Here is a 57,671-nt window from a genome sequence, read left to right as displayed (position 1 = left end):
TGGTGTCTTGACCATGTAAATGAATTTGAACATATCGATGCTGATTTCATCAACTCCATTAGCGATGAACTTTGCCAAGCAATCACATTGTCCACAATGCACGGTTGCCCAGCTGAAGAAATCGAATCCATTTGTTCTTACCTCATCAGTGAAAAAGGCCTTCACTTATACTTGAAATGCAACCCTACATTGTTAGGTCCAAAACGCATTAGAGAGTTATTAGATAATGCTGGCTTTGAATACATTGACTTTGAAGATCATCAATTCGAAGTTGACCTTCAATTCGATAAAGCTGTTCCAATGTTAGAACGTCTTATCGCTCTTGGTGAAAAACACAACAAAATCTTTGGCGTTAAATTGACAAATACATTCCCTGTACAAATTCATAACAATGAATTGCCAGGTGAGCAAATGTACATGTCTGGTAAATCCTTGTTACCTGTAACAATTGGTGTAGCTGAGCTTCTCAGTGCTCAATTCGGTGAACGCTTACCAATGTCTTACAGCGGTGGTGCTGTAAAACAAAATATCAAAGCTATCTTTGATTGTGGTATCTGGCCTGTAACAGTATGTACAATTCTTCTACAAGGCGAAGGTTATAATACTTTCAAAAGCTTGGCAGATGAAGTTGAATCTACTGATTACAATGCTGCATTAAAAGTTCATAAAGAACTTATTGCAGAACTTGCTAAAGACATCGCTGAAAATAAAATATTCAAGAAAAGCGATGCAATGAAGAAAAAACGTGAAGCAATGCCATCCTTCCCTGGTACACGTAGCTCTGACTACCACTGCCGCGTAGTGTGTGGTGCTTGCGTTCGCGTATGTCCTAATAGATGTAATGAAGTCGTTACTGTAAATGATGCTAAATTGATCGTCCATGTAGATCAAAGCTGTAATGAGTGTGGTAACTGTGCATGTCATTGCGTAGAACCTTGTCAACCATACAAGGATCGCATTACATTCTTCCACAATGCTGAAGCTTTAGCAGATAGTACAAATGATGGTTTCTACATCACAGGCACTAGCTGTGGTTACCGCTTCAAAGGTGAAGAAGCCGTATGTGACATTGATGCATTACCTGAAGAATTGAAAGGAGTTGTACATGCCTTCTGTAAAGAGCATGTGTACTATGTATCATGATTATCATACAACAAGGGGAATTGGTCTTAACTGATCGAATCCTTACCGGAGATTTATTAATTGATGGCGACAAAATTGTCGCCATCGATGAACACGTTCCTGTTCCAGAAGGAGCTAAAGTTATTGATGCAAAAGGTTGTTATGTATTCCCTGGATTTATAGATCCTCATACACACTTCCAAATGACTAATGCTTTAGCATCTACTGCGGATGATTTTGATAGTGGCACAAAGGCTGCTATCCTTGGCGGGACTACTTCAATTATCAATTTTGCTTCTCCTGAGGAAGGCTCCCTTTGTAAAGGCTTAGAGGTTCATAAGGAGCGTGCCGCAGGGCATTGCTCCTGTGACTACAAATTCCATATGGAACTTGTAGAAATGAATGATACTGTGGCCAGTGAAATCCCAAAAGTGGTTGAAGCTGGTGTATCATCCTTTAAGGTATATTTAGCTTATGGCTTCCGTTTGACGGACCGTGAGATTTATGACGCTATTGAAGCTATTAAACCAACAGGCGCACTTGTAGGAGCTCACTGTGAAAATGGTGATCTCATCGATGCACTCGTAGCTGATAAGCGTAAGCGTGGTGAATTAGATATAAGTAATCATCCACTTACGAGACCAGCTATGATTGAATCCGAATCAATTAAACGATTTAGTACAATCGGCGCTTCTCTAGAGTATCCAGTACATATTGTGCATGTAAGTTCTAAAGAAGGGGTAGAAGAAATCCTTAGAGAACGCGCATTAGGTCATACTGTGACTTGTGAAACATGTCCACAATATTTGGTACTTGATGAATCACGATATAGCTTGCCTAATTATGAAGGTGCTAAATATGTGATGAGTCCACCTCTTAGAACTAAAGTAGATCAAATGACATTAAAGGAAGCCCTAGTAAATGGAACATTCCAAACTATTGGCTCCGATCACTGTAGCTTCAATTTTGAGGATCAAAAACTAAAAAGTCGTCATGACTTTACCCGTATTCCAGGCGGCATTCCAGGCGCTGAGGAGCGGGGCATTGTCGCTTATGATGTATTGGTAAACCAATGCAATATGAGTGCCGTAGATTTTATGAAACTAGTTAGTGAAAACCCAGCGAAACTATATGGCATGTATCCTAAGAAAGGGACATTAGCCATAGGTAGTGATGGGGATATTACAATTGTTGATAAGAGCGTAGAACATGTTCTTTCAAAAGAGTCTGCCCATACAAAGGCTGACTATATACCTTATGAGGGGATATCCGTAACCGGTAAGGTTCGCGATGTAATCCTTAGAGGTCACCATGTGGTACAAGATGGATCCTTAACAGAATCATATCTTGGTGAATGTATTCCTTAATGAAAGGAGGGCTATATATGTACCGCTTTCAAGTGAATGGCACCCAACATGAGGTTCAAGAGGATCAGCGTTTAATTGATTTCTTGCGAGCTGATTTGAAATTAACTGGCACTAAAGAAGGTTGTAGTGCGGGTGCTTGTGGTACGTGTACAGTAATTATAGACGGAAAAAAAGCTAAGGCTTGTGTAAGCAAATTATCCCAATTGGATGGTAAATCAGTTGTAACGATTGAGGGCCTAACTGAGCGGGAAAAAGCAGTATACACTTATGCTTTTGGTGAATGCGGAGCAGTGCAATGTGGCTTCTGTATCCCTGGTATGATTATTAGTGCAAAAGCGTTGATTGACGAAAATAATAACCCTACAGCTGATGATGTTAAAAAAGCTATTTTAGGTAATATTTGTCGTTGTACAGGCTATGTAAAAATCGAAGAAGGCATTATGCTAGCAGCAAAAATGATTCGTGAGAACTTACCAGTTCCTGAAAAAGATAATAATGCTGCTGTAGGTGCTCCTTTACATCGCGTTGACGTAGAGGAAAAAGCATTAGGCACTGGCCAATATGCTGACGATATTCATATGGAAGGTATGATTTACGCTAAAGCATTGCGTTCTAAATATCCTCGTGCTAGAGTCGATCGCATTGATGTTTCTAAAGCGCTTGAACATCCGGCTTGTGTAACAGCTTTGACCGCTAAAGATGTTCCATTCAATAAGACTGGTCACTTGGTACCAGACTGGGATGTGCTCATTGCAGAAGGCGATATCACCCGTTATGTTGGTGATGCTATTGCACTAGTAGCGACAACTGAGAAAAAATACTTAGACGAAGTTCTTGCTCTCGTTGAAGTTGATTATACTGAGTTAGAGCCTGTAGTAGATCCATTAGAAGCATTGAAACCAGATGCACCTCAGTTACATCCAAATGGAAATGTATTGTCTCGTCAAACATTATCTCGTGGCGATGTAGATAAGGCTATTGCAGAGGCTGCATTTGTAGTAACAAATCACTATTCCACACCTCAAACAGACCATGCATTCATGGAGCCTGAATGTGCTGTAGCATATCGTGAAGGCGATGTAATTCATTTACATTCCGGTAGCCAAAACGTTTACGATGATCGCCACGAAGTATCTCGTATGCTTGGCATCCCTGAAGAATCTGTAAAAGTTCATAGCATGCTCGTAGGTGGCGGCTTTGGTGGTAAAGAGGACATGAGTGTACAGCATCATGCTTCTCTTGTAGCTTGGCTCACAGGTAAACCAACTAAGGTTCTATTCTCTCGTCAAGAAAGTCTTAATATTCACCCTAAACGCCATGCGATGGAAATGGATATTACTACTGCTTGTGACGCAGAAGGTAACTTGGTAGCAAGTAAGGTAAACATCGTATCTAACTGTGGTGCATATGCATCCTTAGGTGGTCCTGTACTTCAACGTGCAGGTACACACTCTTGTGGTCCTTACAAATTTGATAACTTTGCCTTTGATGGCGTTTGTGTTTACACAAATACTGTTCCTGGTGGTGCGTTCCGCGGGTTCGGCGTAACACAAACTATCTTTGGTCAAGAACAAAATATTGATGAATTAGCTGCATTGGTAGGTATGGATCCTTGGGAGTTCCGTTATAAAAACGTTGTTCGCCCTGGTGACTCCTTACCAAATGGCCAAATTTGCTCCGAAGAAACTGCATTAGCAGAATGTTTGGAAGCAGTAAAAGATGCATACTATGCATCTGACCGTACAGGTCTTGCAGTATGTTTGAAAAACAGTGGTATCGGTGTAGGTTTACCTGATACTGGCCGCATTATCTTAGAAGTACGTGACGGTAAAGTTCGCATCCGTACTGGCGCAGCTTGTATCGGTCAAGGTATGGCTACTATGGCTACCCAAGTTCTTTGTGAAACAACTGGTTTGACAGCTGACAAAGTATTTGTAGAACGCCCTGATACAGTACGTACACCAGACTCTGGTACAACTACTGCATCTCGTCAAACAGTATTCACTGGTGAAGCAACTCGCAAAGCAAGTCTTCGCTTGAAAGAAATGTTAGAAACTAAGACATTAGAAGAACTGAATGGCGTAGAAATTTATGAAGAGTTCCTTGGTGAAACAGATCCATTCAACTCTGATAAACCACATCCAAAAAACCACGTTGCCTATGGTTACGGTGCTTGTGTAGCAACAATTGGTGAAGATAATAAAATTGCTGATTTACATGTAGCATACGACGTAGGTCGCGTAGTTAACCCACAATCCTGTGCTGGTCAAGCTGAAGGCGGCGCTATCATGGGTATGGGCTTTGCTGTAACAGAAGACTTCCCTTATAAAGATGGCTATGTAACAGCTAAATATGGTACTCTAGGTCTTCTTAGAGCGACACAATGTCCACCAATTCATGTAAATTTGATTGAAAAGGGGACACCAGAACAATATGCATACGGCGCTAAAGGTATTGGTGAAATTTCCAGTATTCCAATTGCACCAGCTATTGCAAATGCGTATCGTCGTATTGACGGAGAACCACGTAGATCTTTGCCAATTCAACATACCGGTTATAAAAAATAGAATATTTGCTTAATGGGTAGGGGCCTTAGGCCCCTAGCTATCAAGGTTCTCACGTGAAGTCGATGAGATTTCTCTAAACTCTATCATGTACGATAGTATGACTATATTATTTTACTAGTAACTAAAACGTAAGATATGAGGTGATTCTTATGAGTAAAGCTATATCTGGCGTCGACCATGTAGATGGTATGCTGCCAATGACGCAATTGTTTGCTTATGGCTTACAGCACGTACTAGCTATGTACGCAGGTGCAGTAGCGGTACCAATCATCATCGCACAAGCGATGAACTTACCTATTGAAGACTTAATTCGTTTGATTACGGCCGACTTGTTCACATGTGGTGTTGCTACATTGATTCAAACATTAGGCTTTGGTCCTATCGGTGGTCGTATTCCTCTTATTCAAGGTGTAACATTTGCTTCTGTAGGTCCAATGATTATGATTGGTCAGCAGCATGATATTACAACTATCTACGGTGCGATTATCGTAGCCGGTATCTTTACATTCCTTGTGGCTCCATTCTTTAGTCGTTTGATTCGTCTATTCCCACCTGTAGTAACAGGCACTATCATTACTATTATTGGTATCAACTTGATGCCAGTAGCAGTTAAATGGATGGGCGGCGGTGCAGGCAGTCCACACTTTGGTGATCCGCTTAACATTGCTCTTGGTGTAGCTACATTTGTTATTGTTATTATAACCTATCGATTTGGTAAAGGATTCATTGGTAATCTAGCAATCTTAGTAGGTCTTATCCTTGGTACAGCCCTTGCTATGCTTTGTGGTGTTACTGACTTCTCCGAAGTAGGTCGTTCTCAATGGGTATCCATTGTAACACCGTTCTACTTTGGTCTTCCAACCTTTGACTTTGCTTCTATCATTTCTATGATCATTGTAATGCTCGTAGTTATGGTTGAAACAACTGGTGACAGTATCGCAGTAGGCGAAATCGTTGATAAACCTATCGGTCAAAAAGAGTTGGCTGCAGTACTTCGTGCTGATGGCTTATCTACTCTTATCGGTGGTATTCTTAACAGCTTCCCTTACACAGCGTTCGCTCAAAACGTTGGTCTTATCGCTGTAACACGTGTTAAGAGCCGCTTCGTTGTAGCAGCATCTGGTGTTATTCTTATTTTATTAGGTCTTTTCCCTAAATTAGCTGCTATCGTAGCTTGTATCCCAAATGCCGTTTTAGGCGGTGCAGGTATCGCAATGTTTGGTATGATTATTGCCAGCGGTATCCGTTCCCTTGGTAAAGTTAGCTTTGATGGTAACTACAATTTGATGTTAGTAGCAATCAGTATTGGTGTATCCATGATTCCTCTAGCTGCGCCTAACTTCTACGCTCATTTCCCAGATTGGGCTCAAATTCTTTTGAAATCTGGTATCACAGCTGGTAGTATCATTGCCGTTCTTCTAAACGTTGTATTCAACGGCTTTGGTTACAAAACTGTTAACGAACCTAATCGTGCAACACGTAAATACCGTCACTTCACACGATTCAAAGGCTACCCTAAACATTTCTATCAATAATATATAGTTAGACGAGTTTATTCTCATACGATTACATGTATTGTCTTTCACAATAGAAACCTTGTTTGTATAGGTAAAACATCTATATACATGTTTTCGATTTTAAAAGGGCTCACTCTAGATTTAGAGTGAGTCCTTTTTTGTATGGAATCGTGTACTACTTTGGTATATAATTAAATAATATTATTGCAAAGGAGAAGCATTATGAAAGACGAGCGATTTATAGTTACGTATCGAATAGAAGCAAGTTCATATGAAGAAGCAAAAGCCATTGCTTGGGCTGTTCAAGTAGAACAAACCATAGAATTCCCTTATGAGTTTGTTACTGACCCATATATTAAAGAGACCATCACTGGTCGATTAGAATCTCTTGAGCCTATGGAGCAAGGTTCTGCATATGCCAATGTTGGCATTATGCCAAATGCTGTAATCGATGTATCTCGTTACTATGTAGCTCGAATTTCATATCTTGTAGATACTACAGCTTTAGAAGCGACACAATTTTTAAATGTTGTCTTTGGAAACTCGTCCTTACAACCTCACATTTGGGTGGTAGATGTAGAATTATGTCAAACTCTTTATGATGTGTTTAACGGACCTCAGTTTGGTTTGCAAGGTATTCGTGAATTAGTACATACAAAGGCACGACCTATGATTCAAGCTGTTGTAAAACCTATGGGAACACCTAATGAAGAGTTAGCTCGTATGTGTGGTGCTTATACACGCGGTGGGGCGGATGTTATTAAGGATGACCATGGTATCTCCAATCAGTCTTTTTCTCAATATAAAGATCGAGTAAAACGATGTGCTGCTATGGTGCAGGAAATGAATGCTATTCATGGTACACATACTTTATATGCAGCCAATGTATCTGGCGATGGTACAGATGTAATTGAGCGTGCTTATTTTGCTAAAGAGGCTGGTGCCACAGCTCTCATGGTGGCGTCAGGTCTTGTAGGTTTTGGGTGGCTTCATAAACTGGCTACCGATAAGAAACTAGGTCTGCCAATTATTCATCATCCAGCTTACTCTGGTGGCTTTGTAAGCCCTGGTACGTCTGGTGTGGCAGATTATCTACAACTAGGCTTGTTACCTCGTATCTTTGGAGCCGATATGCCTATCTTTGTTTCTTATGGTGGACGTTTTACTTTCACAGAGGAGCAATGCAAGAGAATTTCGAATTATATTAAACAACCCATGGCATTGATGAAAGCGGCTTGCCCAGCTCCAGGTGGTGGTGTAACAGATGCTCGTCTTAATGAACTAGTTAAGTTATACGGTAATGATACGATGTTCCTCGTCGGTGGCGATATGTTCCGTCGTGGTCCAGATATCGAAGCTAATATGGCGTACTTTGTAGAACGTTTGACTGACTTATCTGAAAGCAAGTAATGATAGTTTAGAGGTACATAACTTAATACAATAGTTATATCGAATAACTAAGTCACTGACTTTCACAAAAATATGTAAAAATTATGATTAAGTATATGGAGTGTTTTGATGAGTGAATCCTCACCGTTGGAGGTCCATGTTATTGCTAGTGGTAGCAAGGGCAATTGTACAGTAATAAAAAAAGGGAACTCCGTCATATTGCACGATGTAGGCATTAGTTGTCGACGAATCGTTAATGGGTTAAAAGAATTGCATATCGATATGGCACAGGTAGAGGGTATATTTATCAGTCATGAACATAGTGATCATATAGCTGGGCTACAGCAACTGTTGAAACGTTTTGATATTCCTGTGTATACAAAGCAAGGAACGTGGCGTGAGATTCAAGATAAGTTAATCGTACCAAAGAATCAACTAATTGAACTGACGAAAGGTAGTTTAACATTGGGGAATCTCATTGTAGAACCCTTTGCTGTGAGTCATGATGCGGCAGACCCTATTGGGATCAATGTTTTTGCAGGAAAAGATAAGGCTACTGTCGTTACCGATACAGGTGTGATTTCCGATAGTATCTTGCACCGCATGGATGATACGACCTTGTTAGTGCTAGAAGCTAATTATGACCCTCATATGCTGCACTTTGGTCCATATCAACCGTTTTTGAAACAACGGGTCGCTAGTGATGAAGGACATCTAAGCAATGAGATGGCCGCACAAGCGTTGCTCATGATGAATCGACCTGACTTTATGCAAGTTATTTTGGCTCACCGTTCTGAGAATAATAATAACGCGGTCCTTGTTACCCAAACGATTGGAAAAATGCTTGTTGATGGTGGTGTTCGCATTGGACCTGAAATGAAGTTGCAACATGGACAACCTAATGAAATTGTATCTATGAAATCCGTAAAGAGGTAAAATATGAGATTTTATGTAGTTTGTATTGGCAAGCTAAAAGATGCTTATTTGCGTGATGGCGTTGCGGAGTTTGTAAAACGAATGCGACCATACGGAGGCATTACGATTACAGAACTGAATGAAAGTAAAATTGGAGATAAACCAAGTGATGCAGATCGTAAGCAAGTTGTAGATGAAGAGGGGGAACGATTACTAAAAGCAGTTCCTAAAAATGCCTATACGGTTTTACTTGATGTGTACGGTAAAACGATGTCTTCCGAAGATTTAGCTAAGACTGTAGCAAAGCTTGAGGTTGATGGCGTTAGCGATATGGCTTTTATCATTGGCGGAGCCTTTGGTGTTAGTGAAGCATTGCGCCAGTCTGTAAATTATAAATTGTCCTTTAGTCCTATGACCTTTACTCACCAAATGGTGAGATTACTATTGGTGGAACAAATATATCGAGCGTCAAAAATTAATCGAAATGAACCATATCATTGGTGAGTTTAATAGTATATTAATTTAATTCTAGTAGTTTAGTGGGTAATAGTTACTATAGCTTATACACTAGGGATAGACTTATAAATTATTTATATAATCAGTTCACAAAAAAAGGAGTTTTATTATACTATGTCGAATAGTATAATAAGGCCATATATATTTGGTGAGGAGGAATTCACTATGAAAATTCAAGAAGTAATGAATAAATACCCTGTTATTGTTGGTAAAGATGCACCAATTTCTGATGTAGCTGATTTATTAGTTAAGTACAATTTAACTGCTGTATCCGTAGTGGATGACAATAATAAATTGTTAGGCATTATTTCTGAAGGTGATTTACTTTACAAAAAAGTGCGCCCTCATGTACCTCATTACGTAAATGTTTTAGGCGCTAGTATTTATTACAATGGCATTGGCGAATACAATGCAAAGTTCAAAAAATTGTTGGCATCTCATGTTCATGAGTTGATGACTGATGAAGTAATTACGACTACACCAGATAAAGAGGTAGAAGAAATTGTATCTGTTATGTTAGACCAACATTTGAAAAATGTTCCTGTTGTAGATAAAGATTACCATTTAGTCGGCATCTTATCTCGTCGAGACATCATCAAATTGATCGCTAAAGATAACTAATTAGCATAATTATGTAAAACGTATAAAGACCACCCGTTTTGGGGTGGTCTTTTAGTGTAAATTGAGAAGAATTGCATTGACCTTGCATTTATGTTATTATTAGGAGTGCATAATATACTACAGAAATTTGGGCGTATTGCCCTTCGAGGAGGACATATTTTAAATGAAAGCAACTGTAAATCCTGTTGATCAACACGTAGTAACGTTAACTATTGAAGTACCTGCAGCTGAAGTAGACAAAGGCATTAAACAAGCTGTAAAACGCATTGCAGGTCAAGTAAACATCCCTGGCTTCCGTAAAGGCCATGCACCTCGCCGTATTTTGGAAATGAACTTCGGCAAAGAAGCTATCATGGAAGAAGCATTCGAAGTATTGGCTAGCCAAAACTACACTGCTGCTCTTCGTGAAAATGATATTGTTCCTGTATCTGATCCAGAAATCGAACGCGAACAATTCGAAGAAGGTAAAGATTTAATCTTTAAAGCTACTGTAACTAAACGCCCTGAAGTTAAACTTGGCGATTACAAAGGCTTAGAAGCTGAAAAACAAGATGCTACAGTAACTGATGAACAAATCGAAGAACAATTAAACAACATTCGTGAACAACAAGCGAAAATGGTTGTTGCTGAAGAAGGCGCTACAATTCAAAAAGACGACTTTGCAGTAATCGACTTCGCTGGTTCCATTGACGGTAAACCATTCGATGGTGGTGAAGGTAAATCCTACCCATTACAAATCGGTTCTGGTAGCTTCATTCCTGGCTTCGAAGATCAATTGATCGGCGCTAAAGCTGGCGATGATGTAACTGTAAAAGTAACATTCCCTGAAGACTACTTCGTAGCAGAACTTGCTGGTAAAGAAGCAGAATTCAAAACTCACATCCATGACATTAAACGTAAAGAGTTGCCTGAATTGAACGACGAGTTCGCAAAAGAAACAAGCTCTTACGAAACTATTGAAGAATTGAAAAAAGATCTTCGCGCTAAAATGGAAGAAGAAGCTTCCCGTCGCGCAATCGATACTTACAATGCTGACTTGATTCAAACAGCTGTTAAAAACGCAACTGTTGAAATCCCAGAAGTAATGATCGAAGATCGTGTGGAACAAATGATTCAAGAATTGGCTATGAACATGGAAGGCCGTGGCTTGAAACTTGATGACTACTTGAAATTCTCCAACAAAACTATCGAAGATTTACGTTCTGAATACAAAGATTCCGCAGCTGAAAACGTACGCGCTGATTTAGTATTAGATGCTATCGCAACTGCTGAAGGTATTGAAGTAACTCCAGACGACATGAACCGTGAAATCTTCATTATGGCTCAAAACTTTGGGGCAGATCCTAAAGAAGTTTGGGATATTATTGCAAAAGAAGGTCGTGTAGCTATGTTGGCAGGCTCTGTAGCTCGCAAAAAAGCAGCTCGATTCATTATTGATAATGCAAAAGGCGCTGAAGCGGCTGAATAATAGTTTGCTCAACTAGGTACATGAAAAGGTGAATACATGTATGTACCAATCGTAGTTGAACAAAGTGAACGCGGTGAGCGTTCCTATGATATTTACTCTCGCTTGTTAAAGGATCGCATTATCTTCCTCGGTGGTCCCATCGATGATAGTGTGGCTAATGCGGTTATTGCGCAAATGCTATTCCTAGAAGCAGAGGATCCTGACAAGGATATCCATTTGTACATTAATAGCCCCGGCGGTGTTGTAACTGCCGGCATGGCTATTTATGATACGATGCAATATATCAAACCAGATGTGTCTACTATTTGTGTAGGCTCTGCAGCGAGCATGGGTGCAGTGCTTTTAACAGCAGGTACTAAAGGCAAACGCTATGCGTTACCTCATGCACGCGTTATGATTCACCAACCATTAGGTGGTGTACAAGGGCAAGCATCTGAAATTGAAATCCATGCCCGTGAGATTCTTCGCATGCGTGAAGAGTTAAATGGTATCTTAGCTTCTCGCAGTGGACAAGATATTGAAGTAGTAGCTCGCGATACAGATCGCGATAACTTCATGAGTGCTCAGGATGCCGTTGAATACGGCTTAATCGATGAGGTGCTCACTAGAGAACCTGTAGAAAGCAAGTAATGGAGGCACCCCTTGGCAAAAGATAAAGACACAATGCGCTGCAGTTTTTGTGGACGCACAAGCGAAGAAGTCCGCAAATTAGTGGCGGGTCCTAACGTGTATATTTGTGATGAATGCGTTGAAGTATGTGAACGTATCATCGCTGATGAGTTGGGTGCTGTTGAAACGGACGACTTCAACTTAAAAGAATTGCCAACGCCAAGAGATATTAAGGCTCATCTTGACGAATATGTCATTGGTCAAGATGATGCTAAAATCTCTTTAGCCGTGGCTGTATATAATCACTACAAACGCTTACAAACAGATAATGTAGTAGATGATGTAGAATTACAAAAGGCTAATGTATTGTTCATTGGTCCTACTGGTAGTGGTAAAACACTATTGGCTCAAACCTTAGCGAAAATGCTAGAAGTGCCATTTGCTATTGCAGATGCTACAAGCTTAACTGAAGCTGGTTATGTAGGGGAAGATGTGGAAAATATCTTGCTCAAAATTATTCAAGCTGCAGATTATGATATAGCTCGGGCTGAGCGCGGCATTATCTATATCGATGAAATCGATAAGATTGCTCGTAAGTCTGAGAATCCTTCCATTACACGTGACGTGTCTGGTGAAGGGGTGCAACAAGCATTGCTTAAAATCTTAGAAGGTACCGTTGCTTCTGTTCCGCCTCAAGGTGGTAGAAAGCATCCAAATCAAGAAATGCTTCAAATTGATACGACAAATATTCTCTTTATTTGTGGTGGTGCATTTGATGGTATGGATAGGGTTATTACTAAGCGTACAGCTAAGAAAACCCTTGGTTTTGGTGCAGATGTGCAACGTAAAGAAGAACGTAATGTATCGGCTATCTTAAAAGATGTTGTACCTGAAGATTTATTGAAGTTTGGTTTGATTCCTGAGTTCATTGGCCGGTTGCCTGTGATGGTAACATTAGATCAATTGGACAGAGATGCATTAATCCAAATTTTGACAAAGCCTAAAAATGCATTAACAAAACAATATGAAAAAATTCTATCCCTTGATGGTGTAGAGTTAACTTTCACTGAAGATGCATTAGAAGAAATCGCTGATGAAGCATTACAGCGAAAAACAGGTGCTCGTGGTTTGCGTGCTATCATTGAAAAGGTGATGAAACGCGTTATGTTCGAAGTTCCTTCCATGCCGGAAGTAACTAAGTGCATCGTGAATCGTGAATCCGTTCTGAGCACAGGTGAACCTATACTCAAAAATGAGGCAGACCAAGACATCCAGTTGAAATCGTAATTCGAAGAAACTCATTTCTGTGTAGGAATGAGTTTCTTTTCATAATATAAATACCTGGAGGAAGTATGAATTTACTCGAAATTGGGATCCCTACCGTACCTCTTAGAGGCATGGTTGTATACCCAAATATCGTGATTCACCTCGATATCGGTCGAGACAAATCCATTAAAGCGGTAGAGGCCGCGATGAACGAGGATCGCATTTTAGCAGTTGTGACCCAAAAGGATGATGCTGTTGATGCACCGACCGTTCATGATTTAGCCCAAATGGGTACATTAGTAAAAATCAAGCAAATGTTACGCTTACCAGGTGGTATTGTACGTGTTCTTGTAGAGGGCATTACACGTATTCGCGTAATGAATATTACAAGTATGGATCCGTACTATGTAGGGGACTACGAACGCGTAGCCTCTGAGTTTGAAGATGATGTGGAGTTAGAAGCTTATCGTCGTCTCGTACAGTCTAAATTCGGTGAATGGGCAGAAGAAGCTAAATCTGTAACAGATGAAGGCGTAACGCGCGTTATGGAATTGCGTGACCCATGTGAATTAGCTGACCAAGTTGCATTCTTGTTACCAATCAATAATTTGAAACGCCAAGAGTTATTAGAGGAATTATCTGTAGCTCGCCGTCTCAACATGATTGTAGGCATTTTAAATATGGAATTACAAATCTCAGATTTGGAAAATTCCATTAATAATCAAGTGCGTCAATCCATGGAAAAAGCGCAAAAAGAATATTTCTTGCGCGAAAAAATCCGCGTTATCCACGATGAGTTGGGTGACAAAGGTGATCCAGAGGAAGAAGCAGAAGAATTACGCGTTAAATTGAAAGCGCTTAACTTAAGTGAAGATGTACATACGCGTATTGATAAAGAAATTTCCCGTTATAGTCGCATGCCGCAATTGATGCCAGAAGCAACAATTCTGCGCAATTACTTAGATTGGGTATTGGCTTTACCGTGGAATGAATTGACTGAAGACCGCTTAGACATTAAGGAAGCTCATGCGATGCTTGAGGCTGACCATTATGGCCTTGAAAAGGTAAAAAAACGCATCCTTGAATTCTTAGCTGTTCGTAAGTTGACTGGTAAAAACAGTGGTTCCATCCTTTGCTTAGTAGGTCCACCAGGGGTTGGTAAAACATCCTTGGCCACATCTATTGCTAAAGCGATGAACCGTAAGTTTATTCGTGCATCCTTGGGCGGTGTTCGCGATGAAGCTGAAATCCGCGGTCATCGTCGTACGTATATTGGTGCCTTGCCTGGTCGCATGATCCAAGGTCTTAAGAATGTAGGTACTAAGAATCCTGTATTCTTATTGGATGAAATTGATAAACTCGCATCTGATTATAAAGGTGATCCATCCTCTGCATTATTAGAGGTGTTGGACCCTGAACAAAATAGTACATTTAGCGATCACTTCATCGAAGTACCATTCGACTTCTCCGAAGTATTCTGGATTACTACAGCTAACGTAGCATCCAATATTCCTGGTCCTTTGTTAGACCGTATGGAAATTATTGAATTGTCTAGCTATATGGAAGAAGAGAAACTAGAAATCGCTAAGCGTTACTTAACTCCTAAGCAAATTAAGAAAAATGGCCTTGAAGACTACAAGGTTAAATTATCTGATGCTGTGTTGAGAAAAGTAATCTCCGAGTATACTCGCGAGGCTGGTGTTCGTACCTTAGAAAAAACAATTGCAAAGATTTGCCGTAAAATCGCTTTCAAAGTAGTTGAAGAAGGTGGTGATGCACCAAAAGTAACTACTAAGAATCTTCATGAGTTCTTAGGTGCACCAATTTTCGTTGACCAAGAACGGGAAAAGAAACCTCAAGTTGGTTATGTAAATGGCTTAGCTTGGACTGCTGTTGGTGGCGTAGTGTTACCTTGTGAAGCTACGACTATGAATGGCACCGGCAAATTGGCATTAACTGGTAGCTTAGGTAAGGTTATGCAAGAGTCTGGCCAAGCAGCGATGAGTTACATTCGCCACAATGCGAAAGCATTAAAAATTGAAGAAGATTTCTATAAGAAGCTCGATATTCACGTTCACTTGCCAGAAGGGGCAACGCCTAAAGATGGTCCTTCTGCGGGTATTACAATGACATTGGCGATGGTATCTATTTTGACAAACCGCAAGGTTCGTTCTGATATTGCCATGACTGGTGAAATTACATTGCGTGGACGCGTATTGCCAATAGGCGGTTTAAAAGAGAAGTTATTAGCAGCCTTGTCTCATGGCATTAAAGAGGTATTGATTCCAAAAGGCAATGAAAAGGATATTGCAGAATTACCTGACATTGTAAAAGAAGGACTCATTATTACGCCAGTTAAGACAATGGATGAAGTATTAGCAAAGGCACTTGTGTAATGCAAAAAAAGAAAAAATCCACTAAACAAATGGGGCCAAAACCACAATATACACGAAAAGAACCGAAGGGGCCTCGTATTATAGTAGCAAAATATAATACCTCCTGTGTGAAGGCGGATCAATATCCTGAAGGGGATACTGTGGAAATCGCTTTCCTAGGCCGCTCTAATGTGGGCAAATCTTCGTTGATTAACTCGTTGTGTAATTACCGTGGGTTAGCCCTCGTTAGTGGACAGCCAGGTAAGACAAAGACGATAAACTATTTTGACATTGAGTCAAAAGAGGATATTTCTGAAACAGAGGAACGCAGATACAATTGGTTCCTCGTAGACCTTCCTGGGTATGGTTTTGCAAAGACAAATAAAGGAAACCGCAATTTGTGGTCTTCCTTTATTGCCGATTATATTTTACATTCTGAACGATTGATGTTGTTGTGCTTGCTTATCGACGGTCGTCATCCAGAGATGCCTATTGATAAGGTAGCCTACGATTGGCTTGTTGAGGCTGGTGTGCCACTACAAATTGTGGTTACTAAAGCTGATAAGCTAACGGCTAAAGAAAAGTCTGCGAACTTGGCTAAAATTAAGGAACTGTATCCAACGGATACACCGCCTATTTTATATAGCTCCTTAAAACATACAGGTCGTGAGCTTTTACAACAACGCATCAATAAAGTTCTAGTAGGAGATGAAGCATGAGTCAAACCAATGAGTTAGAGATTATGGAACGCATTGCTCTAGATTTAGAGGGCGTTGAAGAATCTCTTGCATCATCTTTTAATACAGGTGCAGAAGACTTTAATGCACTGATTCGACCATTATCAGCAGCTGGTGGCAAGCGTTTACGCGCTCAATTATGTCTATTGATTGCCAATGCAGGCACATCTGTAGAACGTGAGCGCATTAGAATTGCAGAAGCCGTAGAAATGCTTCATTTAGCAACACTGATTCACGATGATGTATTAGATCAAGCTGAGATTCGTCGCGGTGAAAATACAATTCATGCGCACAAAGGCAATAAAGTCGCCATTCTTAGTGGGGATTACTTATTTGCTAAGGCTTTCCAAATCGTATCTGAAATGCCTAATATGAAGTATTTACAAATTTTCTCTCATATCATTACATGTCTCGTAGAAGGCGAGTTCATGCAAATGGAAGACGTATATCGTATCGATCAAGGGATTGAGCGCTATATGACTAAGACTCAAAAGAAAACAGCGGACTTCATGGAAGGCTGTATGGAATTAGGTGGTCTCTTAGGGGGCTGGAGTGAGTCTGAAATCATTGAGTTGAAAAAATATGGTCACGCTTTGGGGATGGCATTCCAAATTACAGATGATATCATGGACTATCGTGAAACAACTGAGACTACAGGTAAACCTGTAGGGAATGACCTACGCGAAGGTTTATTGACCTATCCTTTATTAAGTATCGTAAACGATGATAATAAAGATAGATTGCTTGCAGATATAAAAGCCTTGAATAATGGCGGTAATGAGCAAGATATTATTGATTACGTTATCGCTCAAGGCGGTATCGACAATACATTAGCGGTAGCTGATAAATATTGTAAAGATGCGTTAGCCGCACTTGCTGCGGTACGTGATTTCCCAGGCAAGGAATTCCTTGTGATGGCTGTAGAAAATCTAGCTGATAGAAAGGTATAATATGGAGCCGTTCGAACCAAAACCGGATTTCGAATATCCCGTACAAAAACCTTCTTTTGATAGTGTAGTTCGTCAAAAACGGCGTGAAGCAGAGCAAAAAGCAGAGCAAGAACGGTATAAGGTGGCAAATCTACAAGTTCCTGAGGAACTGGAGAATGAACAAATTTATACTGAAATGGAACAGAAAATGATGGATGAAGCTCGGGAGCTATCTCTTGTAGGCCATCTATCTGAATTGAGAAAACGGCTTATTTTGATGGTAGTGGCCATTATTGTGGGGACTTGTATTTCTTACTATTATGTAGACCTATTATTAGAAATACTCCTCAAGCCTGCAGGCAAGCTCTACTATATGAGACCTACTGAAGCTTTCTTTACCTATATGAAAGTATCTATAGTAGGAGGGCTCATTATAGCAGCGCCTATTATACTGCATCAGATTTGGCTCTTTGTTAAGCCTGCCTTAACTGTGCGAGAAAAACAGTTGTCCAACTGGATCTTACCGGTAGCGATTGTTTTATTTGGTATTGGCATTGTATTTTCTTATTTTCTTGTATTGCCTGCGGCCGTGAAGTTCTTCATGGGCTTTGCTACCGACGAATTACAACCGATGTTTTCCATTGGTCAGTATATGGACTTTGTGTTGTCCTTTGTACTACCTTTTGGATTTATCTTTGAATTGCCGTTGATTTTAATTATCTTGGGATATTTCAACTTAATAACATCACGTTTTTTAAAAACGAAACGAAAGATATTTATTCTTATATCCTTTATCATAGGTGCTGTCATTTCACCAACACCGGATATGTTCTCTCAAACGATGATTGCATTGCCTATGATATTGCTATATGAAACGAGCCTATTTGTATTGGCTAAGATTATGAAGCGCTAAGGAGTATTTTTAGGAGGAACGATGAAAACCTACGAAAATTTAACCACTTATAACCCCGGTGAAATAGAAGGGAAATGGTATTCTTATTGGGAAAATCAAGGATACTTTCACGAAGAAGTAGACACTAATAAAGAGCCATTCAGTATCGTATTACCGCCTCCTAATGTAACAGGTATGTTGCACATGGGCCATGCTCTTGATAATACATTACAAGATATCCTTATTCGTTTCAAACGCATGCAAGGTTACAATGTGTTGTGGATGCCTGGTACAGATCATGCTGGTATTGCCACTCAAATCAAAGTAGAAGAGATGCTCGCTAAAGAAGAAGGTAAATCTCGCTATGATTTAGGTCGTGAGAAATTCGTAGAACGCGTATGGGAATGGAAAAAAGAATACGGTGATACTATCGTAAAACAAATCCGTAGCCTTGGCGCATCTTGTGACTGGACTCGCGAACGCTTTACATTGGATGATGGTTACTACCATGCAGTGCGCGAAGTATTCGTAAAACTTTATGAAAAAGGTTTGATCTATCGCGGTGAGCGCATCATCAACTGGTGTCCTCGTTGTGCAACGGCTTTATCTGATGTAGAAGTTGAACATGAAGATGAACACGGCCATTTATGGCATATTAAATATCCTGTAAAAGGTGAAGATAATCGCTTCGTAGTGGTAGCAACGACACGGCCAGAAACAATGTTTGGTGACGTAGCGGTAGCGGTAAACCCTGAAGACGATCGTTATAAAGATCTTATCGGTAAAACTTTGGTATTGCCATTTGTTAACCGTGAGATTCCTGTAATCGCCGATGACTATGTAGATGCAAGCTTTGGTACAGGTTGTGTAAAAATTACGCCTGCTCATGACCCTAACGACTTTGAAATGGGCCAACGCCATGATTTAGAGTCTATCGTTGTTATGAACAATGATGCCACAATGAATGAAGGGGCTGGTAAGTTCAATGGCTTGCCTCGTGAAGAAGCGCGTAAACAAGTAGTAGCTGAACTTCAAGAGTTAGGCTTACTTGAAAAAATCGATGACCATGATCATGCAGTAGGTCATTGCTCCCGTTGTAATACAATCATTGAACCAATGGTATCTAAACAATGGTTCGTTGATATGAAACCGTTGGCTGAGCCAGCTCTTAAAGTTGTTAAAGAACATGAAGTAGAATTTGTGCCTGAACGTTTTACTAAAACATATGTAAACTGGCTTGAAAACATCCGTGACTGGACGATTTCTCGTCAATTATGGTGGGGCCATCGCATTCCTGCATGGTACTGTGATGACTGTGGCGAAACTATCGTAAGTCGTGAAGACATTACAGAATGCCCTCATTGTCACGGTCATGTAACACAAGATCCAGACGTTCTTGATACATGGTTTAGCTCTGGCTTGTGGCCGTTTGCTACGATGGGCTGGCCTGACCAAACTCCAGAGCTTAAACAATGGTACCCAACAAGTGTTCTCGTAACTGGTTACGATATCATCTTCTTCTGGGTAGCTCGTATGATCTTCATGGCTCTTGAGTTCGAAGATGAAATTCCGTTCAAACACGTATTCATCCACGGTCTTGTTCGCGATAGCCAAGGTCGTAAGATGAGTAAATCCTTAGGCAATGGCATCAATCCACTTGACGTTATTGACCAATTTGGTGCCGATGCATTGCGTTTCACCCTTGTAACAGGCAATACACCTGGTAACGACATGCGTTTCTACATGGAGCGTGTGGAAGCGAACCGCAACTTTGCTAATAAGATTTGGAATGCTTCTAAATTCGTATTGATGAATCTTACGAATTATGATGAAAGCTTTGTTCCAACTGCTGATGATTTAACATTAGCTGATCAATGGATTATTCAAAAATACAATGAAACAGTACAAAGCGTAACATCTAATCTCGATAAATTCGAATTAGGTGAAGCGGCAAGTTCTGTATATGACTTCATTTGGAATACGTACTGTGACTGGTATATTGAATTGGCGAAACCTCGTTTGTACAGTGAAAGCAACGAACGCGATCGTCGTACAGTTCAATACTTGCTCGTAACTATCTTGCGTCACATGCTTGAATTGTTACATCCGTTCATGCCGTTCGTAACAGAGCATATTTGGCAACACTTGCCTCATGAAGGGGATAGCATCGTAGTTACTAAATGGCCAGAAGCCTTGAACTTTGACGATCTTGACGGCGCAGCTCGTCAGATGGAAGTGATGATGGATGCTATTAAAGGCATTCGTAACATGCGTGCTGAAATGAACGTACCGTTAGGTAAAAAAGCAGAGGTTATCGTGGCACCTACAGATGCAGCATTAGCTCAAACTGTAGCAGACCATAGCGACTACTTCGTAACATTAGCTTGGGCTGAGAAGGTAACAATCCTTGGCGCCAACGATGGTAAACCAGAAAATGCGACCGTAACAGTTGTAAATGGTATGGAAGTATATCTCTTGCTTAAAGACTTAATCGATGGCGAGAAAGAAAAAGAGCGTATTGCAAAGGAAAAAGTTCAAATGGAAAAAGAAATTTCCCGTTTGGAAGGTAAATTGTCTAACCAAGGTTTCCTTGCAAAAGCTCCTGAAGCTGTAGTAGCGAAAGAAAAAGAAAAGTTAGAAGAATATAAACAAAAACAACAAGCGTTATTGGAACGTGAAGCGTTCCTTGAAACCTTATAATAGGAGGTTTATATGACATATCAAGAGGCCTTAGCCTATTTAGAACAGGCATCCTCATTCGGTATTAAGCCTGGCCTTGAACGAATTACAGCTCTTATGGAAGCCCTTGGGAATCCACAAGAGGACTATAAAATTGTTCATGTTACAGGTACGAATGGTAAGGGCTCGGTTACCTCATATATTTCCTACGCACTGTTTACAAGTGGATTACGGGTGGGGCGATTTACATCGCCTCACCTTCAATCCTATACGGAGCGAATTCAAATCAATGATGGAAATATTACAGAGGAAGCCTTCGGTGAATTAATCAATCGTGTAAAAGTGGCAGTAGATACTATCATCAGTAATGGAGTAGAGGCACCGACGCAATTTGAAATATTGACGGCGGCCACATTCTTGTTCTTTAAAGATCAAGGTGTAGATTATGCGGTAGTAGAAGTTGGTTTAGGCGGATTGCTAGACTCTACTAATATCGTTATTCCTAAAGTATCTGTTATTACTAATGTATCTATGGATCATCAAGCGTACTGTGGTGATACTGTTGAGGAGATTGCACGTCATAAGGCGGGCATCATTAAAGCTAAAGTACCTGTAGTAACAGCTGCACAAGGTACGCCTCTCAGTATTATTGAGGATGTAGCCAAAGAAAAGAATGCTAAACTGTATGCTTTCAATAAAGATTTTGGCATCGATAGTCGCAGTGCTGTAACAGGTGGTCAAATGATTACGGTCAGTGCCAATGATGCTGCACCTGCTATGCTCTTTACGACGATGGTAGGTATTCACCAATCTGTAAACCTCGCTTGTGCGTTAATGGCTGTGCGCCTATTGATGAAAGACGATAAGAGTATCAGTGAAGAAACGATGCGCGAAGGTTTTGCTCGCACTACGTGGGCCGGTCGTTTCGAAGTTAAACGAGGTCTAGATCGTACCTTTATCTTTGATGGTGCTCATAATGCGGCAGGGGCTGAATCTTTCGGTATGACTTATGCTGAATTGTTTAAAGATAGTCCAAAAACGATTGTTATGGCCATTCTTAAAGATAAAAACCAAGAGGCGATTATCCGTGAAGTCGTTAAGGCCGGAGATACAGTCTTAGTTGTACCGGCGCCAACAGATAGAACGGGAGTACCTGAAACCTTGGTTGAGGTCATTCGACGCACTGTACCAAAGGCGACGACTCAAACTGCTGACTCTGTTGAGGACGCTTTAGCATTGGCCTATAAGCATACTAAGACTGGTGATATTATCGCCGTATGTGGTTCGTTATATATTCTAGGGGATGCTCGTCAGTGGTTTAACCATGAGATGAGTCACTAAGGTGAGATCATGGAACTCTCACTTATTCCTAATCAGAAGCGACTGACCTTTTATATTGAACGACTAATTTATGGTGTTGTTGTGGCCATGCCGTTGCAGCCGATGGTAGGGGATGTACTCCTTTGGCTGGCTATAGGACTGGCACTATATGATTTAATATCTAGTAAATCTTTGAGCTTACCTACAGGCTATCTGTCTTGGACGGTGATGATCTTTGTTATATGGACTGGTATATCGTCGATTATGTCACCGAATTGGGACTGGTCTATTCAGAGTTGGTTTTACCAAATTGTAGCAGGTGGGGGGATGTACTATTTAGTGCGTACCTATATTCAAACGCCTAAACAATGGAACTATTTTCTTCGTGCTTTTTTAGGCACCGCAGTTCTTGTCTGTGTTATTGGGGCCTATCAGTATCTATTTATTCCTAATATACATATAAAAGAATGGGTAGATGCTGCACAGTTTCCGAACTTGATGCGCCGCATGGCATCAACATTACAAAACCCTAACTTGTTAGGCGCTTATTTGTTGATGGTCTTAAGCGTATGCATCAGTTATATACTGGTTTATATGAAAGAGAATCGCACCCGTGACGTGGTGACGATGCTCATCATAGGTATCGTTTTATTTTTAACGATGCTCTTAACCTATTCTCGTGGTATTTGGATTAGCTTTGCCGCTATGATTCTCTATTGGGCTATCTTTGTAGAGCGACGTCTATTTCTATCCTTGTTAGCGGTACCGATAATTTTGTACTTCTATGAAGGTGAAATTGCGTCACGACTTTGGTCGATATTCCAAGGTCACGATACGTCAGCGGATCTTCGCTGGGCGTTGTGGGATAGCACGACATATATCATAGGAGAAAACCCTATCTTTGGTATTGGCTGGAATACATTCTACTTAGTCTACCCTGAGTATAACTATTATATTCAAGGTCCTAATGTATTAATGTATCATGCGCACAATTTATATTTGAACATTTTGGCTGAAATAGGTATCCCAGGTTTGTTATCATTCCTCGCAGTTATCGTAGGTCATGTAATTACATCTATACGATTAAAAGGGGATCTATTCCGACAAGCAGCACAAATAGGCGTAGGCGCCTTAGCAGTGGCTGTTCTCGTTAGTGGTTTATCTGACTTTGAGCTCTATAGCCATCAAGTGACCATTGTATTTTGGCAATTGCTAGGCTGGGTTGGGGCCTTTGTGAAAGTGCAACTTTCAACGAGTGACCATATAAAATAGGTATATCTTGTATAATTAGCATATTTTATGGTAGCTATATAATTTCATAATATGGTATAATTAATACATACCTTGGTAAGGTATGATTAAGTATTATTAACCGGTTTTCTAATGTTAGAGCTAATTGAACATTATTGCTTGCATTTGAAAACCGGTTTTTTGTATATCTATTGTATCTTTATAGGGAGGTGTACGGTTCATTTTTTGTATGTAAGATGTTGTTTTTATATTGAAAAGGTTCTATATGTTGTATAGAGATAGTTCGATTTAACCGAAAAACATCAATATATACTACTAAATCGATGATTCCTGTGAGTTATAACGATGTGAATAAAACTTATGTGAAAATATGAAAATCTATGCGTTTTAGTCATAATGCACTAGTGAAGTGTATAAAAAAATACATTTTAGTCATATAAGTTGACAATACATTGGATGTGGAATACGATGAAGTCGGTTTAAGGAACGACCAAGAGATCAAACTGTCGTTTATACAATGTTACTCTTAAAGGAGATGGTAATGGTGATAGACATCAAAGACCGCGTAAAAAGTGCGGCCCTCCAAGGTAAAATTGTCACTGCTTATGAAGCAGCTCTTTTGATTAACCCAAACGATAAAGTTGGTATTTCCGGCTTTACTCCATCTGGTTATGCAAAAGCTGTGCCATTGGCATTGGCTGAAAGAATGGAAAAAGAACCATTCAAAATCGATTTGTGGACAGGCGCTTCCGTTGGTGATGAAGCTGATGGTGCTTTAACACGTGCAAACGGTATTCACCGTCGTTTCCCATATCAAACTAATGGGGACACTCGCAAAGCGTTGAACAGCGGCAAAATGAATTACATCGACATGCATTTAAGCACAATGGCACAAAACGTTCGCTATGGCTTCTTTGGTGATTTAGATGTAGCGATTATTGAAGCTGCTCAAATCAATGAAGATGGCTCTATTGTGCCTACAACATCCGTTGGTAACTCTCCAACATTTGTGAGCCAAGCTAAAAAAGTTATCGTAGAAGTAAACGTATCCCAACCACTTTCCTTGGTAGGTATGCATGATATCTACGAACCACTCGATCCACCTCATCGCAAACCAATTCCATTGGAAACACCTGGTGATCGTATTGGTACTGACGCAATTCCTTGCGACCCTGAAAAAATTGTAGCTATCGTTCCTTGCGACATCCCTGATACAACTAGACCTCTAGCACCTATCGATGATGATGCGAAAGCAATGAGTCAACACCTTATTAAATTCTTTGAACAAGAAATTGCAGAAGGTCGCTTGCCTGAAAACTTGCTTCCATTACAATCTGGTGTAGGTTCTGTAGCAAATGCTGTAATTAGTGGTCTTGCTAAAGGTCCATTCACAGATTTGTCCATCTATACAGAAGTTATTCAAGATGGTATGTTTGACCTTATCGATGCAGGTAAAGTAACAGTATGTTCCGGTACTGCATTGAGTCCTTCCCCAGACGGGTTGAAACGTTTCTATGCAAATATCGATGAATATCGTAAAAAAATTATTCTTCGTCCGCAAGAAATTTCCAATAACCCTGGTATTGCTCGTCGTATTGGTGTCATTGCCATGAATACCGCTATCGAATTTGATATTTTTGGCAATGTAAACTCTACCCATATTATGGGGAGTAAAATGATGAACGGTGTTGGCGGTTCTGGTGACTTTGCACGTAGTGCATATCTCACTATCTTCTGTACTAACTCCGTTGCTAAAAATGGCGACATCAGTTCCATCGTTCCTTATGTATCTCACGTAGATCACCCAGAACATGACACTATGATTTTCTGTACAGAACAAGGTGTGGCTGACTGCCGTGGTTTGAGCCCAGTGGAAAGAGCTCGTTTGATCATTGAAAAATGTGCTCACCCAGACTACAAACCAATGTTAACTGAATACCTAGAAAAAGCATTAGAAGCAACTAAGAATGCCCATACACCTATGTTGCTTGATGAAGCTCTTTCTTGGCATAAACGCTTCACAGAAACTGGAAGCATGAAAAAATAAACCTGTTTTTTTAGGAGGATGATGAAAACATGGCTTACGAAAACTTAAAAGCCCAAATTGCTGAGTATAACAAACTTTGTGACGAAAGAAGTGCAAAAACTCCAGAACGTCAAAACTTGAAATACAACCGTGTGTACACACCAGTTGATATCGAAGGTTTCGACTATGAACGCGATTTGGGGATGCCTGGCGAATTCCCTTATACTCGTGGTGTACAACCTACTATGTACCGTGGCCGTTTCTGGACAATGCGTATGTACGCAGGTTTCGCAACTGCTGAAGAATCCAACAAACGTTACCGTTACCTAATCGAGTCCGGTGCAACTGGTCTTTCCTGTGCATTCGACTTGCCTACACAAATCGGTTATGACTCTGATGACGTTATGGCTGAAGGCGAAGTTGGTAAAGTAGGTGTTGCGATTGACTCCTTGAAAGATATGGAAATCTTGTTCGACGGCATCGACCTTGGCAAAGTATCCACATCCATGACAATCAACGCTCCAGCGTCCGTTTTGTTGGCAATGTATATCGCAGTAGCTGAAAAACAAGGTGTACCTTCCACTGAATTGATGGGTACAATTCAAAATGATATTTTGAAAGAGTATGCAGCTCGCGGTACTTACATTTTCCCTCCAAAACCTTCCATGCGTTTGATCACTAATATCTTCGAATATTGTTCTCAATACGTTCCAAAATGGAATACAATTTCTATCTCCGGTTACCACATCCGTGAAGCAGGTTCCACAGCAGCGCAAGAAATCGCATTCACAATTGCTGATGGTATCGCGTACGTAGAAGCAGCTTTGAAAGCTGGTCTTGACGTTGACTCCTTCGCTGGTCGTCTTTCCTTCTTCTGGAATGCTCATAACAACGTACTTGAAGAAGTTGCTAAATTCCGCGCATCCCGTCGCTTATGGGCAACTATCATGAAAGAACGTTTTGGTGCTAAAAAACCAAAATCCATGATGCTTCGTGTACATACTCAAACAGCTGGTTCCATGTTGACTGCACAACAAGTTGACAACAACATCGTTCGTGTTGCTCTTCAAACTGCAGCTGCTGTAATGGGCGGTACTCAATCCTTACATACAAACTCTCGTGACGAAGCTTTGGCTCTTCCTACAGAAGCATCTGTACAAGTAGCTCTTCGTACACAACAAATCGTGGCTTACGAATCTGGTTTAGCTGACGTAGTTGACCCATTGGGCGGTTCCTACTATGTAGAAGCTATGACTAACGCTATCTATGACGAAGCTATGGAATACATCAAGAAAATTGATGAAATGGGCGGCGCTGTAGTAGCAATCGAAAAAGGCTACATCCAAAAAGAAATTCAAGAATCCGCTTACAAATGGCAAATGGAAGTTGAATCTGGCTTGCGCACAATCGTTGGCGTAAACAAATTCCAAGTTGAAGAAGAAGCTCCAAAAGACTTGCTTCGCGTAGACGCTTCCGTAGGTGTTAACCAATCCAAGAAAACTCAAGCAGTTCGTGCTAACCGCGATCAAGCAGCAGTTGATGCAGCATTGGCAGCACTTAAAGTTGGCGCAGCTGACGAAAACGTTAACTTGATGCCATTAATTCTTGAAGCAGTTAAAACATATGCTACTTTGGGTGAAATTTGTAATGTATTGCGCGAAGTATTCGGTGAATACGAAGCTCATTCCACATTATAATATCGGCTAATTTCGGAGGTAATAAATCATGGCAGAAAAACGTATTAGAGTAATCGTAGCAAAACCAGGTCTTGATGGTCATGACCGTGGTGCAAAAGTAGTAGCACGCGCTCTTCGCGATGCTGGTTTCGAAGTAATCTACACAGGTCTTCGTCAAACTCCAGAACAAATCGTTGAAGCAGCTCTTTCTGAAGACGTTAATGTAGTTGCATTATCCCTTCTTTCCGGTGCTCACAACACATTGTTCCCTAAAATTGTTGAACTTTTGAAAGAAAAAGGTATGGGTGACGTACTTGTAATCGGCGGTGGCGTTATTCCTGACGCTGATATCCCTGGCTTGAAAGAAGCTGGCGTAGCTGCTGTATTCACACCTGGTACACCAACTGGCGATATCGTTAACTTCATCAACGAAAACGTTAAATAATTAATGCATGGGTGAGAGGGACTCATTTAGAATAGATGAATCCCTCTATTCCCATATTCAAAGATAGGTGGTGAAGCGAATGGATTTAGTTAAAGGCCTTTTTGAAGGTTCTCGACTAGCCTTAGCACGGTCCATCACAGCTGTAGAAAACGAGTATGATAATGCCATTGATATTATGAAGGCTATTTACCCTAAAACAGGGAATGCACGTATTCTCGGTATTACAGGGGCCCCTGGTGCTGGTAAAAGTACATTGACAGATAAAGTTGTTAAACATTATCTAGATCAAGGTAAAAAAATCGGCATCGTTGCCATCGACCCAACTAGCCCATTCTCTGGTGGTGCTATCTTGGGGGACCGTATTCGAATGAACGATTTGACGTTAAACGAAAATGTATTTATTCGAAGCATGGGCACGCGTGGTAGTCTTGGTGGTTTATCCAAAAAGACTGCAGACGTTGTAAAACTTATGGATGCCTTTGGTATGGATTTAGTTATCATTGAAACAGTAGGCGTAGGTCAATCTGAAGTAGATATCGTAAAAAATGCGGATACTACATTAGTTGTACTTGTTCCTGGTCTCGGTGACGATATCCAAGCTATCAAAGCGGGTATTCTTGAAATCGGCGATGTATTTGCTATCAATAAAGCTGACCGAGATGGTTGCGATCGTTTGAATGTAGAAATTGAAATGATGCTTGACCTTGACTCTCGCGAGGTAAAATGGCGCCCACCAATTAAGCGCACAATTGCTAGTAAAGACCAAGGCGTAGATGAACTCATCGACGCTTTAGATGAACATTTTGAGTATCTTGAAGATTCTGGTGAATTGGAATCTCGTCGGGCAGAACGTACTCGTGATGAAATCATCGCAATGATTAATGAACAAATTGGTCGTTATGTAGCTGAAAAAATCATTACTAGCGACGAATTTAATAGCCAAGTGGCAGCTGTTAATGAACGCGAAAGCGATCCGTACACAGTTGTTAACGGCGTAATGACAAGCGTGCTAAAGTAGACGGCGACTACATAGCATTATAGATTTAGCCTTGAAAAGGAGATAATCGAAATGGCTTTTAAAGTATTACAAGTGGATCACATTGGTATTGGTGTTAATGATTTAGCAGCAACTAAAGAATTCTACAAAAATGCATTGGGTATTGAACATCTTCCTGAAGATGAAATCGTAGAAGAACAAAAAGTAAAAGTATCCTTCTTCCCATGTGGCGATGCTGAACTTGAATTCTTAGAAACTACAACTCCAGATGGTCCTATCGGTAAATTCATCGAGAAAAACGGCGGTCGTGATGGTATCCAACACGTTGCATTGCGCGTTGATAATATTGAAAATGCTATTGCTGATTTGATGGCTAAAGGCGTTCGTATGATTGACGAAAAACCTCGTTATGGTGCAGGCGGTTCCGCAATTGCTTTCTTACATCCAAAAGCAACTGGCGGCGTATTGCTTGAATTATGTCAACGTATGAAATAATACAGTGTCCAATTCACATCATTATGTATGAGTTATAGATATACATATACATATAAATTCAAGTTATATGTTAAATATGTATTATGCTTGAACTTTAATTATTAATGAAATAAAATGATACTGTAACAAGTTTTATTTGGAGGTGCTATAATGGCAACAGTGCAGGAAAAAATCGAGTTATTGCACGAAAAACTAGCTAAAGTTAAAGCCGGTGGTGGCGAAAAACGCGTTGAGAAACAACATGCTCAAGGCAAAATGACTGCTCGCGAACGTTTGGCTAAATTGTTCGATGATAATTCTTTCGTTGAACTTGATCAATTTGTTAAACATCGTTGTGTTAACTTCGGTCAAGAAAAGAAAGAATTACCAGGCGAAGGTGTAGTAACTGGTTATGGTACTATCGACGGTCGTTTAGTGTACGCATTCGCACAAGACTTTACTGTAGAAGGTGGTTCTCTTGGTGAAATGCATGCCGCTAAAATCGTTAAAGTACAACGTTTAGCAATGAAAATGGGTGCGCCTATCGTTGGTATCAACGACTCCGGCGGTGCTCGTATTCAAGAAGCAGTAGATGCCCTTGCAGGTTACGGTAAAATTTTCTTTGAAAATACAAATGCATCTGGCGTTATTCCACAAATTTCCGTAATCATGGGTCCATGCGCAGGTGGTGCTGTATATTCTCCAGCATTGACTGACTTCATCTACATGGTTAAACACACATCTCAAATGTTCATCACTGGTCCTGCAGTTATCAAATCTGTAACTGGTGAAGAAGTAACAGCTGAAGATCTTGGTGGTGCAATGGCTCACAACTCCGTTTCCGGTGTAGCTCACTTTGCTGCTGAAAACGAAGATGATTGTATCGCTCAAATCCGCTACTTATTGGGCTTCTTGCCATCCAACAACATGGAAGATGCTCCATTAGTAGACACTGGTGACGATCCAACTCGTGAAGATGAAGGCTTGAATAGCTTGTTGCCTGATAACAGTAACATGCCTTATGACATGAAAGATGTTATCGCAGCTACTGTAGATAATGGCGAATACTATGAAGTACAACCATTCTATGCTACAAACATCATCACTTGCTTCGCTCGTTTTGATGGTCAATCCGTTGGTATCATTGCTAACCAACCAAAAGTAATGGCTGGTTGCTTGGACATCAATGCATCTGACAAATCTTCCCGTTTCATCCGTTTCTGTGATGCTTTCAATATTCCAATCGTTAACTTCGTTGACGTTCCTGGTTTCTTGCCTGGCACAAATCAAGAATGGGGCGGTATCATTCGTCATGGTGCTAAAATGTTGTATGCTTACTCTGAAGCAACAGTACCAAAAATTACTGTTATCACTCGTAAAGCATACGGCGGTTCTTACCTCGCTATGTGTTCCCAAGATTTGGGCGCTGACCAAGTATACGCTTGGCCTACATCCGAAATTGCTGTAATGGGTCCTGCTGGTGCAGCTAACATCATCTTCAAGAAAGACGAAGATAAAGATGCTAAAACAGCTAAATACGTAGAAGAGTTCGCAACTCCATACAAAGCTGCTGAACGTGGCTTCGTAGACGTAGTTATCGAACCAAAACAAACTCGTCCAGCAGTTATTAACGCGTTGGCAATGCTTGCAAGCAAACGTGAAAACCGTGCTCCAAAGAAACATGGTAATATTCCATTATAATTCGATTCGGTAAACATATCATCGAATTTGGGAGATACCTTTCTTTACTACTTTTTTAGAAAGGGGAATGATTATGGAAGGACAAGCAGTTACTACCAATCCTTGGCTAATTATGGCGATTAATATGACAGTTGTATTTGTTGTGTTGATTCTTCTTGGCGTTCTTATGGAAATCGTACATTTAGTCGATCCAACTAAGAAAAAAAAAGAAGTACATAAAACTGAAACAACTGTTGCAGCTCCAGCAGCAGCTCCTGCTGCAGCAAGTGCATCCGCTCAAAATGAGGATGAAGTAGTAGCAGCTATCGTAGGTGCCATTGTGGCGATGGGGTACTCATCTGAACAAATTGCATCTATCCGACCTACAGCAACCAGTGCTAAATGGCGCTTGGAAGGTCGCTTAAGCGGTAGAGGTTAAAAAATTTAGGAGGCATTTTAATGAGCAATGCTACAACAACTAACGGTAAAGCTCCATCTCAAGATGTAGTAGCAGTAATCGTTGGTGCATTAGCGGCAATGGGTTATTCCGCTGATCAAATCGCGCACATCCGCCCAATCGTAAGCTACAATTGGAAAATGGAAGGTCGCTTGCGCGGTAATCGATAAGATTATTGCCTAATTAGATAATCACTAAGATTATCCGATTTATATGTGTAAAAAATATTTATAAGTTTGGTGTAGACATACACATTTTGGAGGAATTTAAGATGAAAAAATTCAACGTTACAGTAAATGGTACAGCATATGATGTAGAAGTTAATGAAGTAAAAGGCGCAGCTCCTGCAGCAGCTCCAGCTCCAGCAGCAGCTCCAGCTCCTAAAGCAGCTCCTGCACCAGCACCAGCTCCAGCTGCAACAGCAGCTCCAGTTCCAGCAGGTGCTGAAACTGTAAAAGCTCCAATGCCTGGTAAAATCTTATCTGTAGCAGTATCCGCTGGCCAAGCAGTTAAAAAAGGCGAAACTTTGTTGATCCTTGAAGCTATGAAAATGCAAAACGAAATCGCAGCTCCACATGATGCTGTAGTTTCCGAAGTACGCGTTTCTGCTAACCAAACTGTATCCACTGGCGACGACATGGTTGTACTTGGCTAATACCAAGTTTTGTATGGCGCGGCCGTGCCGCGTCATATAACAATTTTATATTTGTGAAAGGGGAACTCATATGGAGGCTTTTGCTGTTGCGATACAATCCGTTATAAATGATAGCGGTTTCCTCGCTTTTTCCGCAGGCAATGCTATCATGATTCTTGTAGGTTTGATCCTATTGTATTTAGCATTTGCTAGAGAGTTTGAACCATTATTGTTGGGACCGATTGCCTTTGGTTGTGTACTTGCTAATATCCCTCGTAACGGCTTCGAAGAAGGCGTTATGGCACTTATTAGCGCAGGTATCTCTCAAGAAATCTTTCCACCTCTAATTTTCCTTGGTGTAGGTGCAATGACTGACTTTGGTCCGCTTATTGCTAACCCTAAAACATTACTTTTAGGTGCTGCTGCACAGATTGGCGTTTTCGTTGCATTAGGTGGTGCAATGATGCTTGGCTTTACTGCTCAAGAAGCGGCTGCTATCGGTATTATCGGTGGTGCAGATGGTCCTACATCTATCTATTTAGCTACTAAGCTAGCTCCTCATTTATTAGGTGCTATCGCGGTTGCTGCATATTCTTATATGTCTTTGGTACCGTTGATTCAACCACCTGTTATGAAATTATTTACTACACAAAAAGAACGTGAAATTGTTATGGAACAATTGCGTGAAGTAACACGTTTTGAAAAAGTTGTATTCCCAATCGTTGCTACAATCTTCATTTCTTTATTGCTTCCTTCCATTACATCCCTTTTAGGTATGTTGATGTTAGGTAACTTGTTCCGTGAATCTGGCGTAACTGAACGTTTGTCTGATACATCTCAAAATGCGTTGATCAATACTGTTACAATCTTCTTGGCAACTGGTACTGGTTTAACAATGGATGCGGAACATTTCTTAAGCTATCAAACTATCCTAATCATTTGCTTAGGTTTAGTTGCATTTATCGGTGGTACTGCTGGTGGCGTATTGTTCGGTAAATTGATGAGCTTTGTTGATGGTGGTAAAACAAATCCACTTATTGGTTCTGCTGGTGTATCCGCAGTTCCAATGGCAGCTCGCGTATCTCAAGTAGTAGGTGCGAAAGCTAACCCAGCTAACTTCTTGCTCATGCATGCTATGGGTCCAAACGTAGCTGGCGTTATTGGTACAGCAGTAGCAGCAGGTACAATGCTTGCTATGTTGTCTAGCCACTAGTAATTTAATAATTATTCACCAAGGTGTGCCTAATTAGGTACACCTATTGGTGAATATAAAAACCCTTCAATTCTATGTATTCATGCATAAATAGGGTATATTTGCAATAAATGCTTTTCAGATCGGTCATTAGGTGATACAAGAATTCACAGAATAACCTTCTAGTGCTTTGAATATAGTAGAGGTGGTCACTTGTTATCAATAGAATTAAAAATACTGATTTGTTTTATTTGGGCATTTATTGTTTTTTTTATTACTGCACTGATTATCGGTAATGAAGGAAAGGCCAAATGGTTCCAACGTAGAACTAAATATTCCTGGTTTAATCGCCGAGGTTTTTTAGGAGAAGCGTTATTTTTTGGCTATCCTAAAACTAAAGAGGGTTATGGTATAACTTTCTTGATGGCTTCTGCTATCAGTATTGTAGGCTATATTTTATATCTCATCTAATACAATCAGTGCATTTCTCTGAAGGGAGATGATGATGTATGGGTACTGCAGAACAAACCTTAATCGTCCTTGCAGTCATGGCTGTTTTATTCGTTACGGAAATTATTCCTTTAGCTATTACTTCTCTAGGCGGTGCTATTGCTCTTGGCCTTATGGGGATTATTACTCCTAAGGTTGTATTCTCTGGTTTATCTGATAGTACAGTTGTGTTGTTCGCTGGCATGTTCGTTGTTGGTGCTGCATTGTTCTACACTGGTTTAGCTCAAAAAATTGGGGAAACAGTTGTATCTCATGCAGGTACTAGTGAAAATGGCTTAATGCTTGCAATCATGGTTGTTACAGCAACTATGTCTGCATTCTTATCCAACACTGGTACAACAGCTGCTTTACTTCCAGTAGTTGTAGGTATCTGTGCTGTTGCGAAGATTCCTGCTTCTCGCCAATTGATGCCTTTAGCATTTGCTGCAGGTATCGGTGGTATCATTACAATGGTTGGTACACCTCCAAACATTATTGTAAGTGGTACATTAACTAAATTTGGTGAAAAACCATTTGGTTTCTTCGAATTTGCTTGGATCGGTATTCCTTTGACTATCGCTACTATCATTTTCATGATGCTTATCGGTAAACATTTATTGCCTAAACATGAAATTCAAGATGCTGGCGACGTTGAACAAGAAGTAGCTGCTGAAGATATTTCTAACGATCCTAAGAAACAATTATACTCTGGTCTTATTCTTTTAGGCGTAATCATCGCTATGATTTTAGGTGACTTCCTAAAAGGTTATGGTATCAATTTACCATTGAGCATGGTTGCAGTTATTGGCGCAATGCTTTGCGTATTAACTGGTTGCTTGAACGAAAAACAAGCTTACACATCCATTGACTGGGTAACAATCTTCTTATTTGCTGGTATGATGCCAGTAGCAACTGCACTTGACCAATCTGGTGCAGGTAAAATGATTGCTAATGCAGTAATCGGCGTTATGGGGTCCGATCCTAGCCCTTACTTTGCAACAGCAGTATTATTTGCATTATCTTGTGTTATGACTCAATTTATGTCTAACACAGCATCTTGTGCATTATTGGCTCCTATCGGTATCTCTATTGCCCAAGGTATGGGCGCTGATCCTCATGCTGTATTGATGGCTATCGGCGTTGCTGCATCTTGTGCATTTGGTACACCTGTAGGTACACCTCCAAATACATTAGTACTTGGTCCTGGCCAATACAAATTTACAGACTATGTAAAAGCTGGCGTTCCATTGATCTTAGTTTGCTTCGTAGTAAGCTTAATTATTATCCCAATGGTATGGCCATTCTTCCCTGGTAAATAATAGGGGATAGGTTACTCTACTATAAAGCACATACGAGGTCGAATCGTAAGATTCGGCCTCGTTTTTTATGATAATAAATATTGATAATTAAGTTACTAGTATAGCACTTAGGGTTTCATAAAAATGATAATTACTATACAAAAATATATATAGTTATTTATCATTTTCATTTGACTTTCAAAAAGAGCTGTATGATAATGAGAACATAAATTGAGGCAAGTGTCTTTCTAAATGATAATAAAAAGTTTAAATCTATGTATTCATGCATAAATAGGGTATATTTGTAATAAATGCTTTTCAGATCGGTCATTAGGTGATACAAGAATTCACAGAATAATCTTCTAGTGCTTTTAAAATAGTAGAGGTGGTCACTTGTTATCGATAGAATTAAAAATACTGATTTGTTTTATTTGGGCATTTATTGTGTTTTTTATTACTGCACTGATTATCGGTAATGAAAAAAAGGCCAAATGGTTCCAACGTAGAACTAAATATACTTGGTTTAATAGCCGAGGTTTTTTAGGGGAAGTATTATTCTTTGGCTATCAGTATTGTAGGCTATATTTTATATCTCATCTAATACAATCAGTGCATTTCTCTGAAGGGAGATGATGATGTATGGGTATTGCAGAACAAACCTTAATCGTCCTTGCAGTCATGGCTGTTTTATTCGTTACGGAAATTATTCCTTTAGCTATTACTTCTCTAGGCGGCGCAATTACTCTAGGCCTTATGGGTATTATTACTCCTAAGGTTGTATTCTCTGGTTTATCTGATAGTACAGTTGTGTTGTTCGCTGGGATGTTCGTTGTTGGTGCTGCATTGTTCTACACTGGTTTAGCTCAAAAAATTGGTGAAACTGTAGTATCTCGTGCTGGTACTAACGAAAATAGCTTAATGCTTGCCATCATGGTTATTACAGCAATTATGTCCGCATTCTTGTCCAACACTGGTACAACAGCTGCTTTACTTCCAGTAGTTGTTGGTATCTGTGCTGTTGCTAAGATTCCTGCGTCTCGCCAATTGATGCCTATGGCTTTTGCTGCAGGTGTTGGTGGTATCAATACAATGGTTGGTACACCTCCAAACATTATTGTAAGTGGTACATTAGCTAAATTTGGTCTTACACAATTTGGTTTCTTCGAATTTGCTTGGATTGGTATTCCTTTGACTATCGCTACTATCGTATTCATGATGCTTATTGGTAAACATTTATTACCTAATCATGAAATTACAGATGCTGGCGAAGTAGAACAAGAAGTAGCTGCAGAAGATATTTCTAACGATCCTAAGAAACAATTATTCTCTGGTCTTATTCTTTTAGGCGTAATTATCGCTATGATTTTAGGCGACTTCCTAAAAGGCTATGGTATTAACTTACCATTGAGCATGGTTGCAGTTATTGGCGCAATGCTTTGCGTATTAACTGGTTGCTTGAACGAAAGACAAGCGTACACTTCTATTGACTGGGTAACAATTTTTTTATTCGCTGGTATGATGCCAGTGGCAACTGCACTTGACCAATCTGGTGCAGGTAAAATGATTGCTAATTCTGTAATCGGCGTTATAGGCGATAATCCTAGCCCTTACTTTGCAATAGCTGTATTGTTCATCTTGTCTTGTGTTATGACTCAATTCATGTCTAACACAGCATCTAGTGCATTATTGGCTCCTATCGGCATCTCCATTGCCCAAGGTATGGGCGCTGACCCTCATGCAGTATTGATGGCTATTGGCATTGCTGCATCTTGTGCATTCGGTACACCTGTAGGTACACCTCCAAATACATTAGTACTTGGTCCTGGCCAATACAAATTTACAGACTATGTAAAAGCCGGTGTTCCATTGATTTTAGTTTGCTTCGTAGTAAGCTTAATTATCATTCCAATGGTATGGCCATTCTTCCCTGGTAAATAATAGGGGATAGGTTACTCTACTATAAAGCACATACGAGGTCGAATCGTAAGATTCGGCCTCGTTTTTTATGATTTTAGCCTATATGATTTTAATATAGATTACATATAAGTGTAATCAAAAGCAATATGAATTAAACTAATTTGCATGATTAATTTTACACAATTGACTACATCGAAAAAAATATGATATAGTATATTGTGTAATATATAATAATGTAATGTTGAATAAGGAGGTCATCTATGACAAAAGAAAGATTTAACATGTTAGTTGGTTCTATTGGTGCATTTATTGGTGTATTTGTATTTTTAGCCTATATCCCACAAATAATTGCTAATCTTCATGGTCAACCTAGTCAACCATGGCAACCATTATTTGCAGCAGTATCCTGTTTGATCTGGGTATTATATGGTTGGACAAAATCACCTAAACGTGATTATATTTTAATCGTACCAAACCTTGCAGGCGTTGTTTTAGGTACACTAACATTCTTAACATCTTTCTAAGTGTTATAAGAAGAAAATAAATAGTATTATTGTTATATAGTGAATAACAGGTCCATAGTGAATAATAGTAGAGATATTACTTTACTATATAAATATAAATGAGGTTGAATCGTATGATTTGGCCTCGTTTTTTTATGATAATGAATATTGATAATTAAATTCCTAGTATACTACTAAGTATTTTAATTTAAATGATAATTGGTACGTTCTCATTTATTGAGTATAATACTCATTTAATTAAATGAAAAATAATATCAAAATATAGATAGATATAGTCTTTTTATGACAAAAAGGAAAAATTGTTATGCAAAAAAATATACATTTTTTTATCATTTTCATTTGACTTTCAATTAGAACTGTGTGATAATGAGAACATAAGTTGAGGCAAGTGCCTTTCTAAATGATAACAAAAGTTCTGATCTATATTTTTGACGGAGGTCCTAATTATGAGAGTTATTGCTGATGGTTGCATTAAATGTGGTTCTTGCGCATCTGTTTGCCCAGTTTCTGCTATTTCTGAAGGCGAAACTAAATACGAAATTAACGATACTTGCATCGATTGCGGTTCTTGCGAATCCGTTTGCCCAGTATCTGTAATTTCCGCTGAATAAGAACGCAAACGTAGAAAGCCAGTAAACACTTATGTTTACTGGCTTTTTTGTTTTTCAAAATTGGCAAAAATCGCTACATTTTGTCAGCGTTGCTCAACCGTTGCTCACCCTTTAGGAGGGCTTCGCCGTGTGGTAATCGGTTAACCGCATCAATGTATTGTTGTATAGTTTTGTGCGTGTAAACTTCCTGGGTGATATTATCCTTACTTGAGTGGCCAACGATCCTTTTGATGATAATTTCATCGATTCCGATATTACTGGCCATCGATATGAAGGTGTGGCGTGTATCATGCGGTTTGTGTTCTCCTAAATTAAGAGTTTGGCACATACGCTGCATTTCACGTCGGTAGGTATCCTTATGTATCACCTTATCCAAAAGGCACTCTACACGCTTAAATTTGGCTTGCTGATATAGTTCCTTGATGAAAGGGTAGATACATTCCGCGATAGGAATACATCTATCCTTGCCGGCTTCCGTTTTAGAGCCGCCAATCATATATCGTTCTTTCAAATGGATATTGTCGAGCTTCATAGTCTGCAATTCGTTCAATCTGAGGCCCGTGTAGGCGTATATCAATGTTAGCTTGGCAATTATATCGTCGGAGTATTGCCAAAGGGCGTAGAGGGCCGAATTTGAAAAAATGTTAGCCTTTTTGATTGGCGTAGCATTCTTATTGATGATAATATCGGAGAAATAGTTCCTAGGTATGATTTCCTGTTTTACGGCCAGCGTGCCTACTGATACTATGATAGCCTTGATTAACTTTTGATACGATTTAGTATGTGTTGAATTATCGAATATAGGCTGGAAATGTGCAGCACGCATATTCTTCATCTCGATATTGTTAAGATGGCTAACCATCTTTTGTATTGTAAGGATGATCTTCATTCTACCAGCAGACAACCCCTGGCGTTCTGCTTCCTCAATCCGCCACTCAAAGCATTGGCCAAATGTAATTTTGCGTTGCTCTTCTTGCGGTGGATTGGTAGAGTAGAGGGCAAGGGCTGTGTAAGCTTCCTTTTGTGTGGCAAATGTGCCTACTGATTTACGAATAGCCTTGCCGTTAGCATCGTAGCCATAGGTTACTACAGCCCTGTAGGGCTTGCGTAACGGCTTGTGTTTCATTTTATATACGGTTCCAGAACCGTTAGCTCGTTTCATAGCCATAAATATCCTCCTTGGTATAGTGAATAGCCTTAGAGGTATGCTATAATAATTGTGGAGTAAAAATAGAGTACCTCTAAGGTATGATATTTTTAATAGCCCTCACTGCGGTGAGGGCTTATTTTTTTGTAGTAGGGGTATTGCACAGAATGTTAAGTAAGTCTTATAATGAAGATAAGAAAGGATAGGAGGTAGTCATATGAGTACGTTATATCAACTTATAGGATATGCTGTTTGGTATGGTGCATTTATTTCGGCTATATCAGCTATATTAGCGGTGCCTTTTATATGGATGCCATCCATCTGGCATTATTCTGTAATAGGAATTGAAATTACTAAATATATAATCATTATAGTTGCTGCTGTAATTACTTTTACATGCGTGACTATTACAATCTTATAACTTATTTTATTAGCTCTCTTGGCGTGTTAACTTCTAATGCGTTAAGAGAGCTATTTAATCTTTTAGCCGCTAAATCTAGCTCATACATTTTTTCTTCGTGTCGATGCTCTTCTGAAACACGATCTAAATACAATTGAATTAGCCCTTTTGACTGCAACTCCAACTCAATCCCAGAAACATTGACTTTTAAATTTGCTCCAATGCTAAATACCCCTATGATGAGCAGTATTCCAGCTATTTTAGATGTAGTTCCAATAAATTGGGCCGTTCCAGGCGATTCTACAATTACTCGGGATTCTATAATTGAATCGTCGTTAGCAATTTCTGGAGGAAGAATATCATTTAATAGGCGTAAAAGAGTGATTGGTGCAGAAAGCAAGTTTGCCATCTCTTCGGCAGGTATACCATTTCTTTGGTTAATGATTAGTGAGAGATAAGCTTTATTGTTTTTCGAGTAGACTGGATGTAATAATCGATCTATATAATGGTCATGCTTAGTTACATCTGCTAAAGCTTGATGGGCGAATGCAAATCTTAATAGTTGAATAGGTAATTTGTCACGCCTTACAACTTTTAGCCATCTAACTCGGCGTCTTTTTAAGTATGGGCACAGTGTATAAGGCTCATATGTACCTCTTAGGGCTTCAGGGGCTTCATTTATAAAACTAGTATCTACATAGACATCTGACTCAATAATGCCAATACTATACTCTACGCTACGTTTAGATGGGATTACGACAATATCCCCGATATTAAAGCTATTAACAAATTTTAAAACTTGTTTAGTATAGAACGTTGCAGAACGTTTGTTTTTCTTTATGGCTAATAATTTTGAATAAACTATTGTATATGCATCCTCTGCAGTCTGAGCAGCCTTTAATTCAGGAATTTCTGATATTTCATCTAAGCCGTAGGCTATAAAATTATTTTCTTTGAAATCTTTATAATACTCACCGTTTTCTGTTCTTAGAAACCAGTATTTTCTATTAGACGGTACTTCAGGAATATCTATAGTATGGAAATCCATATTTATCTCCTTTTAAATAATAACCTTTATATTGACACATCAAAAACACATTTGATATATTCTTCTCGTAAACGTTATATGCATGTAGGGATTAATCTTCTCCCACAACAACATTCCCCCTCAGAAAAGACTCTCACACTGGTGAGGGTCTTTTCTTTATCACTAAGCCTCTTACTCTGTAGTAGGGTAGAGGATTTTTTTATAGTAAAGTATCTTTTTTAATTAGACTTAAATACTAAGTTATTTTCTTTATCAATGATATCCGCTATCTTTTCTGTAGTAATAGGGATTTCAATTTTATCGCCGTTGCCGTTGATGAACTTAATTGTATACGGTGCGTTAAGCACTACATTTTTAGGGAAAGCATAATATACGATAGCATAGCTATGTGGCATTGCGTCATATATAACTGAGTTCATCTGTTCAGGCATAATATACTTACCGTCTTTTTCAATAAGTAATCGCTGCGATGGAATTTGTTGAGCTACAGTACCGGCTAATGGATTCTTCAGATGCATTGCATAAGTGGCAATATATACATAGTCATTGCTATTTACTACTGCGCTCTTAAATGCTTCTCCAGGAAATATTAGGCGCTCGTCTTTAGAGTAAGCGATGTACTTTGTTATTGTGCCAGGTGTAACTAATACGGCAGCACCGCCTGCGCCACTCCGAAGTTCAACACCGTAATTGACAGGGTTTTCTAATTTGCGGTCCGTCTTATATGATTGGCCAACACTCCATATTTGATTGTATGTATCCGAAGTTACATCAATAAACTGTGCGGCAAAAGAAGTACTTACAGACAGGCTGAACATAACCATTAAAGGCAACAATTTACGCAATTTCATTTTTATATCTCCCCGTGTTAAATAATATGATGATAAAAGTCGATTCCGTTAAGGTCGCCATCTTCAAGTTGAGACAGTCTAACCATACGCTCGACTAAATTAACATGATGATCAACATAAAAGTCATCACGAATAATATGACTTAGCTCATGTTTTATTTCCTCCCTCATACGATCATGAGGGAGGTTTTTGTTTATGTAGATATTATGAGTATCTACATCATCTGACTCTTCAGAAACCGCTTTAGCATTCGGTAAGTCACAATAAATTAAATTAATAATCAATAATATCACTCTCCCTTGTAGATATTACTTATTCTTGGATTTTAAAAATTCAATATATCTGACTGTTTCTTCCATTTGCTCCTTGGATATATCTTTTGCTGCAGAAAATAGCATACGAGCCCCTGGTCGTGTGCGTAGATACTCTGCAAATTCGGCTGCTTCTCGGTCTGTGTAGTAGCCTTCGGTGTATGGCTCCCCTATATTAGCCAAATCGTCTGCCGTAATACCAAGCCCGTTACAAATTTTAATAATTTTATCGATTGCAGCACCACCTACGTTTTTCAATATGGAGTGTAATGTGGTGTAAGGCATGTCAATTTTTTGAGCAAAGTCCTTTACTGTGCCTGAATCTTCAAGTATAAGTTGCTTTAAATATTCTTCTCTAGTCATAGTGTATTACTCCTATTTATAACTTACATATATAATAGCATATAAAAATACGAAATTTCAATATATAAATACGAAATAACATATTTAAATTGCTATTAAACGTATTTAAACGAAAGTTTATTAGACAAATACGAAATCTCGTATTATACTACAGACGTGAGGTGATACGAAATATCGAATTACTGATATATAATTTAATATTACATAAGAAAAGAGGTGAGAATATGTACCCTAACTTAAATGCAGAGTTGGCAAGAAAAGGCTGGTCTAAAAAGATGCTCGCTGAAAAATTAGGCGTAAGATACGCAACAATTTTAGATAAGTTAAATGGGAAGTACCCATTGACATTAAACGAATGTAAAGATGTACAGGACGCTTTACAAACAGATATGCCGATTGATGAACTTTTTTTTACCTCCTAAATACGAAATTTAGTATTGATATAAAAAAATAGGAGAGCAGTAAATGACGGATTTGGAACTTTTGTATAACGCTTACCGTGATAGCGGGTTGCAGACCAACAAGGAAATGGAAAATTTACTTGGATGGCCGAACGGTAAGGTTAGAGTTATGAAAGCCCGGCTAAAGGCTAGGGGCTTTATCGACTATGAATTTGGTAAGCCCGTTACAATTTTAAAACCGTATCGAGAAGATGTAGAGAAACCAGAAAGCTTCAAAGCAGCAATATACCGAGAGATGCTAGAAGTCTATATGGATGATTTCCGTAATCAAGATACATTTAAAGATCGTTTACAGGTGGGTCAAGAAATCAGAATGATTTTAAAAGCTATATGAAAGGAGGGGCAGTGCACATGATTAAAAAAGTGATTTCGGTCGCCCAAATGTCGGCTGTACTTGGTGTTAGCCTAACGGCAACCCGAGAGGGCATCGCAAGAGACCGATTTCCATTCGCATATGCTTGGCAATCGCCTGGTAAGAAATCCCGAAGCTTTGTCATCGATAAAGAGGGATTTAGAACATTTCTTGTCCATTCGCTAGGTTGGGATGTGAAAGTAGTTGATGCGGAATTCAAATCCGCAGGAATTCAATAGGAGGTAAGCCAATGACATTCAAAGGGGATCTATTAGATGCCATATGGAGGGAAGAATATGCTTTCCAACACGATAAGCGATATCAACCTGCTACAGAAACAAGCTCTAATGAATATGGTAATGAGATTGCACACAGAACGGCAACCCTGCTGGCTGACAATCTAATTGCATCACTGAAACATAAAACTGTTGATGAGTTAAAAGCTTACTTACAAAGTTATGAGGAAGGAAGGGACTAAAACATGACTGAAATACCAGCAAATCAAAAGAATATGGAACGCCATATGAAAGCAATCGAATCTGATCGTATTTTAAATCACATCAACAGCAATATTATGGATGCGGCATATGAGTTGCAAAATTTTATGTGTGATTACGACGAGTCGGAAATCCGTATTATCGTCACTACAGATGGTATTACGGCTGAAAGAATTGAAGAGGAGGAGGACGAGTATTAATGGGTTACATGTTAATTGGCACGTTTCTGATCGCAGGCTCTATAGGAGCTTTAGAGCTCGACCAAATAGGATATGTACAGTTCTGTGTGCAGGCTCTCATCGGTTTGGCCATATCCATGTATGGTTACAAAAAGGATATGGCGGAAGTCGATGCTGAAGACCGCGAAGATGTCGAGTACATCCCGCAAGTAAGAAAATGCGGCGAATACTGTCGCAATCCATATTACAACTAAATGCATATAAGGAGGTGATTAAATTGCGAAATTGTAGTACCTGTCCAAAGCGAGATTATTGCATTCCTGATGAATGCGAGGATTTGGGCATAAAAAATGAGCCTGATGATGCGGCAACATCAACAAGCTCAAATTAGAAAAATAATATTCTACGTTGATTATATCACAGAAAGGACATCTTATGGAATTCCTATTAGTTACTTACGATACCAGTGATTATTACTGGCAAAATAACACACCAGTACATAACCCAGATGAATTTTGGTTTAGATATTACGAATCCGATACAAATATTCCAATCGATAACATTGGTGTTGGTGATTGGGTTGTTGTTAAATCAAGAAATGGACTAGGCGTTGCTCGTGTTTTGAAAAAGGCAAAAGACCTTGATACTGTTCGGATGCAAGGTTTCAAAGGGAACGTCATTAAACAGGTCATTGCTGTTATCGATACTTCTAAATGCGATAAACGTGAAAGCGATCGAGCTAAGTTGGAGGATATCGAAAAGAAACTCGAACAAAAGGCTAAGAACGCTGAGCGCTTGACTATGTACCGATTACTTGCAAAAGATAATCCAGAATTCTCGGCATTACTTACTGAGTATGAATCTGTAAAGGCGTCTGTCTATGAATTATAACGCTTTCATCAACTCCAAGTCTAAAATGTCAGAATCTCACGGATTTGTTATTGATGCAGATATGCTAAACATACACCTATTTGACTTTCAACGAGATATTGTTAAGTGGGCCTTGGCAAAAGGTAAAGCTGCCATATTCGCGGATTGTGGATTAGGTAAAACTTTAATGCAGCTGTCCTGGGCATATGAGATTTATCTACACACGGGTGGATCAGTACTCATATTAGCACCACTAGCTGTGGCCGCTCAAACACAGTCCGAGGGTGAACGTTTCGATATTCCTGTGACTATATGCGAATCCGATGATGATATTGTGCCAGGCGTTAATATTACGAATTATGAGAAATTGGGACGATTCAATACTGACAATTTGATAGGTGTCGTGCTTGATGAATCGAGTATCCTAAAGTCGTTTACTGGTAAAGTACGTACGGATTTAATAAATCGATTCAGTAATACACCATATCGGTTGGCATGTACTGCAACACCTGCTCCAAATGACTATATGGAGCTTGGCAATCATGCGGAGTTCCTCGGCATTATGAGCCGTAATGAGTTGCTATCTATGTATTTCACACACGATGGTAGTGATACCGCTAAATGGAGATTAAAAGGCCATGCAGAGAATACCTTTTGGGAGTGGATGGCGTCATGGGCAGTAGTGCTAGATAATCCGGCATCCCTGGGTTATGAAGATGATGGCTATGAATTGCCTGAGTTACACGTACATGAAATTGTTGTTGATAAAACAGGTGAGGATGTCCCTACTTTATCCTTACTGGAACGCCGCAGGGCTCGCAAAGCATCTCTTGAATCAAGATGTAGAGCAGCAGCTGATTTAGTCAATGCATCTAATGAGCAATGGCTAGTGTGGTGCGACCTTAATGATGAATCGACTACTTTGAAAGAAATGATTGATCTCGCAGAGGACGTCAAAGGTAGTGATAAGGCAACTCGAAAACAGGGCATGATGTTAGGTTTTGGTTCTGGATTCCTAAAATGCTTGGTGACAAAACCAAGTATCGCTGGATTCGGAATGAACTGGCAAAACTGCCACAATATGATATTTGTTGGGCTATCTGATAGCTACGAGCAGTATTATCAGGCACTTCGCCGATGTTGGCGATTTGGCCAGAAGCATGAGGTGAACGCATATATTGTAATCTCCGAAAAGGAGGGCGCGGTTAAAGCAAACATCGAACGTAAGGAAGCGGATGCTATAAAAATGAGGGACGCTATGATTGCACTAACCCGTGACGCTGTTCGTACTGAATTATCTAAAACTAGACGGGAATCAACGGAATACAATCCGTGTGTGCCGATGGTGTTGCCTAACTGGGCAGAAATGAGGGCTGTTATATGACTAAAATTTACATAAGCCATCCATTCGGAGGATTGGCTAAAAATAAAAAGAATGCTGACTCGGTATTAAAATGGCTGCAGGATGATATGGGCGTATTTCCAATAAAGGAACCTTTTGGAAGTGATACTCATAATATATTCCTATCACCTATTCACATATTGGGGCATCTGTATAATAAGGTCGATTATGATACCGGCATAGGCTGGTGCATTGACCTTCTAAGTGGCTGCGATGCAATCATAGTGTGCAACGGCTGGGAGAACTCAACCGGGTGCAATTTAGAGCTAGCTTATGCTAAGGATCATAACATAAGAGTCATCCACATCAATGAGTTAAGAGCAGCCAAATTAACTAAATTAGCTGTTGACGCAGGCATGAATAAAGCTATAGCCTCCCTTGCTGGAGTCGCAATGCTGCAAGCGCTAAATAAGAAAGCAAAGGAGGACTTACAACGTGAACGTGCTAAATCAGTTAATTGAGTCCCGATTTGCAATTTATAACGGCGACTCAGTAGAAGTGCTAAAAGGGCTACCTGATGATAGCGTTCATTACTCGATATTTAGCCCGCCATTTAGTAGTTTGTATGTCTACTCTAATTCTGATAGGGATATGGGCAACTCATCTACTGATATCGAGTTTTGGCAACATTTCAAGTATTTAATCGCAGAACTATACCGTGTAATAATGCCTGGGCGATTAGTATCGGTCCATTGTATGGATTTACCACTCACGAAATCCAGGGACGGTGTTATCGGAATGAAAGACTTTCCTGGTGACATTATTCGAGCCTTTCAGGATGCTGGATTCGTGATGCACTCCCGAGTCACGATTTGGAAAGACCCTCTCATTGAGGCTACTCGGACAAAGGCTCTAGGGCTTTTACATAAGCAAATTGTAAAAGATTCTGCCATGTGCCGTATGGGGGCGCCTGATTACATCGTTACATTGCGTAAACCTGGTGACAATCCGGAGCCCATCGCGCATCCAGAAGGGTTTACCCAGTTTTTCGGTCAAGAGGAACCTGAGGGAATCAAAGGAATTGAAAGACCTACGCCCGATCCAGTTTTGTTTGATAAAAAGCAAAAATACAATACGGAGCCTATATATAGCCATCAAGTATGGCGCCGATATGCTAATCCTGTATGGGCCGATATCCGCCAAACGCATACGCTGAATTATAAAGCAGCTCGTGACAATAAGGACGAACGTCATATTTGCCCGCTGCAGCTAGATACTGTGGCTCGATGCATAGAATTGTGGAGTAATCCAAATGATATCGTACTTGATCCATTTGCTGGTATTGGGACGGTCCCAGTTATGGCACTTCGTATGGGCCGTAGGGCTTTAGGGTTCGAGCTAAAAGAATCGTATTATAAGCAATCAATTATTAATATTCAGGAGGAGTTAAATAATGATTAAAGTTGAAGTTCAAGGAGTTAATGTACTAGACGTATATAATCAGCTAAAAGCTGTGTTAAATCAATTCAAAAGTTTTGTAGATAGCGATAGAGCAATGGATGATAAAGCCCCTGGCATAGTGGACGCAGTAGTATCTACAGTAGCGGCACCGTCCGTGTGCATATCTAATCTTACACCACAAGATACAAATCAAGTTGTGCCTACTACAACAGTAACTATGCAACCAAACTCGGTATCCATGACGGTACCTAATGCAGCTGTACAAGTTACTCCTACTCAAGTAGCTGTTACAGCACCAACTGTCAACGTGGCAACTGATGCCCCGGTACAAACAGTTACCGCACCTGTGCAAATACCTGTTACTGCTCCCGTATCTCAGGAAGTTAAAAAGTATACATTGCCTGAAATTCAAGCGGCGCTTGCACCATTACTTGACGCAGGAAAAGCTGTAGAATTGCAACAATTAATGGCACAATTCGGTGTTCAATACTTGGGTGAAGTACCTGAGGACAGATACCCCGAATTAGTAAATGCGATTAGAGGATTGGGGGCAAGAATCTAATGGCACCTCGATCACATGCATTATTAAACGCATCGGGGTCGCACCGGTGGCTGCATTGTACAGCCGCCCCTCTTCTAGAGGAGAACTTTCCCGATAGCACATCTGTATATGCAAAGGAAGGAACCCTGGCACACGAACTGTGTGAGTTAAAACTACAGAAGTATACCACGGCCATGGCGAAATCCACATATACTCGCAAGTTCAACAAAATCAAAAAGGATGAGTTGTGGCAACCAGAAATGGACGATACCTCGGAAACATACCTTGAATATGTCAAAGGTGTTATGTTAGGTTGCACGGCAACTCCAGTAGTAGCCATTGAAAAACGCGTTGATTTTAGCCGTTATGTACCCGATGGATTCGGCACAGCTGACTGTATCATCCTATCTGGGGACACCTTGCACATCGTTGACTATAAGCACGGAAAAGGGGTAGTCGTTGATGCGGAACGCAATCCGCAAATGATGTTATATGCTCTTGGTGCGATTGATGCGTATAGATTACTCTATATGTTCAATACGGTCAAAATGACTATCGTACAGCCCCGTGTTAATAATATCAGCGAATGGGAAATCCCTACGGCAGAACTACTGGAGTGGGGTAATACATTCGTCAAACCTCGTGCAGACGAGGCTATATCTGGCAATGGTAAATTTGAACCCGGCGACTGGTGCAGATTCTGCAGGGCGAAACAACAGTGCAAAGCCCGATATGATGCAAACGACTCATTATACAGTGCGCTAGTTTCTAATCATGATCCTCGGCTTATCTCGATGACAGAACTCGGTGAATACCTTCGTCGAGGGAAAGACGTTGCTGCATGGCTTGAAGATATGAAAGACTACGCACTCACTGAATCTCTTAATGGGGTGACAGTCCCTGGCTGGAAAGCTGTAGAGGGTCGTGGTAGTCGGGCATTTCAAGACACCGATGCTGCTATTGACACTTTAATCAAAGCAGGTATCGATGAAAGCATTCTATATGAACGCAAGACATTAACATTGGCACAGATGGAAAAGACCATCGGTAAGACCCAATTTAATGATATGGTAGGCGATATGATTGTTAAAAAAGCAGGCAAGCCTACCTTAGTTGAGGAATCCGATAAGCGCCCTCGGATTACCAATCAACCTACTGCGGCGCAAATATTTAATGTATCTAATGATAATAATGGAGGTAATTAATTATGTCATTCGTTCCACAACCAACTGAAGTATTATTGCAAAATGTTCGCGTATCCTACTGCCATCTATTAGAACCTTGGGCTAATTCCACACAGCCTGGTGCTAAACCTAGATATTCAGCTACTATTCTTTTACCTAAAACTGATGTAGCTCAACACCAAGCTCTCATGAATGCTATCGAAGCTGCTATCCAATCAGCTCGTACTAAATTCGGCGCACGTGTTCCGGCACAGCCAAAAGTGCCAATTCATGACGGCGATGGATACACACAATCTGGTAAGGAGTTTGGTCCTGAATGTAAAGGTCATTGGGTATTTACAGCAGCACAAGATGCTAGCTATAAAGTTGAAGTAGTAGATCTTCAAGGTAACCCTCTCACAAATCCTACACAAGTATACTCCGGCATGTATGTCAATGTACTCGTTCGATTCTTCTTCTACTCCAATCAATCCACTGGTATCGGATGTGGTTTGGGCCCTGTTCAAAAAGTACGCGATGGTGAAGCGTTGGGTAGCATGCCTGTTGCAGCATCCTCTGTATTTGGTGCACCTCAAGGTAGTGCGGCTAATGTGTATACCGGTGCTCCAGTAGCAGCAGGTCAACCTGTGCAACAACAAGCAGCTCAACAAGGTTATGTACAACCGGCATATGCTACGACACCTCAGCAATCCGTGCAGCAAGCTCCTGTAGGGATTAACCCTGTAACTGGTCAACCTTACTAATAGGTGCCTGATATGAGGCATCTAAGTATTGATATAGAAACATATTCATCGACTGATATCTCATTCGGAGTGTACAAATATACTGAATCGCCTGATTTCGCCATATTACTATTTGCGTATTCCTACGACTTTGGTCCTGTTGAAGTTGTAGATTTAGCGCAGGGAGGAGTAATTCCTGACAGTGTAATTCGTGATTTATTAAGTCCAGATGTAATCAAGCATGCTTACAATGCACAATTTGAAATTACGTGTCTAAATCGTGCAGGGTTACTCACATCTGTTGATCAGTGGCAGTGCACGATGATTCACGGTGCCTACCTAGGATATCCTATGGGCCTAGCCTTACTCGGCAAGGCCCTGGGGTTACCTCAGGATAAGAAAAAGGACACATCGGGGAAAGCACTTATTAAGTACTTTTGTGCACCATGTAAGCCTACCAAACGTAATGGGGGCCGTACTCGTAATCTACCTAGACATGATATGGATAAGTGGAATGCATTCATTGAGTACAACCGCCAGGACGTTATCACTGAGATGGAATGTTATCACAGATTAGCCTCATTCCCCGTACCTGATGATACGTGGAAAGATTGGTATCTTGATATCCAAATCAATAGTAGCGGTGTACGCATTGACCATGAATTGGTTGAGGGGGCCTTATACATTGATGAGGAAAATCGAGAAATGTTGATGAATGAGGCTTACCAAATCACGGGGCTTAGCAACCCTAACAGCCGAAATCAATTGCTTGATTGGCTAAACAATAATACTAATGTCAGTCTTGATAAATTAACTAAGGACACTGTGGCCGATGCTCTGATGGATGCTGATGACGTTGCCGCAAAAGTACTCATGATTCGTAAAAAGCTAGCTAAGTCATCGGTATCTAAATATACGATGACCGATAGCGCTATGGGATCAGATTTTCGTCTCAGAGGAACGTTACAATTTTATGGTGCCAACCGTACCGGACGCTGGGCGGGTCGTCTTATCCAGGTGCAGAACCTGCCGAGGAATTACATCGAGAACCTTGACACGGCTAGGCATCTTGTTAAAACCAAAAACCGTCAAGGGCTAGAACTTCTATATGGCGATGTATCGGATACGTTATCTCAATTAATTCGCACCTCAATTATTGCTGAAGAAGGCAATACATTATGTGTGGCCGACTTCTCGGCCATTGAGGCTCGTGTTATTGCATGGTTATCGGGAGAACATTGGCGGCAACGTGTATTCGCTGAGGGCGGAGATATATACTGTGCTTCTGCATCATCTATGTTTGGCGTCCCTGTTGTTAAACATGGCGAAAATGGACACCTTAGACAAAAGGGCAAAGTCGCTGAATTGGCACTCGGTTATCAAGGCGGAGTGAATGCATTAAAAGCCATGGGAGCTCTTGAAATGGGACTCCATGAGGAGGAATTACCTGAAATCGTAAATTTATGGCGCAACGCATCGCCTAGAATACGAGATTTGTGGTATGCCGTTGAGAATGCGGCCGTGTACACCGTTACTACCGGGAATCCTATAGGCCTTGACCACGGCATTATGTTCCGTTTGGAAATTGATCCAATGTACGGTTACCGTTATATGACGATTGAACTACCTAGCGGACGTAAGCTATTTTATCCTAGCCCAAGCATTAAGAAAAATGCATTCGGTAAGGATGCTGTACATTTTAAGACTAAGGTAAACGCTGCATGGGTTACTGAAAGCACCTATGGCGGCAAATTAGTCGAAAACATCACACAAGCAGTCGCTCGTGATTGCTTAGCTTTGACTCTGCGCCGATTGGCGGATGTAGGATATCAAATTATCATGCACATCCATGATGAAGCTGTACTTGAAATCAACAAGGAGAATGCAGAATCTACGTTAAATGATGTTAACGCTATATTCTCAATTGACATTCCTTGGGCAGATGGACTGCTATTATCATCAGCAGGTTTTACTAACGACTATTATATGAAAGATTAGGAGGGGATACACTTGCAAAACGATAAACTGATTACCATCAGTATCGGTGCGAGTCGCACATCAAAGCAATGGACCCGTACGGAGATGTTGTGGTCCGAGTTTTGTGAACGCCTCAAAATCCCCGTTCGTACAACAGAAACCGTGGACGAATATCACAGATTGCCAAAATCTGAGAAAAGCAAGCTAAAGGACATAGGCGGCTTTGTTGGTGGTACTTTAAACGGTCTACAGCGTAAAGCTATTAACGTGTCTGGGCGTGATCTGATTACCCTCGATATGGATGCCATATCGCCTGGGGAAACTGAGAACGTCGCTCGCACGATTGATAGCCTAGGCATGGCTTATGTCATCTACTCTACCCGTTCTCATACGGTGCATCGTCCACGGTTACGTGTTATCGTCCCTACTGATAGAACGATGACACCTGATGAGTATGAGCCTGTCGCTCGTAAGCTGGCAGAGCTCATCGGCATTGGTATGATGGACGGAACTACGTTCGAGGCCTCTCGGCTTATGTATTGGCCATCATGTCCGAATGATGCACAGTACGTATATTACGTAGGCGATAAGGCATTCTTATCTGCTGACGGTATGCTTAACCAATATACTGATTGGCGAGATGTGCGTTCTTGGCCACAAGTACCAGGTAAGGAAGCATCGCAGCATGAAAAACAGCTACTTGCAAAGCAAGCTGATCCAAGAGAAAAACCAGGTATCGTAGGTGCCTTTTGTCGAATATATGGTATCCGTGAGGCGATTGATAAATTCATACCTCATGCATATGTCGATGTTGACGGCAGCGAGGACCGCTTAACGTTTGTTACTGGCTCAACGGTAGCAGGGGCGGTTATCTATGATGACGATACATTCCTGTTCAGTCACCATAATACTGACCCGTGCAGTGGTCAACTGGTTAATGCCTTTGACCTTATCCGGTTGCATAAGTTCCACAGCTTAGACGAGACCGCTAAGGATGGGACACCTGGGCATAAGCTGCCATCTTACATGGCTATGGCTAAACTAGCTATGCAAGATACGATAGTCGTTAACGAACTCAACATGGCCCGTGCTCGAGAATCGGCATCAAATGTATTCGCTGATATTATCACGGATGTATCGGCTCACGCTGAGACATCCGACCTCGACCCTAATGCGTTGACAAACGTCGACTGGATGAAAAGTTCGACTTTAAAGTACGACGAGAACGGTCGACCTAAGAACACATTGGATAACATGCTTAAAATCATGCACCATGATCCAGCGCTTGTCGGTAGACTTGCCTATGATAGATTTGGTTCGAGATACGTGGCAAAAGGGGCCCTACCATGGAACCCAACACCAGGACTTCGTATATGGACAGACGCAGATGATGCGGGCTTACGGTGGTACCTAGAAAATAAATATGATATCACCGGCAAAGATAAAATCATGGATGCCCTCATTATGTGCGCTGAACAAAATGGATTTAATGAAGTACTAGATTACCTTAACGGGTTATCCTGGGACGGCATTGCCCGATTAGATACCATATTCATCGACTACTTAGGGGCTGAGGATAATGTGTATACCCGTGCAGCCGCTAGAAAGTCATTTACGGCGGCAGTAGCGCGAGCGTTTGAGCCTGGATGCAAGTATGACACAATGCCAATTCTTATCGGCGGTCAGGGTATTGGTAAAAGTACTCTTATCCGCACAATGGGCAAGAAGTGGTACGCTGATGGCTTAAATACCTTTGAAGGTAAGGAAGCTGCAGAAGGTATTCAAGGTAAATGGATTATAGAAGCCGGTGAAATGGCTGGGTATTCGAGGGCTGAAGAAAATGCATCTAAGCAGTTCTTAAGTCGTCAAGTAGATGTATTTCGTCAAGCCTATGGCCGACGTACGCAAGAGTATCCTCGGCAGTGTGTGTTCTTTGGCAGTACGAATCAATATGAATTTCTAAAAGATATTACAGGCAATCGCCGATTTTGGCCTATTGATCTTGAGATGACGACTCCGCGAAAGAACATATTTGTTAATCTTCCGGGAGAAGTTGACCAGTTATGGGCGGAGGCCTTGTATCGTTATAAAAGCGGGGAAAGCCTCATTATTGAGGATGACCCGGCTGTACTAAAACTGGCTGATGCGGCTAGAGAGGCGCATATGGAATCAAACACTAAAGCAGGACTGATTAATGAGTTTTTATTAATCAAGGTACCTTTAAATTGGAATGTGATGAGTCGTAGCGCCCGGAGGACGTTCCTTAGCATGAATGCTAAACCTGCCGAGGGGCAAGAGTTAGTATATCGTGACCGTATTTGTGCAGCAGAGGTATGGTGGGAATGTTTCGGTAACGACCCAAGTCGCATGAAGAAGAGCGAGACCAGGGAAATTAATCAAATACTGGCGGACTCCCCGTACACAATGGGGGGAAGTCAGATAATGAGATTTGGTGAATATGGACATCAAAGAGGGTTCAGAATCAACGAGTCAAAACTGAAATTTTAGTGTTAACATCCCCAATTAAGCGTTAACATTCTCAGTATTTTTGTTAACATTAGAATGTTAACAAAATCGGAGAATGTTAACGTACCATGTTAACGCATAAAGTCAGTATTTATCTATATTCATATATGTTGGTTAACATTGTTAACATTATATACTGGTAAATATCAAAACAAAGAGTTTTAAGAAAAAATACGCCCTTTACAGCCTTAATTTGAACCCTCATATACGCGTATGTAGACATGTTAACGTTTAAGAATTTCAGAGGTGAGAAATGCTAGAAAAAGATATCGAGAGAAAATTAATTGCAGGTGTCAAACGTGCGGGAGGTAAAGCGTATAAGTTTGTATCCCCTGGTAATGTCGGTGTGCCTGATCGTATCGTCATATGGCCGAATGGTGTTATACATTTCGTAGAATTGAAGACATCCAAAGGCGTACTTTCGCGATTGCAGGGTGTCCAAGCCCGTGAACTTCAAAAGCTAAATCAAAAAGTATTTGTGTTAAAAGGTGCAGATGCAGTGGCTGGTTATTTGGAACAATTTACGGAAGAATTCGGGGTGAAAGCGTAATGCAGTTTATTCCGCATGCGTATCAGCGATATTGTATCGACAAGACCGTTAATCAAAATAAGATAGGGTTATTCCTGGATATGGGTTTAGGGAAAACGATTATCACGTTATCTGCCATATACGAATTGAAGTACTCCAGATTTGCCATCCGTAAAGTGTTAATCATAGCGCCTAAGAAAGTAGCGGAGGCTACATGGCAACGAGAAGCACGAAAATGGGACGGTGTAGGTATATTAAGGATATCTACTGTATTAGGCAGCTTGAAAAAGCGTATTAAGGCGTTAAACACACCTGCCGACATCTACATCATCAATCGTGAGAATGTAACGTGGTTAGTTGATTACTACAAGAATACATGGCCATTTGACATGGTAGTTGTGGATGAATCTAGTTCCTTTAAAAACCATACAGCTAAGCGTTTTAAGTCATTAGCCTATATGCATAACCACATCAAGCGCATGGTGTTGTTAACAGGTACGCCAGCCCCTAACGGATTAATCGACCTATGGGCGCAAGTGTATTTATTAGACCGTGGTGAGTCATTAGGGAAAACATATACAGGATTTAGAGATTACTATTTCGAGCCCGATCAGAGGTCACGCGAAATGGTGTACTCCTATAAACCTAAATCCGATTCAAATGACAGTATCATGGCAGCAATATCTGGGTTATGCATATCCATGAAAGCAAGTGACTATTTGGAGCTACCTCCAGTAATCAACGATATTAAATATGTGCAGTTAGATTCAAAAGCAAAAAAAGCCTATGAAGATATGGAACGCACATCTGTATTAGAGTTGATCGAAGCTGACGAAGATATCACAGCTTTGAGTGCGGCAGCATTATCCACAAAGCTACAACAGTTAGCGAACGGTGCCGTATATGATGGCGATAGGAACGTTCACGAGATACATGGTTGTAAAATTGAGGCATTTATGGAACTTGTAGAACAGTTAAACGGCAAGCCTGCATTAGTGTTTTATAATTTCAAGCATGACTGCGAACGACTAAAAGCAGCATTAGCTAAGACTAAATTACGAGTCTGTGAGTTAAAGGGTGCCGATGATGAGATAGCGTGGAATGCTGGAGAGATTGATATTCTATTAGCGCATCCGGCTAGTACGGCATATGGGCTTAACTTACAGGACGGCGGGAATCACGTAATATGGTTCGGGTTAAATTGGAGTCTTGAGTTATACCAACAAGCTAATAAGCGGTTACATCGCCAAGGTCAAATGGAGAAGGTAATTATCCACCATCTAATATGTGAGGGAACTCGTGACGAGGATATGATGGATGCATTAGCGCAAAAGGACCGGGCGCAGGAATATGTGCTGCAAAGTTTAAAAGCAAGAATCGATAAATACAGAAAGGATGATTGATATGGATCAATTTATAATGGCAGGATTAATTGGAGCTATCGTAGTAATAGTATGTTACATGATTATTCAAGTTACAGATATTGTTGATAAATACTTCGATAATCGAAAATATAAAATTGAAATGGGACTGACCTCAGGTAGATTGTATGAGAGACCAAATAATCCCCCGCCACCACCCATTAAGCTTTCAGCTGATGAAACCTTAAAACGTTTGGCAGCTGATGAAAGATTGAAGTATTTGGGAAAAGTTATAACAGCTAAATCTCCTAATTCTACAATTAAACAACATGATGATATCAATCATCCGAGCCATTATACACAAGGGAATATCGAGGTTATCGATTACATCGAAGATAAGAAACTAGGGTATCGATTGGGTAATGTAGTAAAGTATGTATCCCGAGCTGGGCATAAGGACGATGCAATTAAGGATTTGAAAAAAGCCCGTTGGTATCTAAATCGGGAAATTGCAAAGAGGGAACAGTATGACAAAGATCGAGCGATTACTAATTAACAAAGGGCACTATCTAGATGACACGTATCATCTTGTCATGGATATAGTTAAGGTCGTAGATAATCTCAAAGATAACGTTGCCGAGAGATTAGATGACGACCTAAGTGATGATGCATATGCCATGTGTGAGGAGATGTTTACCGCTGTTGAGCAATGCAAAGCAGACATGGTAGAAGCCATCGAGGATATTGTCGAACGTATGGAGGTAAAGGATGCAAAAGCGTAGGAGCAGGGCAGATGTGATTGTAGGTGCCATACAGTCAGATTTAAGTCTTGCCATCATACGAGCCCGTAATAGACAACTGAGGTCACCTATGTTAGATGATAGAATTCGTGAAAGCGGATACATTGACGGATTACTACGAGCACAGATGATTATCAGTAAATATGGAGACTATCGCATATGATGGCTAGAGAAGAACTTCAAGCTGTCCGTCATACTGAGCAGCGAATGCGTGCGTTAGAGATTCAGCTAGATGCGATTAACCGAGATTTACATTCAGAAGCTATACAGATATGTGAATCAGGAGATGCTATGCCACGAATCAGTAAACACTTACAGGAATGTAGGGAAGAACTAAACAGAGAGTGGGATGAGTTGATTGATTCTCGAAACAAGATCAAGCATGTCATCAGTCAAATCGCTGACGGGCAATACAGGGATGTACTGAATCTCAGATACATTAATGCATTGCCATGGGAGCAGATAGCTGTCGAATTAGGGTATTCATGGCGACAAGTTCACAGACTTCACAAGAGAGCAATAGCTGAATTTGAAAAGATGGCATAGAATGGCACACTCTTAATTTAATATAATGTAAGTGTAGTAGATAGCAGGTAGTGTCTGGCCCGCACAATATGTCTGCCTGCTACACTGCCCCGGGGTAGACCTTACTTAGTTGAGGTCTACCCTTTTTCTTATTGAGTATCAATGATAATAACTAATTGAGAAAATAAAAATTTGGAAAAGGTACTCCGCGGGCGAAAAATGGCCGCTGGTCGCCCCCGCGCGATAGATGTCTCTGTGTAGGAG

General features: G+C 40.4%; 59 protein-coding genes (1 of these 59 cut by a window edge). 54 read left to right on the top strand and 5 right to left on the bottom strand.

The features are described from left to right. The 33 genes from VEHSUH06_RS10485 to VEHSUH06_RS10325 form a co-directional block, all read left to right on the top strand. Positions 1–1,143: the 3' portion of a selenate reductase gene (locus VEHSUH06_RS10485; protein ID WP_105081983.1), read on the top strand. 549 nt of this gene lie to the left of the window's left edge; 1,143 of the gene's 1,692 nt are visible here — the last part of the coding sequence; its start codon lies beyond the left edge, outside the window; its stop codon occupies positions 1,141–1,143. Next, positions 1,140–2,489, top strand: coding sequence for a dihydropyrimidinase (hydA, locus tag VEHSUH06_RS10480; RefSeq protein ID WP_105098841.1), 1,350 nt, complete (start codon positions 1,140–1,142; stop codon positions 2,487–2,489). Before VEHSUH06_RS10485 ends, hydA begins: the two co-directional genes overlap by 4 nt. A gap of 17 nt (positions 2,490–2,506) precedes the next feature. Continuing rightward, positions 2,507–5,056 carry a selenium-dependent xanthine dehydrogenase gene (gene xdh, locus VEHSUH06_RS10475; protein WP_105098840.1) on the top strand — a complete coding sequence of 850 codons (2,550 nt, stop codon included), beginning with the start codon at positions 2,507–2,509 and terminating at the stop codon, positions 5,054–5,056. 149 nt (positions 5,057–5,205) lie between these two features. Continuing rightward, entirely contained in the window at positions 5,206–6,591 is a 1,386-nt protein-coding gene (locus tag VEHSUH06_RS10470) for a nucleobase:cation symporter-2 family protein (RefSeq protein ID WP_105098839.1), read from the top strand. Positions 6,592–6,795: 204 nt separating this feature from the next. Then, positions 6,796–7,983 carry a RuBisCO large subunit C-terminal-like domain-containing protein gene (locus tag VEHSUH06_RS10465; RefSeq protein ID WP_105098838.1) on the top strand — a complete coding sequence of 396 codons (1,188 nt, stop codon included), beginning with the start codon at positions 6,796–6,798 and terminating at the stop codon, positions 7,981–7,983. Between the two features lie 108 nt (positions 7,984–8,091). Further along, positions 8,092–8,898, top strand: coding sequence for an MBL fold metallo-hydrolase (locus VEHSUH06_RS10460; protein ID WP_105098837.1), 807 nt, complete (start codon positions 8,092–8,094; stop codon positions 8,896–8,898). Positions 8,899–8,901: 3 nt separating this feature from the next. Next, positions 8,902–9,381 carry a 23S rRNA (pseudouridine(1915)-N(3))-methyltransferase RlmH gene (gene rlmH / locus VEHSUH06_RS10455; protein ID WP_105098836.1) on the top strand — a complete coding sequence of 160 codons (480 nt, stop codon included), beginning with the start codon at positions 8,902–8,904 and terminating at the stop codon, positions 9,379–9,381. Positions 9,382–9,558: 177 nt separating this feature from the next. Then, positions 9,559–10,014, top strand: a complete 456-nt coding sequence (locus VEHSUH06_RS10450) for a CBS domain-containing protein (RefSeq protein WP_009351160.1) — start codon at positions 9,559–9,561, stop codon at positions 10,012–10,014. A 163-nt stretch (positions 10,015–10,177) separates the two neighbouring features. Beyond that, positions 10,178–11,482 carry a trigger factor gene (gene tig, locus VEHSUH06_RS10445; RefSeq protein ID WP_105098835.1) on the top strand — a complete coding sequence of 435 codons (1,305 nt, stop codon included), beginning with the start codon at positions 10,178–10,180 and terminating at the stop codon, positions 11,480–11,482. A gap of 36 nt (positions 11,483–11,518) precedes the next feature. Then, positions 11,519–12,112, top strand: coding sequence for an ATP-dependent Clp endopeptidase proteolytic subunit ClpP (gene clpP / locus VEHSUH06_RS10440; RefSeq protein ID WP_105098834.1), 594 nt, complete (start codon positions 11,519–11,521; stop codon positions 12,110–12,112). A gap of 12 nt (positions 12,113–12,124) precedes the next feature. Beyond that, positions 12,125–13,378: an ATP-dependent protease ATP-binding subunit ClpX gene (gene clpX / locus VEHSUH06_RS10435; protein ID WP_009351310.1), complete on the top strand. Its 1,254-nt coding sequence runs from the start codon at positions 12,125–12,127 to the stop codon at positions 13,376–13,378. A gap of 65 nt (positions 13,379–13,443) precedes the next feature. After that, entirely contained in the window at positions 13,444–15,753 is a 2,310-nt protein-coding gene (lon, locus tag VEHSUH06_RS10430) for an endopeptidase La (RefSeq protein WP_105098833.1), read from the top strand. Then, positions 15,753–16,451, top strand: coding sequence for a ribosome biogenesis GTP-binding protein YihA/YsxC (gene yihA, locus VEHSUH06_RS10425; protein WP_105098832.1), 699 nt, complete (start codon positions 15,753–15,755; stop codon positions 16,449–16,451). The genes lon and yihA overlap by 1 nt, the downstream gene beginning before the upstream one ends. Further along, positions 16,448–17,419, top strand: coding sequence for a polyprenyl synthetase family protein (locus VEHSUH06_RS10420; RefSeq protein ID WP_105098831.1), 972 nt, complete (start codon positions 16,448–16,450; stop codon positions 17,417–17,419). The genes yihA and VEHSUH06_RS10420 overlap by 4 nt, the downstream gene beginning before the upstream one ends. A gap of 1 nt (position 17,420) precedes the next feature. Further along, positions 17,421–18,311, top strand: a complete 891-nt coding sequence (gene tatC, locus VEHSUH06_RS10415) for a twin-arginine translocase subunit TatC (RefSeq protein WP_105098830.1) — start codon at positions 17,421–17,423, stop codon at positions 18,309–18,311. 21 nt (positions 18,312–18,332) lie between these two features. Beyond that, positions 18,333–20,990 carry a valine--tRNA ligase gene (locus VEHSUH06_RS10410; RefSeq protein ID WP_105098829.1) on the top strand — a complete coding sequence of 886 codons (2,658 nt, stop codon included), beginning with the start codon at positions 18,333–18,335 and terminating at the stop codon, positions 20,988–20,990. A gap of 12 nt (positions 20,991–21,002) precedes the next feature. Next, entirely contained in the window at positions 21,003–22,310 is a 1,308-nt protein-coding gene (locus VEHSUH06_RS10405; RefSeq protein ID WP_105098828.1) for a folylpolyglutamate synthase/dihydrofolate synthase family protein, read from the top strand. 9 nt (positions 22,311–22,319) lie between these two features. Continuing rightward, positions 22,320–23,561, top strand: coding sequence for an O-antigen ligase (locus VEHSUH06_RS10400; protein WP_105098827.1), 1,242 nt, complete (start codon positions 22,320–22,322; stop codon positions 23,559–23,561). A gap of 520 nt (positions 23,562–24,081) precedes the next feature. Then, positions 24,082–25,587 carry an acetyl-CoA hydrolase/transferase family protein gene (locus tag VEHSUH06_RS10395; protein ID WP_105098826.1) on the top strand — a complete coding sequence of 502 codons (1,506 nt, stop codon included), beginning with the start codon at positions 24,082–24,084 and terminating at the stop codon, positions 25,585–25,587. A gap of 29 nt (positions 25,588–25,616) precedes the next feature. Beyond that, positions 25,617–27,263: a methylmalonyl-CoA mutase gene (locus VEHSUH06_RS10390; protein WP_105098825.1), complete on the top strand. Its 1,647-nt coding sequence runs from the start codon at positions 25,617–25,619 to the stop codon at positions 27,261–27,263. Positions 27,264–27,291: 28 nt separating this feature from the next. Beyond that, the gene (locus VEHSUH06_RS10385) at positions 27,292–27,687 is read left to right on the top strand and encodes a cobalamin B12-binding domain-containing protein (protein WP_009351185.1); all 396 of its coding nucleotides are present in this window, start codon (positions 27,292–27,294) and stop codon (positions 27,685–27,687) included. 79 nt (positions 27,688–27,766) lie between these two features. Then, the gene (gene meaB, locus VEHSUH06_RS10380) at positions 27,767–28,705 is read left to right on the top strand and encodes a methylmalonyl Co-A mutase-associated GTPase MeaB (protein ID WP_105098824.1); all 939 of its coding nucleotides are present in this window, start codon (positions 27,767–27,769) and stop codon (positions 28,703–28,705) included. A 51-nt stretch (positions 28,706–28,756) separates the two neighbouring features. Continuing rightward, a complete protein-coding gene (gene mce / locus VEHSUH06_RS10375) occupies positions 28,757–29,179 on the top strand; it encodes a methylmalonyl-CoA epimerase (RefSeq protein WP_009351265.1) in 423 nt (140 codons plus the stop codon). A gap of 150 nt (positions 29,180–29,329) precedes the next feature. Continuing rightward, the gene (locus VEHSUH06_RS10370) at positions 29,330–30,859 is read left to right on the top strand and encodes a carboxyl transferase domain-containing protein (protein WP_009351134.1); all 1,530 of its coding nucleotides are present in this window, start codon (positions 29,330–29,332) and stop codon (positions 30,857–30,859) included. Positions 30,860–30,932: 73 nt separating this feature from the next. Continuing rightward, positions 30,933–31,277: an OadG family protein gene (locus VEHSUH06_RS10365; protein ID WP_054746839.1), complete on the top strand. Its 345-nt coding sequence runs from the start codon at positions 30,933–30,935 to the stop codon at positions 31,275–31,277. A gap of 20 nt (positions 31,278–31,297) precedes the next feature. Further along, the gene (locus VEHSUH06_RS10825; RefSeq protein ID WP_004696483.1) at positions 31,298–31,465 is read left to right on the top strand and encodes a hypothetical protein; all 168 of its coding nucleotides are present in this window, start codon (positions 31,298–31,300) and stop codon (positions 31,463–31,465) included. 101 nt (positions 31,466–31,566) lie between these two features. Continuing rightward, positions 31,567–31,950 (top strand): biotin/lipoyl-containing protein, encoded by a 384-nt coding sequence (locus tag VEHSUH06_RS10360; protein ID WP_105098823.1) that lies wholly within the window; start codon positions 31,567–31,569, stop codon positions 31,948–31,950. Positions 31,951–32,020: 70 nt separating this feature from the next. After that, positions 32,021–33,142 carry a sodium ion-translocating decarboxylase subunit beta gene (locus VEHSUH06_RS10355; protein ID WP_054746838.1) on the top strand — a complete coding sequence of 374 codons (1,122 nt, stop codon included), beginning with the start codon at positions 32,021–32,023 and terminating at the stop codon, positions 33,140–33,142. A gap of 192 nt (positions 33,143–33,334) precedes the next feature. Next, a complete protein-coding gene (locus tag VEHSUH06_RS10350; RefSeq protein ID WP_105081964.1) occupies positions 33,335–33,592 on the top strand; it encodes a hypothetical protein in 258 nt (85 codons plus the stop codon). A gap of 38 nt (positions 33,593–33,630) precedes the next feature. After that, positions 33,631–34,929, top strand: coding sequence for an SLC13 family permease (locus VEHSUH06_RS10345; RefSeq protein ID WP_105098822.1), 1,299 nt, complete (start codon positions 33,631–33,633; stop codon positions 34,927–34,929). Positions 34,930–35,547: 618 nt separating this feature from the next. Then, positions 35,548–36,846, top strand: coding sequence for an SLC13 family permease (locus tag VEHSUH06_RS10335; protein ID WP_105098821.1), 1,299 nt, complete (start codon positions 35,548–35,550; stop codon positions 36,844–36,846). Between the two features lie 239 nt (positions 36,847–37,085). After that, positions 37,086–37,349, top strand: coding sequence for a SemiSWEET family transporter (locus tag VEHSUH06_RS10330; protein ID WP_009351145.1), 264 nt, complete (start codon positions 37,086–37,088; stop codon positions 37,347–37,349). 446 nt (positions 37,350–37,795) lie between these two features. Then, complete coding sequence (locus VEHSUH06_RS10325; RefSeq protein WP_005386021.1) at positions 37,796–37,960, top strand: DUF362 domain-containing protein; 165 nt, start codon at positions 37,796–37,798, stop codon at positions 37,958–37,960. Between the two features lie 73 nt (positions 37,961–38,033). On the opposite strand, the gene VEHSUH06_RS10320 is transcribed toward VEHSUH06_RS10325, so the two are convergent. Next, positions 38,034–39,128 carry a tyrosine-type recombinase/integrase gene (locus VEHSUH06_RS10320; RefSeq protein ID WP_105098820.1) on the bottom strand — a complete coding sequence of 365 codons (1,095 nt, stop codon included), beginning with the start codon at positions 39,126–39,128 and terminating at the stop codon, positions 38,034–38,036. A 196-nt stretch (positions 39,129–39,324) separates the two neighbouring features. On the opposite strand from VEHSUH06_RS10320, the gene VEHSUH06_RS10315 reads away from it, so the two are divergent. Then, the gene (locus VEHSUH06_RS10315) at positions 39,325–39,528 is read left to right on the top strand and encodes a hypothetical protein (RefSeq protein WP_105098819.1); all 204 of its coding nucleotides are present in this window, start codon (positions 39,325–39,327) and stop codon (positions 39,526–39,528) included. Position 39,529: 1 nt separating this feature from the next. Here the strand turns inward: VEHSUH06_RS10315 and VEHSUH06_RS10310 are convergent, their stop codons facing one another. The 4 genes from VEHSUH06_RS10310 to VEHSUH06_RS10695 form a co-directional block, all read right to left on the bottom strand. Then, positions 39,530–40,555 carry a hypothetical protein gene (locus tag VEHSUH06_RS10310; RefSeq protein WP_105098818.1) on the bottom strand — a complete coding sequence of 342 codons (1,026 nt, stop codon included), beginning with the start codon at positions 40,553–40,555 and terminating at the stop codon, positions 39,530–39,532. A 218-nt stretch (positions 40,556–40,773) separates the two neighbouring features. Further along, the gene (locus VEHSUH06_RS10305; protein ID WP_105098817.1) at positions 40,774–41,406 is read right to left on the bottom strand and encodes a hypothetical protein; all 633 of its coding nucleotides are present in this window, start codon (positions 41,404–41,406) and stop codon (positions 40,774–40,776) included. A gap of 17 nt (positions 41,407–41,423) precedes the next feature. Next, positions 41,424–41,699: an ImmA/IrrE family metallo-endopeptidase gene (locus VEHSUH06_RS10300; RefSeq protein WP_105098816.1), complete on the bottom strand. Its 276-nt coding sequence runs from the start codon at positions 41,697–41,699 to the stop codon at positions 41,424–41,426. Between the two features lie 15 nt (positions 41,700–41,714). Then, the gene (locus VEHSUH06_RS10695; RefSeq protein ID WP_146251420.1) at positions 41,715–42,080 is read right to left on the bottom strand and encodes a helix-turn-helix transcriptional regulator; all 366 of its coding nucleotides are present in this window, start codon (positions 42,078–42,080) and stop codon (positions 41,715–41,717) included. 224 nt (positions 42,081–42,304) lie between these two features. Here VEHSUH06_RS10695 and VEHSUH06_RS10290 point away from each other — a divergent pair, with 224 nt between their 5' ends. From VEHSUH06_RS10290 to VEHSUH06_RS10190, 20 genes are all read left to right on the top strand, one after another. After that, positions 42,305–42,502, top strand: a complete 198-nt coding sequence (locus tag VEHSUH06_RS10290) for a helix-turn-helix transcriptional regulator (protein WP_105098815.1) — start codon at positions 42,305–42,307, stop codon at positions 42,500–42,502. A gap of 43 nt (positions 42,503–42,545) precedes the next feature. Continuing rightward, a complete protein-coding gene (locus VEHSUH06_RS10285; protein ID WP_105098814.1) occupies positions 42,546–42,875 on the top strand; it encodes a hypothetical protein in 330 nt (109 codons plus the stop codon). A gap of 17 nt (positions 42,876–42,892) precedes the next feature. After that, complete coding sequence (locus tag VEHSUH06_RS10280) at positions 42,893–43,132, top strand: hypothetical protein (protein ID WP_105098813.1); 240 nt, start codon at positions 42,893–42,895, stop codon at positions 43,130–43,132. An 11-nt stretch (positions 43,133–43,143) separates the two neighbouring features. Beyond that, complete coding sequence (locus VEHSUH06_RS10275; protein WP_105098812.1) at positions 43,144–43,371, top strand: hypothetical protein; 228 nt, start codon at positions 43,144–43,146, stop codon at positions 43,369–43,371. Positions 43,372–43,374: 3 nt separating this feature from the next. Further along, on the top strand, positions 43,375–43,590 hold the full coding sequence (locus VEHSUH06_RS10270) for a hypothetical protein (protein WP_105098811.1): 216 nt from the start codon (positions 43,375–43,377) through the stop codon (positions 43,588–43,590). Further along, positions 43,590–43,823 carry a hypothetical protein gene (locus VEHSUH06_RS10265; RefSeq protein ID WP_105098810.1) on the top strand — a complete coding sequence of 78 codons (234 nt, stop codon included), beginning with the start codon at positions 43,590–43,592 and terminating at the stop codon, positions 43,821–43,823. Before VEHSUH06_RS10270 ends, VEHSUH06_RS10265 begins: the two co-directional genes overlap by 1 nt. Before the next feature lie 181 nt (positions 43,824–44,004). After that, a complete protein-coding gene (locus VEHSUH06_RS10260) occupies positions 44,005–44,460 on the top strand; it encodes a hypothetical protein (RefSeq protein ID WP_105098809.1) in 456 nt (151 codons plus the stop codon). Next, positions 44,450–45,823 (top strand): DEAD/DEAH box helicase, encoded by a 1,374-nt coding sequence (locus VEHSUH06_RS10255; protein ID WP_105098808.1) that lies wholly within the window; start codon positions 44,450–44,452, stop codon positions 45,821–45,823. Before VEHSUH06_RS10260 ends, VEHSUH06_RS10255 begins: the two co-directional genes overlap by 11 nt. Further along, positions 45,820–46,302 (top strand): DUF4406 domain-containing protein, encoded by a 483-nt coding sequence (locus VEHSUH06_RS10250; RefSeq protein WP_105098807.1) that lies wholly within the window; start codon positions 45,820–45,822, stop codon positions 46,300–46,302. Before VEHSUH06_RS10255 ends, VEHSUH06_RS10250 begins: the two co-directional genes overlap by 4 nt. Then, entirely contained in the window at positions 46,277–47,242 is a 966-nt protein-coding gene (locus VEHSUH06_RS10245) for a DNA methyltransferase (RefSeq protein WP_105098806.1), read from the top strand. Before VEHSUH06_RS10250 ends, VEHSUH06_RS10245 begins: the two co-directional genes overlap by 26 nt. After that, positions 47,235–47,804, top strand: a complete 570-nt coding sequence (locus VEHSUH06_RS10240) for a hypothetical protein (protein WP_105098805.1) — start codon at positions 47,235–47,237, stop codon at positions 47,802–47,804. Before VEHSUH06_RS10245 ends, VEHSUH06_RS10240 begins: the two co-directional genes overlap by 8 nt. Beyond that, on the top strand, positions 47,804–48,988 hold the full coding sequence (locus tag VEHSUH06_RS10235; protein WP_105098804.1) for a DUF2800 domain-containing protein: 1,185 nt from the start codon (positions 47,804–47,806) through the stop codon (positions 48,986–48,988). The genes VEHSUH06_RS10240 and VEHSUH06_RS10235 overlap by 1 nt, the downstream gene beginning before the upstream one ends. A 2-nt stretch (positions 48,989–48,990) precedes the next feature. Beyond that, the gene (locus VEHSUH06_RS10230; RefSeq protein ID WP_105098803.1) at positions 48,991–49,710 is read left to right on the top strand and encodes a DUF2815 family protein; all 720 of its coding nucleotides are present in this window, start codon (positions 48,991–48,993) and stop codon (positions 49,708–49,710) included. A gap of 12 nt (positions 49,711–49,722) precedes the next feature. Further along, complete coding sequence (locus VEHSUH06_RS10225; protein ID WP_105098802.1) at positions 49,723–51,687, top strand: DNA polymerase; 1,965 nt, start codon at positions 49,723–49,725, stop codon at positions 51,685–51,687. Between the two features lie 141 nt (positions 51,688–51,828). After that, the gene (locus VEHSUH06_RS10220) at positions 51,829–54,174 is read left to right on the top strand and encodes a virulence-associated E family protein (RefSeq protein WP_233187944.1); all 2,346 of its coding nucleotides are present in this window, start codon (positions 51,829–51,831) and stop codon (positions 54,172–54,174) included. A 271-nt stretch (positions 54,175–54,445) separates the two neighbouring features. Further along, positions 54,446–54,742 carry a VRR-NUC domain-containing protein gene (locus VEHSUH06_RS10215; RefSeq protein ID WP_105098800.1) on the top strand — a complete coding sequence of 99 codons (297 nt, stop codon included), beginning with the start codon at positions 54,446–54,448 and terminating at the stop codon, positions 54,740–54,742. After that, entirely contained in the window at positions 54,742–56,124 is a 1,383-nt protein-coding gene (locus VEHSUH06_RS10210) for a DEAD/DEAH box helicase (RefSeq protein ID WP_105098799.1), read from the top strand. Before VEHSUH06_RS10215 ends, VEHSUH06_RS10210 begins: the two co-directional genes overlap by 1 nt. A 1-nt stretch (position 56,125) precedes the next feature. Next, on the top strand, positions 56,126–56,638 hold the full coding sequence (locus VEHSUH06_RS10205; RefSeq protein ID WP_199179793.1) for a DUF3310 domain-containing protein: 513 nt from the start codon (positions 56,126–56,128) through the stop codon (positions 56,636–56,638). Beyond that, positions 56,610–56,864, top strand: coding sequence for a hypothetical protein (locus tag VEHSUH06_RS10200; protein ID WP_105098798.1), 255 nt, complete (start codon positions 56,610–56,612; stop codon positions 56,862–56,864). The genes VEHSUH06_RS10205 and VEHSUH06_RS10200 overlap by 29 nt, the downstream gene beginning before the upstream one ends. Before the next feature lie 177 nt (positions 56,865–57,041). Beyond that, on the top strand, positions 57,042–57,428 hold the full coding sequence (locus tag VEHSUH06_RS10190; RefSeq protein WP_105098796.1) for a DUF1492 domain-containing protein: 387 nt from the start codon (positions 57,042–57,044) through the stop codon (positions 57,426–57,428). The last annotated feature ends 243 nt before the right edge of the window (positions 57,429–57,671 follow it).

It is taken from the genome of Veillonella sp. S13053-19, from assembly GCF_002959835.1.
Taxonomy (GTDB): domain Bacteria; phylum Bacillota; class Negativicutes; order Veillonellales; family Veillonellaceae; genus Veillonella; species Veillonella rogosae.
Note: the sequence above shows the minus strand (reverse complement) of the source record. Positions and strands in the feature narration are given on the sequence as shown.

Coding starts and splice junctions, on each gene's coding strand:
- clpP (WP_105098834.1), top strand. CDS start 11,519: ATGTATGTACCAATCGTAGTTGAACAAAGTGAACGCGGTGAGCGTTCC.
- VEHSUH06_RS10225 (WP_105098802.1), top strand. CDS start 49,723: ATGAGGCATCTAAGTATTGATATAGAAACATATTCATCGACTGATATC.
- VEHSUH06_RS10390 (WP_105098825.1), top strand. CDS start 25,617: ATGGCTTACGAAAACTTAAAAGCCCAAATTGCTGAGTATAACAAACTT.
- tig (WP_105098835.1), top strand. CDS start 10,178: ATGAAAGCAACTGTAAATCCTGTTGATCAACACGTAGTAACGTTAACT.
- VEHSUH06_RS10355 (WP_054746838.1), top strand. CDS start 32,021: ATGGAGGCTTTTGCTGTTGCGATACAATCCGTTATAAATGATAGCGGT.
- yihA (WP_105098832.1), top strand. CDS start 15,753: ATGCAAAAAAAGAAAAAATCCACTAAACAAATGGGGCCAAAACCACAA.
- VEHSUH06_RS10370 (WP_009351134.1), top strand. CDS start 29,330: ATGGCAACAGTGCAGGAAAAAATCGAGTTATTGCACGAAAAACTAGCT.
- VEHSUH06_RS10410 (WP_105098829.1), top strand. CDS start 18,333: ATGAAAACCTACGAAAATTTAACCACTTATAACCCCGGTGAAATAGAA.
- VEHSUH06_RS10470 (WP_105098839.1), top strand. CDS start 5,206: ATGAGTAAAGCTATATCTGGCGTCGACCATGTAGATGGTATGCTGCCA.
- VEHSUH06_RS10825 (WP_004696483.1), top strand. CDS start 31,298: ATGAGCAATGCTACAACAACTAACGGTAAAGCTCCATCTCAAGATGTA.
- VEHSUH06_RS10240 (WP_105098805.1), top strand. CDS start 47,235: ATGATTAAAGTTGAAGTTCAAGGAGTTAATGTACTAGACGTATATAAT.
- VEHSUH06_RS10205 (WP_199179793.1), top strand. CDS start 56,126: ATGGATCAATTTATAATGGCAGGATTAATTGGAGCTATCGTAGTAATA.
- VEHSUH06_RS10275 (WP_105098812.1), top strand. CDS start 43,144: ATGACATTCAAAGGGGATCTATTAGATGCCATATGGAGGGAAGAATAT.
- VEHSUH06_RS10280 (WP_105098813.1), top strand. CDS start 42,893: ATGATTAAAAAAGTGATTTCGGTCGCCCAAATGTCGGCTGTACTTGGT.
- rlmH (WP_105098836.1), top strand. CDS start 8,902: ATGAGATTTTATGTAGTTTGTATTGGCAAGCTAAAAGATGCTTATTTG.
- VEHSUH06_RS10325 (WP_005386021.1), top strand. CDS start 37,796: ATGAGAGTTATTGCTGATGGTTGCATTAAATGTGGTTCTTGCGCATCT.
- VEHSUH06_RS10210 (WP_105098799.1), top strand. CDS start 54,742: ATGCAGTTTATTCCGCATGCGTATCAGCGATATTGTATCGACAAGACC.
- VEHSUH06_RS10395 (WP_105098826.1), top strand. CDS start 24,082: ATGGTGATAGACATCAAAGACCGCGTAAAAAGTGCGGCCCTCCAAGGT.
- VEHSUH06_RS10285 (WP_105098814.1), top strand. CDS start 42,546: ATGACGGATTTGGAACTTTTGTATAACGCTTACCGTGATAGCGGGTTG.
- VEHSUH06_RS10315 (WP_105098819.1), top strand. CDS start 39,325: ATGAGTACGTTATATCAACTTATAGGATATGCTGTTTGGTATGGTGCA.
- VEHSUH06_RS10335 (WP_105098821.1), top strand. CDS start 35,548: ATGGGTATTGCAGAACAAACCTTAATCGTCCTTGCAGTCATGGCTGTT.
- tatC (WP_105098830.1), top strand. CDS start 17,421: ATGGAGCCGTTCGAACCAAAACCGGATTTCGAATATCCCGTACAAAAA.
- VEHSUH06_RS10190 (WP_105098796.1), top strand. CDS start 57,042: ATGATGGCTAGAGAAGAACTTCAAGCTGTCCGTCATACTGAGCAGCGA.
- VEHSUH06_RS10420 (WP_105098831.1), top strand. CDS start 16,448: ATGAGTCAAACCAATGAGTTAGAGATTATGGAACGCATTGCTCTAGAT.
- VEHSUH06_RS10305 (WP_105098817.1), bottom strand. CDS start 41,406: ATGAAATTGCGTAAATTGTTGCCTTTAATGGTTATGTTCAGCCTGTCT.
- lon (WP_105098833.1), top strand. CDS start 13,444: ATGAATTTACTCGAAATTGGGATCCCTACCGTACCTCTTAGAGGCATG.
- VEHSUH06_RS10270 (WP_105098811.1), top strand. CDS start 43,375: ATGACTGAAATACCAGCAAATCAAAAGAATATGGAACGCCATATGAAA.
- VEHSUH06_RS10235 (WP_105098804.1), top strand. CDS start 47,804: ATGGCACCTCGATCACATGCATTATTAAACGCATCGGGGTCGCACCGG.
- VEHSUH06_RS10330 (WP_009351145.1), top strand. CDS start 37,086: ATGACAAAAGAAAGATTTAACATGTTAGTTGGTTCTATTGGTGCATTT.
- VEHSUH06_RS10400 (WP_105098827.1), top strand. CDS start 22,320: ATGGAACTCTCACTTATTCCTAATCAGAAGCGACTGACCTTTTATATT.
- VEHSUH06_RS10345 (WP_105098822.1), top strand. CDS start 33,631: ATGGGTACTGCAGAACAAACCTTAATCGTCCTTGCAGTCATGGCTGTT.
- VEHSUH06_RS10360 (WP_105098823.1), top strand. CDS start 31,567: ATGAAAAAATTCAACGTTACAGTAAATGGTACAGCATATGATGTAGAA.
- VEHSUH06_RS10320 (WP_105098820.1), bottom strand. CDS start 39,128: ATGGCTATGAAACGAGCTAACGGTTCTGGAACCGTATATAAAATGAAA.
- hydA (WP_105098841.1), top strand. CDS start 1,140: ATGATTATCATACAACAAGGGGAATTGGTCTTAACTGATCGAATCCTT.
- VEHSUH06_RS10450 (WP_009351160.1), top strand. CDS start 9,559: ATGAAAATTCAAGAAGTAATGAATAAATACCCTGTTATTGTTGGTAAA.
- VEHSUH06_RS10460 (WP_105098837.1), top strand. CDS start 8,092: ATGAGTGAATCCTCACCGTTGGAGGTCCATGTTATTGCTAGTGGTAGC.
- VEHSUH06_RS10385 (WP_009351185.1), top strand. CDS start 27,292: ATGGCAGAAAAACGTATTAGAGTAATCGTAGCAAAACCAGGTCTTGAT.
- VEHSUH06_RS10250 (WP_105098807.1), top strand. CDS start 45,820: ATGACTAAAATTTACATAAGCCATCCATTCGGAGGATTGGCTAAAAAT.
- VEHSUH06_RS10200 (WP_105098798.1), top strand. CDS start 56,610: ATGACAAAGATCGAGCGATTACTAATTAACAAAGGGCACTATCTAGAT.
- VEHSUH06_RS10465 (WP_105098838.1), top strand. CDS start 6,796: ATGAAAGACGAGCGATTTATAGTTACGTATCGAATAGAAGCAAGTTCA.
- VEHSUH06_RS10260 (WP_105098809.1), top strand. CDS start 44,005: ATGGAATTCCTATTAGTTACTTACGATACCAGTGATTATTACTGGCAA.
- VEHSUH06_RS10695 (WP_146251420.1), bottom strand. CDS start 42,080: ATGACTAGAGAAGAATATTTAAAGCAACTTATACTTGAAGATTCAGGC.
- VEHSUH06_RS10405 (WP_105098828.1), top strand. CDS start 21,003: ATGACATATCAAGAGGCCTTAGCCTATTTAGAACAGGCATCCTCATTC.
- mce (WP_009351265.1), top strand. CDS start 28,757: ATGGCTTTTAAAGTATTACAAGTGGATCACATTGGTATTGGTGTTAAT.
- VEHSUH06_RS10365 (WP_054746839.1), top strand. CDS start 30,933: ATGGAAGGACAAGCAGTTACTACCAATCCTTGGCTAATTATGGCGATT.
- VEHSUH06_RS10215 (WP_105098800.1), top strand. CDS start 54,446: ATGCTAGAAAAAGATATCGAGAGAAAATTAATTGCAGGTGTCAAACGT.
- VEHSUH06_RS10290 (WP_105098815.1), top strand. CDS start 42,305: ATGTACCCTAACTTAAATGCAGAGTTGGCAAGAAAAGGCTGGTCTAAA.
- xdh (WP_105098840.1), top strand. CDS start 2,507: ATGTACCGCTTTCAAGTGAATGGCACCCAACATGAGGTTCAAGAGGAT.
- meaB (WP_105098824.1), top strand. CDS start 27,767: ATGGATTTAGTTAAAGGCCTTTTTGAAGGTTCTCGACTAGCCTTAGCA.
- VEHSUH06_RS10230 (WP_105098803.1), top strand. CDS start 48,991: ATGTCATTCGTTCCACAACCAACTGAAGTATTATTGCAAAATGTTCGC.
- VEHSUH06_RS10310 (WP_105098818.1), bottom strand. CDS start 40,555: ATGGATTTCCATACTATAGATATTCCTGAAGTACCGTCTAATAGAAAA.
- VEHSUH06_RS10255 (WP_105098808.1), top strand. CDS start 44,450: ATGAATTATAACGCTTTCATCAACTCCAAGTCTAAAATGTCAGAATCT.
- VEHSUH06_RS10265 (WP_105098810.1), top strand. CDS start 43,590: ATGGGTTACATGTTAATTGGCACGTTTCTGATCGCAGGCTCTATAGGA.